Annotated in this window: 46 protein-coding genes, 1 tRNA gene and 1 riboswitch; of the genes, 36 read left to right on the forward strand and 11 right to left on the reverse strand. The window is 46.4% G+C overall.

All coding sequences use genetic code 11. The features are described 5' to 3' along the window. Positions 1–671: 671 nt before the first annotated feature. Positions 672–794 carry a hypothetical protein gene (locus tag ACQSGY_RS14795; RefSeq protein ID WP_427052452.1) on the reverse strand — a complete coding sequence of 41 codons (123 nt, stop codon included), beginning with the start codon at positions 792–794 and terminating at the stop codon, positions 672–674. A gap of 585 nt (positions 795–1,379) precedes the next feature. Here ACQSGY_RS14795 and ACQSGY_RS14800 point away from each other — a divergent pair. The 7 genes from ACQSGY_RS14800 to ACQSGY_RS14830 all read left to right on the forward strand — a co-directional run bounded on the left by ACQSGY_RS14800 (position 1,380) and on the right by ACQSGY_RS14830 (position 7,326). Further along, positions 1,380–1,871: a phosphatidylglycerophosphatase A family protein gene (locus tag ACQSGY_RS14800; protein ID WP_110893739.1), complete on the forward strand. Its 492-nt coding sequence runs from the start codon at positions 1,380–1,382 to the stop codon at positions 1,869–1,871. Between the two features lie 283 nt (positions 1,872–2,154). Next, positions 2,155–2,343 (forward strand): glutamate decarboxylase, encoded by a 189-nt coding sequence (locus tag ACQSGY_RS14805; protein ID WP_090920220.1) that lies wholly within the window; start codon positions 2,155–2,157, stop codon positions 2,341–2,343. Between the two features lie 405 nt (positions 2,344–2,748). After that, on the forward strand, positions 2,749–3,642 hold the full coding sequence (gene accD, locus ACQSGY_RS14810; RefSeq protein ID WP_184180413.1) for an acetyl-CoA carboxylase, carboxyltransferase subunit beta: 894 nt from the start codon (positions 2,749–2,751) through the stop codon (positions 3,640–3,642). Then, complete coding sequence (locus ACQSGY_RS14815) at positions 3,643–4,746, forward strand: acetyl-CoA carboxylase carboxyltransferase subunit alpha (RefSeq protein WP_427052453.1); 1,104 nt, start codon at positions 3,643–3,645, stop codon at positions 4,744–4,746. Between the two features lie 107 nt (positions 4,747–4,853). Further along, positions 4,854–6,281 (forward strand): pyruvate kinase, encoded by a 1,428-nt coding sequence (gene pyk, locus ACQSGY_RS14820; RefSeq protein WP_184179597.1) that lies wholly within the window; start codon positions 4,854–4,856, stop codon positions 6,279–6,281. Between the two features lie 102 nt (positions 6,282–6,383). Next, positions 6,384–6,920 (forward strand): acyl-CoA thioesterase, encoded by a 537-nt coding sequence (locus tag ACQSGY_RS14825; protein WP_427052631.1) that lies wholly within the window; start codon positions 6,384–6,386, stop codon positions 6,918–6,920. Between the two features lies 1 nt (position 6,921). Continuing rightward, positions 6,922–7,326, forward strand: a complete 405-nt coding sequence (locus tag ACQSGY_RS14830; RefSeq protein WP_145403780.1) for an FxsA family protein — start codon at positions 6,922–6,924, stop codon at positions 7,324–7,326. Between the two features lie 85 nt (positions 7,327–7,411). On the opposite strand, the gene ytvI is transcribed toward ACQSGY_RS14830, so the two are convergent. Next, positions 7,412–8,530, reverse strand: a complete 1,119-nt coding sequence (ytvI, locus tag ACQSGY_RS14835; RefSeq protein ID WP_427052454.1) for a sporulation integral membrane protein YtvI — start codon at positions 8,528–8,530, stop codon at positions 7,412–7,414. A gap of 472 nt (positions 8,531–9,002) precedes the next feature. On the opposite strand from ytvI, the gene citZ reads away from it, so the two are divergent. The 4 genes from citZ (at position 9,003) to ACQSGY_RS14855 (ending at position 13,085) form a co-directional block, all read left to right on the forward strand. Then, positions 9,003–10,115: a citrate synthase gene (gene citZ / locus ACQSGY_RS14840; protein ID WP_184179604.1), complete on the forward strand. Its 1,113-nt coding sequence runs from the start codon at positions 9,003–9,005 to the stop codon at positions 10,113–10,115. A gap of 147 nt (positions 10,116–10,262) precedes the next feature. Beyond that, on the forward strand, positions 10,263–11,555 hold the full coding sequence (gene icd / locus ACQSGY_RS14845) for an NADP-dependent isocitrate dehydrogenase (RefSeq protein ID WP_111273158.1): 1,293 nt from the start codon (positions 10,263–10,265) through the stop codon (positions 11,553–11,555). Positions 11,556–11,583: 28 nt separating this feature from the next. Then, on the forward strand, positions 11,584–12,525 hold the full coding sequence (gene mdh, locus ACQSGY_RS14850) for a malate dehydrogenase (protein ID WP_427052455.1): 942 nt from the start codon (positions 11,584–11,586) through the stop codon (positions 12,523–12,525). A 134-nt stretch (positions 12,526–12,659) separates the two neighbouring features. Further along, positions 12,660–13,085, forward strand: a complete 426-nt coding sequence (locus ACQSGY_RS14855; RefSeq protein WP_289374381.1) for a hypothetical protein — start codon at positions 12,660–12,662, stop codon at positions 13,083–13,085. 212 nt (positions 13,086–13,297) lie between these two features. Here ACQSGY_RS14855 and ACQSGY_RS14860 read toward each other — a convergent pair whose 3' ends face one another. Then, positions 13,298–14,857, reverse strand: a complete 1,560-nt coding sequence (locus tag ACQSGY_RS14860; protein ID WP_427052456.1) for a histidine kinase N-terminal 7TM domain-containing protein — start codon at positions 14,855–14,857, stop codon at positions 13,298–13,300. Positions 14,858–15,210: 353 nt separating this feature from the next. Here ACQSGY_RS14860 and ACQSGY_RS14865 point away from each other — a divergent pair, with 353 nt between their 5' ends. The 12 genes from ACQSGY_RS14865 to ACQSGY_RS14920 all read left to right on the forward strand — a co-directional run bounded on the left by ACQSGY_RS14865 (position 15,211) and on the right by ACQSGY_RS14920 (position 28,677). Further along, positions 15,211–16,083, forward strand: a complete 873-nt coding sequence (locus tag ACQSGY_RS14865) for an SDR family oxidoreductase (RefSeq protein WP_427052457.1) — start codon at positions 15,211–15,213, stop codon at positions 16,081–16,083. Between the two features lie 208 nt (positions 16,084–16,291). Continuing rightward, positions 16,292–16,633, forward strand: a complete 342-nt coding sequence (locus ACQSGY_RS14870) for a cupin domain-containing protein (RefSeq protein ID WP_427052458.1) — start codon at positions 16,292–16,294, stop codon at positions 16,631–16,633. A gap of 230 nt (positions 16,634–16,863) precedes the next feature. Then, on the forward strand, positions 16,864–18,693 hold the full coding sequence (gene pnpS / locus ACQSGY_RS14875) for a two-component system histidine kinase PnpS (RefSeq protein WP_427052459.1): 1,830 nt from the start codon (positions 16,864–16,866) through the stop codon (positions 18,691–18,693). 140 nt (positions 18,694–18,833) lie between these two features. After that, entirely contained in the window at positions 18,834–19,562 is a 729-nt protein-coding gene (locus ACQSGY_RS14880) for a response regulator transcription factor (protein WP_216513192.1), read from the forward strand. A gap of 148 nt (positions 19,563–19,710) precedes the next feature. Continuing rightward, positions 19,711–21,051, forward strand: a complete 1,341-nt coding sequence (locus tag ACQSGY_RS14885) for a methyl-accepting chemotaxis protein (protein ID WP_427052460.1) — start codon at positions 19,711–19,713, stop codon at positions 21,049–21,051. Positions 21,052–21,269: 218 nt separating this feature from the next. Beyond that, complete coding sequence (gene pstB / locus ACQSGY_RS14890) at positions 21,270–22,025, forward strand: phosphate ABC transporter ATP-binding protein PstB (RefSeq protein WP_184179626.1); 756 nt, start codon at positions 21,270–21,272, stop codon at positions 22,023–22,025. Positions 22,026–22,089: 64 nt separating this feature from the next. After that, positions 22,090–22,749 (forward strand): phosphate signaling complex protein PhoU, encoded by a 660-nt coding sequence (phoU, locus tag ACQSGY_RS14895; RefSeq protein WP_427052461.1) that lies wholly within the window; start codon positions 22,090–22,092, stop codon positions 22,747–22,749. A gap of 244 nt (positions 22,750–22,993) precedes the next feature. After that, positions 22,994–25,648 carry a DNA polymerase I gene (polA, locus tag ACQSGY_RS14900; RefSeq protein ID WP_427052462.1) on the forward strand — a complete coding sequence of 885 codons (2,655 nt, stop codon included), beginning with the start codon at positions 22,994–22,996 and terminating at the stop codon, positions 25,646–25,648. A 60-nt stretch (positions 25,649–25,708) separates the two neighbouring features. Then, on the forward strand, positions 25,709–26,560 hold the full coding sequence (gene mutM, locus ACQSGY_RS14905; RefSeq protein ID WP_427052463.1) for a DNA-formamidopyrimidine glycosylase: 852 nt from the start codon (positions 25,709–25,711) through the stop codon (positions 26,558–26,560). Between the two features lie 135 nt (positions 26,561–26,695). After that, a complete protein-coding gene (locus ACQSGY_RS14910; RefSeq protein WP_427052632.1) occupies positions 26,696–27,466 on the forward strand; it encodes an MntP/YtaF family protein in 771 nt (256 codons plus the stop codon). A 54-nt stretch (positions 27,467–27,520) separates the two neighbouring features. Further along, on the forward strand, positions 27,521–28,117 hold the full coding sequence (gene coaE, locus ACQSGY_RS14915; protein ID WP_427052464.1) for a dephospho-CoA kinase: 597 nt from the start codon (positions 27,521–27,523) through the stop codon (positions 28,115–28,117). Then, positions 28,114–28,677 (forward strand): lytic transglycosylase domain-containing protein, encoded by a 564-nt coding sequence (locus tag ACQSGY_RS14920; protein WP_427052465.1) that lies wholly within the window; start codon positions 28,114–28,116, stop codon positions 28,675–28,677. The genes coaE and ACQSGY_RS14920 overlap by 4 nt, the downstream gene beginning before the upstream one ends. A 97-nt stretch (positions 28,678–28,774) precedes the next feature. Here the strand turns inward: ACQSGY_RS14920 and ACQSGY_RS14925 are convergent, their stop codons facing one another. Then, positions 28,775–28,996, reverse strand: a complete 222-nt coding sequence (locus tag ACQSGY_RS14925) for an alpha/beta-type small acid-soluble spore protein (protein WP_017689472.1) — start codon at positions 28,994–28,996, stop codon at positions 28,775–28,777. 115 nt (positions 28,997–29,111) lie between these two features. Between ACQSGY_RS14925 and nrdR the strand changes: the two genes are divergently transcribed. Further along, positions 29,112–29,579, forward strand: a complete 468-nt coding sequence (gene nrdR, locus ACQSGY_RS14930) for a transcriptional regulator NrdR (protein ID WP_111273799.1) — start codon at positions 29,112–29,114, stop codon at positions 29,577–29,579. A 301-nt stretch (positions 29,580–29,880) separates the two neighbouring features. On the opposite strand, the gene ACQSGY_RS14935 is transcribed toward nrdR, so the two are convergent. Further along, positions 29,881–29,952 (reverse strand) — tRNA-Ala (locus ACQSGY_RS14935). Positions 29,953–30,123: 171 nt separating this feature from the next. Between ACQSGY_RS14935 and ACQSGY_RS14940 the strand changes: the two genes are divergently transcribed. From ACQSGY_RS14940 to ACQSGY_RS14955, 4 genes are all read left to right on the forward strand, one after another. Beyond that, entirely contained in the window at positions 30,124–31,776 is a 1,653-nt protein-coding gene (locus tag ACQSGY_RS14940) for an AraC family transcriptional regulator (RefSeq protein ID WP_427052466.1), read from the forward strand. A gap of 114 nt (positions 31,777–31,890) precedes the next feature. Then, the gene (locus tag ACQSGY_RS14945; protein WP_289374343.1) at positions 31,891–32,856 is read left to right on the forward strand and encodes an iron-hydroxamate ABC transporter substrate-binding protein; all 966 of its coding nucleotides are present in this window, start codon (positions 31,891–31,893) and stop codon (positions 32,854–32,856) included. Between the two features lie 12 nt (positions 32,857–32,868). Further along, a complete protein-coding gene (locus ACQSGY_RS14950) occupies positions 32,869–33,879 on the forward strand; it encodes a FecCD family ABC transporter permease (RefSeq protein WP_427052467.1) in 1,011 nt (336 codons plus the stop codon). Next, on the forward strand, positions 33,876–34,883 hold the full coding sequence (locus ACQSGY_RS14955) for a FecCD family ABC transporter permease (RefSeq protein ID WP_289374339.1): 1,008 nt from the start codon (positions 33,876–33,878) through the stop codon (positions 34,881–34,883). The genes ACQSGY_RS14950 and ACQSGY_RS14955 overlap by 4 nt, the downstream gene beginning before the upstream one ends. A 213-nt stretch (positions 34,884–35,096) precedes the next feature. Here ACQSGY_RS14955 and ACQSGY_RS14960 read toward each other — a convergent pair whose 3' ends face one another. Continuing rightward, complete coding sequence (locus tag ACQSGY_RS14960) at positions 35,097–35,549, reverse strand: Lrp/AsnC family transcriptional regulator (protein ID WP_427052468.1); 453 nt, start codon at positions 35,547–35,549, stop codon at positions 35,097–35,099. Positions 35,550–35,839: 290 nt separating this feature from the next. Between ACQSGY_RS14960 and ACQSGY_RS14965 the strand changes: the two genes are divergently transcribed. Beyond that, positions 35,840–37,372: an MFS transporter gene (locus tag ACQSGY_RS14965; protein ID WP_427052469.1), complete on the forward strand. Its 1,533-nt coding sequence runs from the start codon at positions 35,840–35,842 to the stop codon at positions 37,370–37,372. Between the two features lie 168 nt (positions 37,373–37,540). Here the strand turns inward: ACQSGY_RS14965 and ACQSGY_RS14970 are convergent, their stop codons facing one another. Together ACQSGY_RS14970 and ACQSGY_RS14975 are read right to left on the reverse strand one after the other, a co-directional pair. Beyond that, positions 37,541–38,545 (reverse strand): S-layer homology domain-containing protein, encoded by a 1,005-nt coding sequence (locus tag ACQSGY_RS14970; RefSeq protein WP_427052470.1) that lies wholly within the window; start codon positions 38,543–38,545, stop codon positions 37,541–37,543. 9 nt (positions 38,546–38,554) lie between these two features. Continuing rightward, positions 38,555–41,173 (reverse strand): sugar-binding protein, encoded by a 2,619-nt coding sequence (locus tag ACQSGY_RS14975; RefSeq protein WP_427052471.1) that lies wholly within the window; start codon positions 41,171–41,173, stop codon positions 38,555–38,557. A gap of 413 nt (positions 41,174–41,586) precedes the next feature. On the opposite strand from ACQSGY_RS14975, the gene ACQSGY_RS14980 reads away from it, so the two are divergent. Then, positions 41,587–49,626 (forward strand): immunoglobulin-like domain-containing protein, encoded by an 8,040-nt coding sequence (locus ACQSGY_RS14980; RefSeq protein ID WP_427052472.1) that lies wholly within the window; start codon positions 41,587–41,589, stop codon positions 49,624–49,626. A 146-nt stretch (positions 49,627–49,772) separates the two neighbouring features. Here the strand turns inward: ACQSGY_RS14980 and ACQSGY_RS14985 are convergent, their stop codons facing one another. Beyond that, complete coding sequence (locus ACQSGY_RS14985; protein ID WP_427052473.1) at positions 49,773–50,303, reverse strand: hypothetical protein; 531 nt, start codon at positions 50,301–50,303, stop codon at positions 49,773–49,775. 143 nt (positions 50,304–50,446) lie between these two features. Then, a riboswitch (ZMP/ZTP riboswitch) is annotated at positions 50,447–50,526 on the forward strand. A 49-nt stretch (positions 50,527–50,575) separates the two neighbouring features. On the opposite strand from ACQSGY_RS14985, the gene ACQSGY_RS14990 reads away from it, so the two are divergent. The 4 genes from ACQSGY_RS14990 to ACQSGY_RS15005 all read left to right on the forward strand — a co-directional run bounded on the left by ACQSGY_RS14990 (position 50,576) and on the right by ACQSGY_RS15005 (position 52,443). After that, complete coding sequence (locus ACQSGY_RS14990; RefSeq protein ID WP_427052474.1) at positions 50,576–51,175, forward strand: DJ-1/PfpI family protein; 600 nt, start codon at positions 50,576–50,578, stop codon at positions 51,173–51,175. After that, positions 51,160–51,672 carry a GNAT family N-acetyltransferase gene (locus ACQSGY_RS14995; RefSeq protein WP_427052475.1) on the forward strand — a complete coding sequence of 171 codons (513 nt, stop codon included), beginning with the start codon at positions 51,160–51,162 and terminating at the stop codon, positions 51,670–51,672. Before ACQSGY_RS14990 ends, ACQSGY_RS14995 begins: the two co-directional genes overlap by 16 nt. Before the next feature lie 202 nt (positions 51,673–51,874). After that, positions 51,875–52,105, forward strand: a complete 231-nt coding sequence (locus ACQSGY_RS15000; RefSeq protein WP_427052476.1) for a hypothetical protein — start codon at positions 51,875–51,877, stop codon at positions 52,103–52,105. A gap of 68 nt (positions 52,106–52,173) precedes the next feature. Further along, the gene (locus ACQSGY_RS15005; RefSeq protein WP_427052477.1) at positions 52,174–52,443 is read left to right on the forward strand and encodes a hypothetical protein; all 270 of its coding nucleotides are present in this window, start codon (positions 52,174–52,176) and stop codon (positions 52,441–52,443) included. Between the two features lie 14 nt (positions 52,444–52,457). On the opposite strand, the gene ACQSGY_RS15010 is transcribed toward ACQSGY_RS15005, so the two are convergent. Together ACQSGY_RS15010 and ACQSGY_RS15015 are read right to left on the reverse strand one after the other, a co-directional pair. Next, positions 52,458–53,393 (reverse strand): FAD:protein FMN transferase, encoded by a 936-nt coding sequence (locus tag ACQSGY_RS15010; RefSeq protein ID WP_427052478.1) that lies wholly within the window; start codon positions 53,391–53,393, stop codon positions 52,458–52,460. Positions 53,394–53,405: 12 nt separating this feature from the next. Next, positions 53,406–54,335, reverse strand: coding sequence for a LysR substrate-binding domain-containing protein (locus ACQSGY_RS15015; RefSeq protein ID WP_427052479.1), 930 nt, complete (start codon positions 54,333–54,335; stop codon positions 53,406–53,408). A 181-nt stretch (positions 54,336–54,516) separates the two neighbouring features. On the opposite strand from ACQSGY_RS15015, the gene ACQSGY_RS15020 reads away from it, so the two are divergent. Together ACQSGY_RS15020 and ACQSGY_RS15025 are read left to right on the forward strand one after the other, a co-directional pair. Further along, on the forward strand, positions 54,517–55,131 hold the full coding sequence (locus tag ACQSGY_RS15020) for an NADPH-dependent FMN reductase (RefSeq protein WP_216513211.1): 615 nt from the start codon (positions 54,517–54,519) through the stop codon (positions 55,129–55,131). A 13-nt stretch (positions 55,132–55,144) separates the two neighbouring features. After that, a complete protein-coding gene (locus ACQSGY_RS15025) occupies positions 55,145–57,574 on the forward strand; it encodes a flavocytochrome c (RefSeq protein WP_427052480.1) in 2,430 nt (809 codons plus the stop codon). The last annotated feature ends 97 nt before the right edge of the window (positions 57,575–57,671 follow it).

Raw genomic sequence — 57,671 nt, forward strand, 5'->3', positions numbered from 1 at the left:
TATATTCTTTATTTCACTGTTAAAGAGAATTGCTAAAAATATTAATTTATAATGTTAGGTTATTTGCATGGCTAGTGTCACCAGAAACGTTATTTCGCTGAAAAATAGAGAAAAACGCCGAAAAGTCCTACTTTTTGATGAAATAACGTCCCTGTGAATCGTTAGAGTTTTTAAACGTCGATTTGGAGGTAAATAGCGTCATCTGGGATCGTTAGCGAGTTCGTAAGTCGTCTCCGCTTTCCTGCATCACATAACCTTTTACATCCCCGTTAGTGTGCAATATCTAACAGAGCATTCCCATCCTCACCGTTAGTCAGTAACTCATTCGAGCGCCGGCATTCCCGTCAGTCCAGTCACCGATTCGAGCTCCCGCATCCCCGTTAGTCAGTAACTCATTTGTGCGCTCCATCGTCCCTGTAAGTCAGTCACCGATTCGAGCTGCGGCATCCCAGTTAGGCAGTAACCCATTTGTGTGCTCCTGCATTCCCGTAAGTCCAGTCACCCATTCGAGCTGCGGCATCTTTGTTAGTCAGTAACTCATTCGAGCGCACCGGCATCCCCGTAAATCCAGTCACCGATTTGAGCTGCGGCATCCTTGTTAGTCATTAACTCATTCGAGTGCTCCTTCATCCCTGTAAGTCCAATCACTCATCCGATCTCCCGTATCAATGTTAGGCAGTAACCCATTTGTGTGCTCCTGCATTCCCGTAAGTCCAGTCACCCATTCGAGCTGCGGCATCTTTGTTAGTCAGTAATCCACTCGTGTGCTCCTCCATCTCTGTAAGTCCAGTCACTCATTCGAGCACACCGCCATCCCTGTAAGTCCAGTCACACATTCCAGCGCTCCCACTTTCAATGTCAGTTAAACAGCTCCCCCCGTAGTCTTTTTCGTCAACGTTGCTTATGCAACTCGCACATAATTTCCATGTATACATCATGCTTTTAACAGTCCATATAAGTTGAACTAAAGATTTTAAACAATACAATCCGATGACAGACCAACCTGGAGAGTAGAGGTTATCCCCAGGTTTTTTGGATTCCCTTTTCCAAAGGGGAAAATCCGGTGAACAGCGTAGCTTACGATAAACAGCGTATGCTTTCGATGCAGCTTTCCTTCAGAAAGATTTCAGGCGACCGCTCCGCTTTTTCAGTTTTTTTTGTCCTCTCCGTTCACGTGTAAATATATAGTTCAACTTATATATCCATACAAACTATCTACTCTTCGTCCACTGCTGATTACTGAGAAGTTCATTTATACAGTGGCCTTGCTTACCTGACACATTCGCATATTTTATGAACATTTTGCGAGTTTGCTGCATACACTTGAGAACACCGAAGGACCTTGAGGACCTCGGGGGATTGATGCGGGAGGTCGAGATATGTCATATGAAATCGTGGAAGCCATGCTGGCCCGGCGGGGTGTACAGATTGATGCGATCGCAGAAATTGTATATCGTTTGCAAAAAGGGTACCACCCGGAATTGACCATGGACGACTGTGTAACCAGCGTAAAATCCGTTTTGCAGAAAAGAGAGGTGCAGTATACGCTGTACACCGGCATTGCGCTGGATGAGCTGGCTGAGAAGAAGCTGCTGCCCCAGCCGTTACAAGCCATAATGGAAGCAGATGAGTCCCTGTATGGAGTGGACGAGACTCTGGCTTTAGGTATAACACATGTGTATGGCATGATTGGTTTGACCAGCTTTGGTTATCTGGACAAAGAGAAAATTGGCGTCATTCATGATCTGAACGAGCAGCGCTCGGCTGTACATGTGTTTCTGGATGATCTGGTTGCAGGGCTTGCGGCAGCCGCCTCTGCCCGAATTGCACACAAAAATATTAAAGCCAAAAAGTACCCCTCGGACCTGTAACCCCCTGAATTACCATGTGTCATACTGTGGACATTCGGTTGGGCTGCACGGGAGGAACAAGGGCGGCTATAGCTGCCCTGCAAGGCTTTTGCCCGTTTTGAAAAAGCTGCGAATTTAATCACAGCACTATGACCATCCTGTTCGCCAAGCTGGGGCCAACGTCCCGAATAATCCTATTTTCTCGTCAAAGGTCCCGAACCCTTCCTTGCAGAAAAAAACGGAGGTATGGTATCATTAGTCCAATATACGGGCTCTGAACATTAGCTTAGGGGGCGGACAAGGCATGTGGACGGTGATTTACATTGCGCCGACAGCAAAGGTTGCGGACAAGATCAAAACCAAGCTTTCGGAAGAAGGTTTTCTGGTACAGACCCGTCCTATCAGTTTATCCAAGCAACAATATGAGATTCGCGTCCCTTCTGGGGAATTGGAAGAGGTTCAGGAAGTGTTGAATTCCATTCTGCATTCCTGATTTACTCGATATTGAAGTGCCTTGGCAGATGACAAAGTACCATGGGTACATAAGGGGCTGACCGCGAAAGCGGAGAGAGGAATCGACTTGCATGTGTGTATTGCTGTCCTTCCTTCTTTTTTTGTTAAGATATAGACCTGAAGTGATGCTCCCAAAGGCTCTGCCAAGCGGATTCAAACAAAGGCGCAACAGTCTTTCGGTTATTGCAGGTAACATCAATTGTGCGGAGAGAAACCGCTGATTTTTGCCTTGTACCGGCGGATTTTTTTGTTGTGGATGCTGGACAGGTCTAAGGCATCATATGAATGATAAGCGTAAGCGGTTCACCGCAGCATGCAGATCAAGCTGGTTTTGCAGCGAGCTGCAGACTGCGGCCATCAAATCAATGGCTGGAGAGGTGTAGTTGTGTTCAAAGATATATTCCAAAAGAAACGGAAGTACGCTACCATACCTTCCGAGCGTGCAGTTCCAGGCGAACGTCAGGAAGCCATCGAGCGCCCGAAACGTGAAATACCAGAAGGGCTCATGAACAAGTGCAGCAAGTGCGGCACGATTCAATATAGCAAGGAACTGGAGAAAAATCTGAAGGTCTGTCCTTCCTGCGGCTACCATATGCGCCTTAACGCCATGGAGCGTATTGCAATGGTGCTGGATGAAGAAGGCTTTGTGGAGTATGACGCTGATATGGTGTCGGTTGATCCGCTCGGGTTTCCGGGATACAGCAACAAGCTGGAGCAGCAACGTCTGAAATCCGGTCTGAAGGAAGCTGTTATTACGGGACAAGGTACGATTGAAGGCCTGCCTGTTGTCGTTGCAGTGATGAGCTTTGATTTCTTCACAGGCAGTATGGGCTCCGTTGTAGGTGAGAAGATTACTCGCGCCGTTGAGCAGGCGATTGAGAAAAAGCTTCCGTTAATCATTTTCTCCACTTCGGGCGGAGCGCGGATGCAGGAGAGTATTCTAAGTTTGATGCAAATGGCGAAAACAAGTGCAGCTTTGGCTCGTTTGGACGAGCAGGGCGGTTTGTATATTTCCGTGATTACCGACCCGACAACGGGCGGAGTATCGGCTAGTTTTGCGAGCCTGGGCGATATCAATATCGCTGAACCGGGTGCTGTATTCGGTTTTGCGGGCAGAATTGTAATTGAGCAGACCATACGCCAGAAGCTGCCTGATGATTTCCAAACGGCAGAGTTTAATCTCCAGCATGGTCAGCTGGATATGGTTGTTCATCGGAAAGAACTTCGGGCAACCCTCAGCAAGCTTCTCGATATGCACAGTGAAAAGGGAGGGGTCTAAATGGCGGGTGGTTTGCCATATGAAGCGCCTCTGATTGAGATGCGCAAAAAGATTGAAGAACTCGTTCAGTTCGGACAGGAAAAAGGGATTGATTTCACTGAAGAGATTGCTCGCCTGGAAGAACGTTATCATAGACTGGAAGAAGAGATTTACACGGGCATTACGGCAGCTCAGAAAATGCATCTGGCCCGTCATCAGCAGCGCCCGACAGCGCTGGACCTGATTCAGCTTATTTTTACCGACTTTATGGAGCTGCACGGTGACCGTATGTTTGGCGATGATCTGGCTGTTGTTGGCGGATTGGCCAAGCTGAACGGACAGACGGTGACGGTTATTGGACAACAGCGTGGTAAAGATACGAAGGATAATATTGCTCGTTTTTTCGGGAGTGCTCATCCGGAAGGCTTCCGCAAAGGACTGCGTTTGATGAAACAGGCTGACAAATTTGGACGCCCGATTATTACCTTTATTGATACTAAAGGAGCATATCCGGGTAATACTGCAGAAGAGAGAGGTCAATCAGAAGCGATTGCCCGCAATCTGATGGAGATGGCCAAGCTGTCTGTTCCTGTCATTGTTGTTGTCATCGGTGAAGGTGGAAGCGGCGGTGCACTGGCTATGGCTGTAGGCAATCGTGTGCTGATGCTTGAGCATGCCATTTATTCTGCCATTTCTCCGAACGGGGCAGCTTCAATACTGTGGAAAGATGCATCCAAAGCAGACCAGGCAGCCGAAGCGATGAAAATTACGGCCAAAGACTTGTTGGAGATGGAAGTTATTGAAGAGATCATTCCTGAACCGCGCGGCGGTGCGCATCGTGATTATGATGAAGCTGCAGCAGCCATCTCAGAAGCGCTTGTTCGCCATCTGCAAGAGATGAAGGGATGGAGTGCAGAACAGCTGAAGCAGGACCGATATGAGAAATTCCGCAAAATCGGCTCAGTAACCTTTGAAACGCCAGCATCCGAGGCAGAAGCCGCTGAAGAAAGCGAGTCTCTAGGCGAAGCTGAACCACAATCCGGGTCAGAATCCATTGAAGTTCAAGCATCGGAACAGCCGCTGCAAGCTGAGCCTGTGAGAAATTTGTCGGGAAATGCAGAATAATATGACGAATTTCCTATACAAATAGGAAAAAGTATAGTAAATTTAATAGTTGGAAAAAGAAAAATAGAGATATAAAGAAAGACCTTTAAAATCGGAGGAAACCCAAAATGCGCAAAACGAAAATTGTATGTACGATTGGTCCATCCAGTGAATCCCTGGAGAATACCAAGAAACTGATTATGGCTGGCATGAACGTAGCCCGTCTGAACTTCTCCCACGGTGATTTCGATGAGCACGGCGGACGGATCAAAGCGATTCGCCAAGCATGTGAAGAACTGAACAAAACTGTAGCAATCCTGCTGGATACCAAAGGACCGGAAATTCGCACAGGTAAACTCGAAGTTGAGCCGATTGAACTGGTTCAGGACGAGTACATCACTTTGACAACAGAAGAAATTCTGGGAACCAAAGACCGTCTTTCCATTACGTATGCAGATCTTCCTAATGATGTTGAAGCAGGATCTACGATTCTGATCGACGACGGTCTGATCGGACTGACTGTGGTGGAAGTACAAGGCACAGAGATCAAATGCCGTATCGTTAACGGCGGTACGATCAAAAGCAAAAAAGGTGTTAACGTACCAGGCGTAGCCATTTCCTTGCCAGGTATCACTGAAAAAGACGCTAACGATATCGTGTTTGGTATTGAGCAAGGTATCGATTTCATCGCGGCTTCTTTCGTACGTAAAGCAAGCGACGTGCTTGAAATTCGTGAATTGCTTGAAAAACATAACGCAGGTCATATTCAAATCATCTCCAAAATCGAAAACCAGCAAGGTGTGGACAACCTGGATGAAATCCTTGAAGTGTCTGATGGTCTGATGGTTGCTCGTGGAGACCTTGGTGTAGAGATTCCTGCTGAAGAAGTACCGCTGGTACAAAAACGCATGATCGAAAAATGTAACGTTGCAGGTAAACCGGTAATTACAGCTACACAAATGCTGGATTCCATGCAGCGCAACCCGCGTCCAACTCGTGCAGAGGCGAGTGACGTAGCGAATGCCATCTTTGACGGTACAGACGCGATCATGTTGTCTGGTGAGACGGCTGCTGGTAAATATCCGGTAGAATCCGTTCTGACGATGTCACGCATTGCTGAAAAAGCAGAATCCGCTCTGCCTTACCAAGAGTTGTATCTGAAACAACGTGTTGCTCAACAAACAACCGTTACTGAAGCAATCAGCCAATCCGTTGCGCTGTCCGCTCAGGATTTGAATGCAAAAGCGATCATCACTTCGACTGAATCCGGTCATACAGCACGTATGATCTCCAAATACCGTCCGGAAGCACCGATCATTGCCGTGACTACACAAGACAGAACTTCCCGTCGTCTGGCACTGGCTTGGGGTGTAACTCCGGTTAAAGGCAGACTGGTAGATTCTACAGATGCTTTGTTCGAAAATGCAATTGAAGGCGGCGTGAAATCCGGCCTGGTTAAAGAAGGAGACCTCGTTGTTATCACAGCAGGTGTACCGCTGGGTCGTTCAGGTTCTACGAACCTGATCAAAGTAAGCCAAATTCCAAACAACGCTTAAATCAGGGCAGGCTTGGAATAGGAACAAGGAAAGAAGCAATGGGGCGTTCGTGCCCCGTTGCTTTTTTCAATATTAATGACACGATTCTACGTTGGATTGCGTATGAATGGTAGAGCCAAGGAGGCTGGAACTGTGCAAAAAGAGAGTAATGGCAGTTGGTATGCCGCACAGCTTCGTGTGCGTTATCAGGAAAGCGATCAGATGGGCGTTGTATATCATGCGAACTACTTGAATTGGTTTGAGATCGGACGAACCGAGATGATTCGCCAAATGGGGTATACATATCGTAAAATGGAAGAGCAGGGGCTGTTGCTTCCTGTAACCGCGCTGGATGTGAAATATCACAAGCCGGCACGCTACGATGACGAGATTATCATCTTTACTCGAATCACTGCTTTTAGCGGTCTGCGTTTGACATATGAATATGATGTTAGACGTATATCTGAAGCACTTGAGCATTCACAAGTTACCTCAGTGCGTGTGTGGTCATCAGGCGAAACACTACCTGGTGAGAGACTGGTTACAGGCTCCACCCAGCATGTATGGGTTAATGGGGACTGGAAGCCGGTTCGTCTGGATAAGGCAGCGTCTGAGCTATACAGCTCGCTTGAGAAGGTGTGGCTTACAGGAAAGGAGTAGTATATTAATGCGAAAATGGATGTGGGTACTGCTTTTAATCATTCCGGTGATTGAGCTGTTTGGGTTTATTCTGATGAGTGACTGGATCGGGGCCGGAAAAACGCTGCTTCTTATGATTCTCACGTCCTTGATTGGTATAGCCATGCTGCAGTTTGAAGGGCGAAAGGTGCTGTTTGATGCCAGAGCCGAGATGGAGCGAGGGCAGGTGCCCGGGCGCAAGATGGTCGATGGATTGTTTATTTTTGTCGGTGGCTTCCTGCTGTTAATCCCTGGATTTGTAACGGACATAATCGGCTTTACGCTGGTCTTCCCGTTAACTCGTCCAATCTACCGGCTGTTCTTCTTGGGCTGGCTGGAGAAAAAGTTGAGAAACGGCAGCATTACCTTTTATCGCCGCCCCAAATAAAGCGGTGTAGATGCTTACGCCCAAAGGCTCCGTTCCAAAGACTTAACGGTCTGGAACGGAGCCTTTTTTCTAATTAGTATCCGAATTATCGGACCCTGCCATTAATGATATAGGTCCTCAGGTCACGCAGTACATTTGCGCGGTTAAAGGCATCGAGGATAACGAGACTGACCGGACCGATAATGAGACCAAGTACGCCAAAGAGCTTCAAACCAACAAACATGCCTACAAGGGTCGCAAGCGGGTCCAGACCTACACTGCTAGCAAGCACTTTGGGCTCGATGATCTGGCGGGCTACAAGCAGGATGAGATAAATGACACTAATACCTATACCGAGATACAGGTCCCCGTTCATGAACAAATATGCTGCCCAAGGTACCATAACCAGTCCCACGCCAAGATAAGGGAGCAGGTCAACCAGGCCAATCAGAAGTGCGATGGTGAAGGCCGATTTGACTTGAAGAATTAGCAGTCCGATCATGACAAAAAGAGCCGTAATCGAGATCATAATAAGCTGTGCTCTTACATAACCGAAGAGAGCTTTCTTCAGATCATTCCAAATGTCGGAGACTGGCTTGCGAACAGAGGACGGAACCCAGCCGGATACCGTAATGCTATGGCGTGTCCAGCCTTTGCTGATAAAGAAGGTAGACAGGAGAACTACAATCAGCACAGCGCCCATATTAGGCAAGGACGTCAGCAGATTCAGAATCATGTTAAAAAAGCCTGTTACGAGGTCAGACACTGCTGTGCCTACAGTCTCAGTTGTTTTGCTGATATTGCTATTGATGGTTTCCTGATAATTTGGATTTTCCTTGTAAAAATCATTAATTTGTGTGATCAGACTTTGAATCGTATCGTTCTGTGTCCAGCGGACAAACGTGGCCTTGATCTCGTCTACATGAAGATCAAAGCTGTTGGTGAGTGAAATAACCTCTTTTACCATTCGGGTGATCGCCGCAGACAGGATGACAGCAATCGCACCAAAATACAGAATCAGTGACAGTGTGACCGCGAGCCAGCGCGGGAATCGAAGCCTGTTCTGGAGCAGCTTGACCAGCGGGTTCATGGCATAAGCAATAATCCAGGCAATGACAAAAGGATATAACAGCGGGAGCAGCAAATATATTGCAACGGCAATCAGCAGTGTGGCAATCAGGACCCACAGACCGCGAAGCAGACGTTTGACAAGAATTCGGTCCAACGATCAACTCTCCTTTATGTAAATCATGCGTTTATCTTAATTAATATAGAGCAATCCCGAGCTTTTGAAACGCCAAAGACATGTGTTCAGCCTCAGAGTTGAGTTTCCTCTTGCATATCATCTGCCTAGAGTATGCCTGAGGTTTGCAAAATATAGCAATATATTTTTTGCATTTCTATGAATTGTTTAATACACATTAAATGTCAACCTTGCTTGTGTAAAGGTTTTCAAAAATGCTTTATCACGCCGATAAATATGTTTGATGTGCGAATGAACTCTCATCATGTTCACATAAACGACAAAATCCAGTATGATGATATAAGTAAATACCGATTGACAGATAATAAAACCGTATTTTGGAAACTTGCGTCATTTTTAAAATGAAACGGTTTACAAATGAGGTTAGGTGCACTTCGGCACTGATATGACTCTGAATGATTCCTGATTTCGCTTATTAAAGGAGAGATGTAATATGACAGCTACCAAAGGTCTGGAAGGCATCGTTGCAACAACCTCTTCGATCAGCTCTATTGTAGACGGTGTGCTTACATACCGTGGATACAATATCGATGATTTGGCTGAACATGCGAGTTTTGAAGAAGTTGCCTATCTGCTCTGGTTTGGCAAGTTGCCAACAACAGACGAATTGAAGTCACTTCGCAAAAGCCTGAGTGATTACGCGCCGATTCCGAGCGAGTTGATTGCTCAAATTAAATTGTATCCTAAACACATCAGCACCATGGCGGCCCTTCGCTCTGCGGTATCCGCACTTGCCCTGTATGATGAGCAAGCGGACGTGATGACAGAGGAAGCAAACGAAAACAAAGCGGTGAAACTGCAGGCTCAATTGCCAACAATTGTGGCGGCAATCTCACGTATTCGTAAGGGACAGGAGCCTGTGGCGCCGAAAGAAGGCGCTTCCATCGCTGAGAACTTTTTATACATGATGACAGGCGAAGAGCCGTCCGAAACGGCGGTAAAAGCACTTGATCAGGCTCTCGTGCTGCATGCCGATCACGAACTGAATGCTTCGACATTTGCTGCCCGCGTTACGGTGGCAACTCTCTCTGATATTTATTCAGGTGTTACTTCTGCCATCGGCGCCCTCAAGGGGCCACTGCACGGTGGTGCAAACGAAGCAGTGATGAAAATGCTGGACGAAATCGGTACACCGGATCGTCTGGAAGCGGCTATTCAGGAGAAACTGAACAACCGCGAGAAGATCATGGGCTTTGGACACCGCGTTTACAAAAACGGTGATCCACGTGCGAAGCATTTGCAGAAGATGTCCAAAGAGCTGGGCGAGATGAACAATGATACACGCCTGTATGAGATGTCTGTGAAGATTGAAGAGATCGTGACAGGTCAAAAGGGACTGAAGCCGAATGTCGACTTCTATTCCGCTTCGGTTTATACGCAGCTGAAGATTGATCAGGAATTGTTCACACCAATCTTTGCCATCAGCCGTGTGTCCGGTTGGACAGCGCACATTCTTGAACAGCTTGCGGATAACCGCATCATTCGTCCGCGTGCCGAGTATACAGGCCCGACAGATCAAAAGTACGTTGCTATTGATCTTCGCTAAACGACAGCAAAAACAGTATAATCATATAGATGAGGTGAAGGGCTTGCGGGTACGAGGCAGTGCTGCCTTGTAACAACAGCCCTTCCTTCCTGCAATAATGTGGTATGCTTCATACTGTGAAACCAAAACTTAGGAGGAATTGTAATTATGAAATTGGAAAAATTTGCACTCCCAACTGAAGGCGAAAAAATTCAAATTGATAACGGTACGCTTCAAGTACCTAATAATCCAATCATTCCATTCATCGAAGGTGACGGTACAGGCCGTGACATCTGGAAAGCTTCTGTACGCGTTCTGGATGCAGCGGTAGAGAAAGCCTACAACGGCACTAAAAAAATCGCTTGGTATGAAGTGTTTGCTGGTGAGAAAGCATTCAATACATACGGTGAGTGGTTGCCGAATGATACACTTGAGGCCATTCGTGAGTACATCGTAGCGATCAAAGGACCACTGACTACACCAATTGGCGGCGGAATTCGTTCCCTGAACGTAGCACTGCGTCAAGAGCTTGACCTGTACACTTGCCTGCGTCCAGTACGTTATTTCAACGGTGTACCTTCCCCGGTTAAACGTCCTGAGCTGGTAGACATGGTTATCTTCCGTGAGAACACAGAGGACATCTATGCAGGAATCGAGTACGCAGAAGGTTCTGCAGAAGTGAAAAAAGTAATCCAGTTCCTGCAGCAGGAGATGGGTGTTAACAAAATCCGCTTCCCTGAAACTTCAGGCATTGGTATCAAACCTGTATCTGAGGAAGGTTCAAAACGTTTGGTTCGTGCAGCGGTACAATACGCTGTTGACCACAACCGCAAGAGCGTTACACTTGTACACAAAGGTAACATCATGAAATTCACTGAAGGTGCCTTCAAAAACTGGGGTTACGAAGTGGCTGAAGCAGAATTTGGCGACAAAGTATTCACATGGGCACAATACGATGTGATCAAAGAAAAAGAGGGCACAGATGCAGCCAATGCAGCACAAAAAGCAGCAGAAGATGCTGGTAAAATCATCGTAAAAGATGCCATTGCCGATATCGCTTTGCAACAAGTATTGACTCGCCCGGGTGAGTTCGATGTCATTGCAACGCTGAACCTGAACGGTGACTACCTGTCGGACGCGCTTGCAGCACAAGTTGGCGGAATCGGTATCGCACCAGGGGCGAACATCAACTACGTAACTGGACATGCCATCTTCGAAGCAACACACGGTACTGCACCGAAATACGCGGATAAAGATGTCGTGAACCCTGGTTCCGTAATTCTGTCCGGCGTAATGTTGCTTGAGCACCTGGGCTGGCAAGAAGCAGCTAACCTGATCTACAAAGGTATGGAAACCTCCATTAACAATAAAACAGTAACTTATGACTTTGCACGTCTGATGGACGGCGCAACTGAAGTGAAATGTTCCGAATTCGCTGATCAAATCATTAGCAACCTGTAACAAAAACCTGTAAGGGGAGATGTGAATCGTGACTATTCAGCGCAAAAAAATCACAGTTGTCGGTGCCGGTTTTACCGGTGCTACGACTGCACTGATGCTTGCCCAGAAGGAACTTGGGGACGTTGTACTGGTTGATATTCCTCAACTGGAGAACCCGACCAAAGGCAAAGCGCTCGATATGATGGAAGCCAGCCCTGTGCAAGGTTTCGACAGCCATATCGTGGGAACTTCCAACTATGAAGATACAGCTGGTTCGGAGATTGTCATTATCACCGCTGGAATTGCTCGCAAGCCGGGCATGAGCCGTGATGATCTGGTGAATACGAACGCAGGCATTGTGAAGTCCGTGTGTGAAAATGTGAAAAAATATTGCCCTGATTCCATCGTCATTATTCTGAGCAACCCGGTAGATGCAATGACGTATGCGGCGTACCAGTCACTCGGTTTTCCGAAAAACCGCGTGATTGGACAGTCCGGTGTTCTCGACACTGCCCGTTATTGTACGTTCATTGCGCAGGAGCTGAATGTATCCGTAGAGGACGTTCGCGGCTTTGTGCTTGGTGGTCATGGTGACGATATGGTGCCGCTCGTTCGTTATTCGAGTGTAGGCGGTATTCCGATTGATACCCTGATCCCGGCAGATCGTATTGAGGCGATCGTGCAGCGTACCCGTGTAGGCGGCGGAGAAATTGTAAACCTGCTGGGTAACGGCAGTGCTTATTATGCTCCGGCGGCTTCGCTGGTTCAGATGACCGAGGCTATTTTGAAAGACAAAAAACGCATTATTCCAGTCATTGCTTATCTTGAAGGTGAGTATGGATATAATGATCTGTTCCTCGGTGTACCAACCATTCTGGGTGGTAACGGGATCGAAAAAATCTTCGAACTGGAGCTGACTGCGGAAGAAAAAGCAGCGCTTGATACGTCTGCCAATTCGGTACGTAATGTCATTTCAATTGTTAATATCTAAGTTTGAAGACTTTTTGAACAGAGAAAGTGAGAAAACCTCCGTAAACGCGGAGGTTTTCTTTTCTTTGGATAAGTTCCCCAGTATAATAAGATGTGATGTACAGCACACCGAAAATGTTGAGGAGGATGAAAATTTTGACAATGATTATGTATCTGCTCCATATCGTCGGAGCGCTGGCTATGGGATTCTATCTGATCCTGCCATTTGCAGTTGGAAAAATTCGCACATTAAGTGCAGCAGCGCAGGAGGGAGCATTTGCGTCACTTCGTACGTTGAACAAAATTGCACAATATGCACTTGTTATTCAGCTTCTGACAGGTGGTTATCTGATGACCAAAGGGAATTACTCCCATATGTGGATGGCTGTAGTCGTTGTACTGCTTCTCGCTATTGCGGCAATTGGCGGAATTATGGGTAAACCGCTGCGTCTGGCAGCAGAGGGTGTCAAAAATAATCAGGATGTAACGCCACAACAAAGCAAAATTCGTATGTTCAGCACTTTACTCGCTGTGTTCCTTTTGATCATGGTGTATCTGATGGTAGAGAGAACAATCTTTTAATCTAGCTATAAAATGATGGTGAAGCGTTTGCAACAATTGGGGACAAGCAGTATAAGGAAAAACGTACTGTATAAATGCAAACCGTGTGCATGATTTTAAAATTCTATAGGCAGCAGGGTTGAGTGATCAGCAGGTACAGCCCGCTGTATGTAGAGCATTATAACAAAACAGACAGCCACAGGGGCTGTCTGTTTTGCATTCGGGAATCCTTGCTACACGGCATTTACAGCATGAACGCTTACCGTATTGCGGCCGTGTCGTTTCGACTCATACAAGGCATGATCTGCATCACGCAGCAAGGATTCAAGGGTATCTGAGTCATTGTCACACTGGGCCACACCAAAGCTGGATGTCAGGGGTACTTTCTTGCCTTCTACCTCAAGAGGTTCACTTAACAATGCGGTTCGCAGCTGTTCTGCTTGATCATGTGCGTCCTGAAGTGTCATATTGGGCAGGGCAATCACAAACTCCTCACCCCCGTAACGGGCAAATAACATTTCGGAGCTTAAGTAGCGATTACATACGGATACGACGTGAATAATGGCCTGATCCCCGACATCATGTCCATATGTATCATTAATGCGTTTGAAATGGTCAATATCGAACAGTATAAAGGAGATCGGTTGCAGATTAAGCCGAGCCTCGCTCAGCAATTCTCTGCCTTTGTACAGAAATTGAGTACGATTATAGATTTTGGTTAACCCGTCAAAATAAGCGAGCTGCTTCAGCTGCTCCTCAAGGAAGCGCTGCTCCGTAATGTCAATCAGCATAATAAGAATGCCAACAGCCTCAGAGCTTTTATTATAAACATACGATGTCCTGACCTGATAACAGACGGTTTCACCATTGAATTGCCAGTACAGGTCCGTTTGAAGTCCCTCTCTGCCATACTCAACGGGGAAGGTTTCTCCTGCGAGCTCAAGCCAGATGTCATTCAGAGGTCGCCCAACCATTGTTGTTTGAATTTCAGGCAGCAAAAGCCGCAGCGATCGGTTGAAATCCACGAGACGATATGAACTGTCCAGCACGATAACGCCTTCACGCATGCTTTCAAAAATGCTTTCTTTTGCTATCGGCACAATCGTCAGCAGGCGAGAGGACAAAATGGCCCAAATATACATGGTCGATGTGACACACATCAGGATAGGAACAGGGTCCAGACCAAACGGGGTCAAGCCGAGCAAGTACACAAATGCGGCAACCATAGGAATAATCTGTGAAGCAATCAATGTAAGCAGCTGCCGGCGATACATTTTTTTCGTGTGCCGCCATTGACCAATTAATATAAGACCAGCACACAAAAGACAAGAGAAGGTAAATGCACCATGAACGACGTACCACTGACCAATATCCATAGCCATAATGGGCACTTTACTGTTCTCAAGCAGCCATACTCTTTTGTAATAAAGGTGATGCCAATCATTCGTAGTAACCATAAATACGGTAATGGCGGGAATGATAAACAGAGCTGATGTCTGCAGTTTGGATAATTTTTTACCCGTGTACCTGATCATCAAAAGCAGACCTAGCGGAGCAGAGACAGGCATGCCAATATACTGGATAATATTCCAGAACTTCATCTGCTCCAAAGTATTGCTGGCCAGACCGATCGCGTATCCGAAGGTATAAACGGACAGGGAAGCGGTGTACAGAATAAAAAGGTGGGCACTTGGAAAATGAGCTCTTCTGAAAAAAGTATACATACACAGAAACAGATTCAGCACAGCTGATGTCGTTACAAGTGTAATGTATGAATTGATATGCGATTCCATGTTCAGATCTCCATGTCCAATAAATTAGTCTCATCCATGAGATGAGTGATGAAATACTCGAGCCACATGACTGAATGATTTCTGGGAACAATCCGTATATTTTACATTGTACATCAGCCCCACCTGCATAGGAATACACTTTGAATCAGTAAAAAGGTGGAATTGAAAATTTTTCAAATGTTTAGAATCACTCTATTCTCGATTCATGTTTGTTTAATTTTCCATAAAAGTGGTAAGTAACGATAGAAGCGGCATACAGAAATGATGATGCCGTTGATTGACAGAAGAATAATCTGGTCGGTTCATGCCATCCTACGAAGTGAAACATGATCATACTGAGAGGAGAGAGTTCAATGTCGAGCACGACTACACAGAATGAGAAAACTATGCCTGCACAGCATCAGGACCAGCGTCCTGGAATTGAAGCTGACATGAAACCCAAGCCGGAGTTTGAGAAACCACAGTATAAAGCGGCTGGAAAGCTGTTAGACAAAGTAGCTTTGATCACAGGTGGTGACAGTGGAATAGGACGGGCAGTTGCAGTTACGTATGCAAAGGAAGGCGCCGATGTGGCCATTGTATACTTGAGTGAGCATGAGGATGCTAAGGAAACCAAACATCAAGTCGAACAGGAAGGACGCAGATGTATTCTGATTGCGGGTGATATTGGTGATGTGAGCTTCGCCAAGAAAAGTGTGCAGCAGACTATAGATGAACTTGGCAAACTGGACATTGTCGTTAACAATGCTGCCGAGCAGCATCCGCAGCAGAATCTGGAGGACATTACGCCAGAGCAGCTGGAAAAAACATTCCGCACCAACATTTTCGGTATGTTTTATATTACACAGGCAGCCCTGCCACATCTGAAACAAGGCAGTACAGTGATTAATACAACATCCATTACCGCTTATCGAGGAAATCCAATACTGCTGGATTACTCCTCCACCAAAGGAGCGATTACGTCGTTTACCCGTTCCTTGTCGATGAATCTGATTGAAAAGGGTATTCGTGTTAACGCCGTGGCCCCGGGCCCGATCTGGACACCGCTCATTCCATCAACGTTTGATGAGAAAAAAGTGAGTGAATTCGGAGCAACTCAGCCGATGAAACGGCCGGGACAGCCGGATGAATTGGCTCCAGCCTATGTGTATCTTGCATCCGATGACTCTTCTTATGTTAGCGGACAGGTCATTCATGTGAACGGTGGCGAAGTCGTCAACGGTTAAAGTACAGGCTTATATGAGGATGCCGGGAGAGAAAAGAAACAGAGTTGAGTTCACAGAGATATAGACGGAGCGCTGAAGGATTCACAGCGTTCCGTCTTTTTGTTCTGGCTGGTGGGAATGACTTTACACAAATCCGGTTCCGCGTTGACATTTCTATGATATTTTAATGTGATATGATAGATCGGACAAGTTACAAGGAGGCACTCATATGAAAATTAGCAAGCAAGAGGCAGCACACTATATATGGGGAGCGCAATGTGATGGCTGGCACCTGGTTCAAGGTGAAACGCTGAGCGTAATTCATGAACGAATGCCAGCCGGAACTGCAGAAACAAGACATGTGCATAGCAAGAGCCGCCAGTTCTTTTTTATCCTTAGTGGCAAGGCTTGCATGGAGCTTGACGGAGTAACGTACGTATTGGAGCCGCATGAAGGTATTGAAATTCCACCGGGAGCGCCGCATCAGATGCAAAATCAAAGTGAGGCAGACGTTGAATTTCTGGTCATTTCACATCCCACGACACGCGGTGACCGCACCGAACTTAGCTGATAAAATACAGCGTATTTTCATCATTTGAGTTTACTTATTTACACTATGAACGGAGAGGACAGAAAAAACCTGAAAAAGCGAAGCGTTCACCTTTATCACCGAATTTTTTCCTTGGAAAAGGGAATCAAAAAAATCTGGGGATAACAGTGATTGGAAGGTTATTCTGTCATCGGAGTGGCAATGTAAATTGTCTTGTTCAACGGATAAAATATAGCAGAAGGAAGAGATTAATGAGACCGTTTCGCATTCGCCTGGCCCTGATTATGATGATACTGATTGGCTTATCGGTCATTGTAGCCGGATATACGATGGGCAGAGTTTTCAAAACAACCCATATCAATGCACTGGAGCAAACGATGGTGCGTGAGATTAATTTGCTCAAAGCAACGTTTCCGTTTCATGACGCGTCTGATCCGACATCAGCAGCAACGCGCAAATACTATTCGGACCGAGCGTTGGAACTGGATCGTCTCACCGATTCGCGAGTAACCTTTATCAATAAAGATGGTGTCGTGATTGGAGACTCGGAAAGTGACCCGGCCACGATGGATAATCACCTGAATCGTGAGGAGATTCGGACGGCTGTAGACGGCAGTTATGGACAGTCCATTCGTTACAGTGAAACGTTAAGACAGGATATGCTGTATGTTGCACTGCCTGTAAATTCCGATCAAAGTGACATGATCGAGATGCCGAGCGGTAAATTCGATGGTTACATTCGTTTGTCCATGAGCCTTCAGGCGGTAGATCAGGGGCTTCAGCGTGGATGGATGATTATGTTCGGCGCGCTTGGACTGCTGTTTCTGATTGTGGCACTTGTCAGCTACAGGGTAGCCCGTGGTCTGACGTCCCCGATCGAGCATATCACCAAGGTGGCTCATCGAATCACCAAGCTGGAATACGATGCTCGTGTGAAGGTTACGCGCAGAGACGAAATCGGTCAGCTTGGGCTTGCCATTAATGGAATGGCAGATAGCTTGCAATCGCAGCTCAAGACGATTCGAGATAATGAAGCGCTGCTTCAAAGTGTACTCGCGAATATGACGGGTGGGATCATACTGATTGATGCAGCGCAATCTATTGCACTGGTCAATCGCGAAGCAGAGCGGATGCTCTCGATTCAGGCAACAAAAGTGACAGGCAAGCCCTATACGGAACTCAAGCGCCATTACGAGCTGACACGTACCATTGAAGAGAGTGTTGCTCTTCAGGAGCGTATGCACGAGGAAGTGAGTGTTTTTAGCCCGGAAGAACGCTTGATACGTATGGATGGAGTGCCGATGTACGAGGATCACGGCGGTTATCGCGGCATGTTATTTCTATTGCAGGATGTCACCGCGATTCGCCGTTTGGAGTCGATGCGCAGCGAGTTTGTTGCCAACGTATCTCATGAACTCAAAACACCTGTCGCAGCGGTTAAGGGTTTTGCTGAAACCTTGCTAAGCGGTGGGGTACAGGATAAGGAAACGGAGCGTTCCTTCCTGAAGATTATCTATGATGAAGGTGACAGACTCAATCGGTTAATCGGAGATATTCTGGAATTATCGAAGATTGAATCCAAACGTGCACCTTTGGAATGTTCGCCTGTGCATGTGCACTCCTTTTTCGAGATGGTGCTGGGAACGCTGTCCAAGGTGGCGGAGAAAAAGCAGATTCGTCTGGAGATGAATGTGCCAGAAGAGCTGTATATCGAAGCAGATGAGGATAAAATGAAGCAAATTTTCATTAATCTGTTATCGAACGGGATCAATTATACCCCTGAGGGGGGCAGAGTTAAGCTTCAGGTGAAGATGGATGAGACGAGTGAGGAAGAACAGGTTGTTTTCGCAGTGTCAGACACCGGAATCGGCATACCGAAAAAAGATTTGCCGCGAATCTTTGAACGCTTCTACAGAGTGGACAAGGGCAGATCACGTAATTCGGGCGGCACAGGGCTTGGGCTTTCCATCGTAAAACATCTGGTCGAGCTGCATCACGGCAAGCTTTCCGTGGAGAGTGAACTGGGCATGGGCAGCACCTTCCGTGTCACTTTGCCATTAATTCAGGAGGAAGAAAACTAGTTTACTTCAAACAAGAAGTTATAGGTATCAGGGAGCAAAATGTAAAATGAATATTTATCTTTACACAGCGTTAACAAATAAGTGCTATGATAAAAAAAGTGTTGTGGCAACAGACAACCTATGAAGAGAGAAGGGGTATCATGGCGCAGCGTTTGCTGGTTATTGAAGATGAACCGACATTATCGAGATTGCTTACGTACAACCTGACACAGGAAGGTTATGACGTAACGGCAGAGGACCATGGGTCAGCAGGCTATGACCGGGCCTTGTCGCAGGATTTTGATCTGATTCTACTGGATTTGATGCTTCCGGGCATGAACGGTCTGGATATTCTGAACAAGCTGCGGATTCAGGGAGTGAGCACACCTGTCATCATTCTTACAGCCAAGAACGGTGAAGCCGAGGTTGTGCAAGGGTTGAAGTCAGGTGCTGATGATTACATTACAAAACCTTTTGGGGTATCCGAACTGCTTGCAAGAGTAGACGCAGTGCTCAGACGTTATTCCAATGGCGATGAACTGCCACAGCCCGAGGACAAGGATGGCTCGCGCATCGTTCTGGGTGAACTCGAGATTTATCCGTTAAAGTACGAAGTCACTTTAGGGGGACAATCCATCAGCCTTCGTCCAAAGGAATTTGAAGTGCTGTTATATCTCGCGAAGAAACCTGGTGTTGTTCTCACCCGTGATGATCTGATGAATGCGGTGTGGGGGTTTGATTATATCGGAGGCCAGCGAACCGTCGATGTACATGTCAGCTCGTTACGCAAAAAGCTGGAGCTTGATCCCGAATCGGTTCATATCGATTCGATTCGTGGTGTAGGTTATAAATTGGTTGTCAAAAGAAAAACTCCCCATCATTCTAGCTAAATGATCGGGGAGTTTTATTTTACGTTTCTTTTACACAAAGGAAGAATTTCCTTTATTAATAGGGAGTAGCATGAAGTCATCCAAGTGATACTTTGTACCTACGATTATATCTTGGGGCGGAGTTAACACGTAAAGGAGATGCGCAATTATGCCCATGCTTTTAGAAGGAAGACCCGAAGTTCTGAGGGATGCACCTCAAGAGCAGGAACAGAATATGAACGAACAAAAAGATAACCAGCAGAAGGATAAACAACAGAAGTATAAACAAAAGCATGTAACACCAGGAGAGGTGTCGCAAAATGTGGAGCAGGAGCCTCCCCGGCCTGAGATGAAATCCTACCAACAGACTACACCCCCTCTTCAGGAAGAGAATAACGTTCGCATAGAAGAGAGTAACGGAGCTATAGAAGAGAACAACATATCTATATATGAATATTGTCGTCAGGTACCTACAGCTCAGGAGAACACGACATGCGGAGAAGCAGCAGCGATGCTGAATGATGGCCGTGAACATCCGTGTATTGTGTTATGTGATAAGCAGATGAAGCCGACAGGTTTGATGATGCGGGAGAACTTGTATCGTTTACTGAATGGCCGGTTTGCTGCGGATTTATTCTATCGCAAACCGATCATTAATACGGCGAATACATCTCCGGTTATTGTAGATATACATATGGAGCCTGCAGCCATCATTGATGCTGCATTGCGGCGAGATGAGGAGCACTTTTACGATTGTCTGCTTGTAACGGAGCAGGGCCGTCTGGTTGGTGTGCTTACGATGCGTGATGTGATGATGCTCTCCCGCAAGCTGCAGCAGGCAGCATCGGCAGACCGCATACGCACGGTGACGGAGAGCGGACGGGAGATTGCCCGGATTCACGAGGCGGTAACGAGGCTGGTGCAAGCAGCGAATCAGACTGTGCAGGGAGCAGGACAGATGATTGTCTTGTCCAACGAGGGAGAAGGCCGCCTGCGGCAGGTCGAAACATCTTACAGCCAGGTCCATGAACATATGGGCATCCAGGGGAAACATGCCAGTCAGATGCTTGAATCGATCAAGGCTGGCTCGGATATGGCGCGTTCCATTCGCACGTTGGCTGATCAGAGCGGGCTGCTGGCTTTGAATGCGTCCATTGAAGCGGCTCATGCCGGAGAGTATGGACGAGGGTTTCAGATCGTTGCAGGAGAGGTCAGAGCTCTTGCCAAGCAGACGCAGGAATTCGCTGAGAAGCTGTCCTCGTTGCTTCTGGGTATCGAGAGCTTGACTCAGCAGACCGTATCACTTATTCAAACCAATGGAGCCGAGATTGATGGCAGTGCGGTGGTTGTGCAGCAAGGAGCCGCTGTGTTTGGCAAGTTAAATGGTGCGGTGCATGCGCTATCCAGTATTGTAGAGAATATCGCTCATGAGGGTGACCAGGCGGGGCAAGTGGCAGAGCATATTCAACTGAAACTGAAGAGCATGATTGCAGAGCAAGCAGAGCTGTGAATGAGCTTTTCTGCTGAAGAAGGGGCCTGGGTGGCAAGGAGCAACCTGGGTCTTTTTCAGGTGTTTTTACATTGCGTTAACATGAAGGTGGTACTGTTTTTACAATATTAAGTTAGGATATTAAAGATGACCGACCCGGTTCATAAAGAACATGAACGCCGGTCTCAACGTAAAGGGCTGACGACCATCCCTGGAGCGAAGGAGAAGTGAACACATACATGAAAGACCTCATTCACATTGACGGACTTAATTTATATTATGACACGCATCATGCGCTTAAAAATATATCGATGGACCTGCCGGAGAAAACGGTCACGGCGTTTATCGGGCCATCAGGCTGCGGTAAATCCACCTTGCTCCGCACATTAAACCGGATGAATGATATGATTCCGGGTGTTCGTGTGGAAGGACAAGTTATGCTGAACGGTTCGGATATTTACAGTAACGAGATCGAAGTGGAAACGCTGCGCAAGCGGGTGGGTATGGTATTTCAGCAGCCGAATCCTTTTCCAAAATCAATCTATGATAATGTAGCCTACGGGCCACGTCTGCACGGTGTAACTCAAAAGAAGGAGCTGGATGAGCTGGTCGAGCAAAGTCTGGTGCATGCGGCACTATGGGATGAAGTAAAGGATGTGCTCAAGAAATCGGCGATGAGCTTGTCTGGTGGACAACAGCAGCGTCTATGTATTGCACGCGCACTGGCTGTGCAGCCGGATGTGCTGCTGATGGATGAGGCAACATCGGCACTGGACCCGATATCCACATTGAAAATTGAGGAATTGGTGAAAGAGCTGCATCATAAATATACGATCGTTATGGTTACACATAACATGCATCAGGCAGCGAGAGTATCAGGCAAAACGGTGTTTTTCCTGAATGGTGAAGTGGTGGAGGCAGCTGATACGGAGACGTTATTCTCCACACCGCAAGATTCCCGTACCGAGGATTATATATCCGGCCGGTTCGGTTAAGGCGAGCTGATTAGGAACGACCCCGGCCTGCCCGGAGATGATTGAGAAGGAGGACATGAAACCTATGATTCGCAGAAAAGAATTTGATCAGGAGCTGGAAGAGCTGCGCACTCTGCTTCAACAAATGGGTGACCATGTAGCAAAGGCACTGGATGGTGCAATTGAAAGTTTACAAACGATGGATGCGGAGAAAGCCCAGGTCATCATCAAAAATGATGCGAATCTGAATGCCCTTGAGGACAAAATTATGGAGCTGGGCTCCAAGCTGATCATTACACAGCAGCCGGTAGCCAAAGATCTGAGACGCATTATCGTGGCGTTCAAAATCTCCAGCGACCTGGAGCGGATGGGGGATCTGGCCCTAGATGTGGCGAAGGTAACTCTTCGCATGGAAGGTCAGGAATTGATCAAACCGCTAGTGGATATTCCACGTATGGCTGAAGTCGTGAAGTCGATGGTGGAGGAGTCGATTGAGTCTTATCTGAAGGAGAATACGGATCTGGCCTATAAAATGGCTCAAACCGATGATCAGGTTGATCAGCTGTACAGCAACATGATTCGAGATCTATACACGTTAATGACCGATCATCCGACTCAGGCATCTCAGGCGATGCTGCTGCTTATGGTTGGACGATACATTGAACGGATTGGCGACCATGCGACTAACATTGGTGAGAGCACCGTCTATCTGGTTACAGGTCAACGCCCGGATTTGAATCAGTAAATACGAGTGGGGCAGCGTTCTGCTGCACCACCGATAATGAACACTATAGATCGAAAACATGATCGAAATGAAAAGAACTTTCTTCCGGCTGGCCTGTGCACAGGCTGACAGGGAAGGAGGTTCTTTTTTGCGCAAAAAATGTGGTGAGAAAAGGTGTAACTTTTTTTGATGTGTGTGGCAGGTATGGTATCATGAAAGAAGGTTGGGTAAAAAGGTTCGACCATACGATACGTGAGGTGCTGGAATGGACAAGTTGATTCTTATAGATGGCAATAGCATTATTTATCGGGCATTTTTTGCAATGCCTCCTCTGACGAATTCGAAAGGTCTGCATACCAATGCGGTCTATGGCTTCACAACGATGCTGTTAAGGCTGCTTGAGGAGCACAAGCCGACACATGTGATGGTGGCGTTTGATGCGGGCAAAGTGACGTTCCGTCATGAGGGTTATCAGGAGTACAAGGGTGGACGGGAAAAAACACCGCCGGAGCTGTCAGAGCAGTTCCCTTTGCTCAAAGAACTCTTGCAAGGACTCGGCATTGCGCAGTTTGAACTGGCTGGTTACGAGGCGGATGATATTATCGGAACGTTGACCAAACGCGCCGACGATGCAGGCAGACAGGTGCTCGTGGTATCGGGTGACAAGGATATGCTGCAGCTCGCTTCCGACCATGTACATATCGGGCTGACGCGTAAAGGGGTTACCGAGATTGAGCTGTATGATCCCGCTCAGATTAAGGAACGTTACGGATTAACGCCGCTGCAAATTATTGACCTGAAAGGTTTGATGGGAGACGCCTCCGATAACATTCCGGGCATTCCAGGGGTCGGGGAGAAAACAGCGCTCAAGCTGCTGCATCAGTTTGGATCGGTGGAAGAGGTGCTGAGCGGTACAGATGAGCTGAAGGGCAAGATGAAGGAAAAGATCGAAGCTCACGCCGAGGACGCTCGCATGAGCAAACAGCTCGCGACCATTCACCGTGAGGTTCCGCTGGAGCAGACGTGGGAGGATATGCAATTTGATGGACTCAAGGAGGCCAGTGCAGGACCTGCCTTGGCCAAGCTGGAGTTTAAGTCATTGCTGGAACGTTTGTCCTTCAGCGGCAGTGTCAGCTCTGAGCAAGAAGCTGTTCCCGCTGCTGAAGTTGAATCCACAATCGCAACAGAGGAAAACCTGGCTGAACTGATTGATGCACTGGGTTCGATCGATGTGCTTCATGTTGAAACGCATGGTGATAACCCCCATCAGGCCAAGCTGGTTGGCCTTGCTGTGGGTTCAGGGGAGAAGTATATGTACATTTCCCCTGAGCTGCTTCAGTCCGATGTGGCAGCACCTGTACGGGAATGGCTTGCGAATAGCGATCAGCCGAAGCGCGGGTATGATCTGCATCGGGTGGATCTGGCTTTGCATGCGCATGGCATCGAATTCGCCGGTGCGGCCTTTGATGTGCAGCTTGCAGCTTATTTGCTTGACCCAACGGAGTCGAATCAGACGATTAGCGGCCTGACGTCCAAGTACGGACTGCCATCACTCGTTGAAGACGACACCGTCATGGGCAAAGGCGCCAAGTACAAAGTGCCGGAGGCGGATGTGCTCAGCGACTTCCTGTGCCGGAAAGCGGCTGCGCTGGCTGCAATTATCCCGCTTCAGGAGCAGGCACTGGAGAGCGATGAGATGAAGTCGCTGTTCCATGAGCTCGAAATGCCATTATCCCGCATTCTTGCGGATATGGAGAAGCAGGGAATCAAGGCCAATACAGCGGACCTGCAAGCACTTGGCAGTGAATTCGAAGAACAGATTGGCAGGCTGATGGCTGAAATCTACAAGCTGTCTGGAACAGAATTTAATCTGAATTCACCGAGACAGCTGGGTGAGATTTTGTTTGACAAGCTGGGGCTGCCTGTTGTGAAAAAAACAAAGACCGGCTACTCGACAGATGCCGAGGTGCTGGAGAAGCTGGCCCCGTATAATGATGTGGTGCAGCATATTTTGCAATATCGTCAGCTTGCCAAGCTGCAGTCTACGTATGTTGAAGGTTTGCTGAAAGAGATATCGGACCGGGATGGCAAGGTGCATACGTTCTATCGGCAGACAATAGCAGCGACAGGACGGCTCAGCAGTCAGTTCCCGAACCTGCAGAACATTCCGATTCGCATGGAGGAAGGACGCAAAATTCGGAAGGTATTTGTACCGTCCGAGCCGGGCTGGTCTATTCTCGCCGCAGACTATTCCCAGATTGAGCTGCGTGTGCTGGCTCACATTTCCGATGATGAGCGGCTCAAGGAAGCTTTTGTACACGATATGGATATCCATACCAAGACAGCTTCCGATGTATTCGGCGTCAAGCCGGAGGATGTGGACAGCGACATGCGTCGTTCCGCCAAGGCGGTTAACTTCGGCATCGTGTATGGCATCAGCGATTACGGCCTTTCCCAGAATCTGCACATTACACGTAAGGAAGCGGCACAGTTTATTGATCAGTATTTTGAAATTTTCCAGGGTGTACGCCGATATATGGATGACATTGTGAAGGATGCACGCCGGGACGGATATGTCAAAACGATGCTGGAACGTCGTCGTTATCTGCCGGAAATCAACGCAAGCAACTTCAATCTGCGTTCCTTCGCAGAGCGTACGGCGATGAATACACCGATTCAGGGCACTGCTGCCGATATTATCAAGCTGGCGATGGTGCAGATGGATGAGGCGCTGCGTGAACGCAAGCTTCAGAGCCGCATGCTGCTTCAGGTACACGATGAGCTTGTATTCGAAGTACCGCCAGAGGAACTGGAGCTGATGAAGGAGCTTGTGCCTTCGGTGATGGAAAAAGCATTGAAGCTGTCGGTGCCGCTAAAAGCGGAGGTTAGCTTTGGACAGAACTGGTACGAGGCGAAATAGACAAGAAAGGGTCCCGCTGAGCCTCATCTTCCGTTATAATATAAGGGAGGTGAGAACATCATGCCGGAATTGCCGGAAGTCGAAACAGTCAGAAGAACTTTGAATCAGCTCATTGTGGGCAAAACCATTGATCACGTTACCGTTAGCTTGCCGCGGATTATTCAGCGGCCGGACGATATAGATGCATTTGCACTGGAACTGGCGGGCCACACTGTGATTGGCGTAGAGCGTCGGGGCAAATTTTTGCGTATTTTGCTGGACGGGCTTGTGCTGGTCTCCCATCTGCGGATGGAGGGACGGTACGGTGTATACAATCAGCACGAAGAGGTGGAGAAGCATACTCATGTGATCTTTCACTTTAACGACGGCACTGAATTGCGTTACAAGGATGTGCGTCAGTTTGGAACGATGCATCTGTTCAATACAGGTGAAGAACTGGTATCCAAACCACTGATGAAGCTGGGGCTGGAGCCGCTTGATGAAGCATTTACCGTTGAAGCGTTCCGTGATGCAGTAGGGAAACGTACAACCAAAATCAAAGCAGTTCTGCTCAATCAGGCATATGTTGTAGGCATCGGGAATATTTATGTGGACGAGGCTCTCTTCCGCGCAGGTATTCATCCCGAGACGATTGCCAGGACGTTAAGCGAAGCTCAGCTAAAGGTGCTGCATGAAGCCATTGTGGCTACGTTGCAAGATGCCGTGAACGCTGGAGGCTCATCCATCAAATCCTATGTAAACGGACAAGGCGAGATGGGTATGTTCCAGCATCAGCTGAAAATTTACGGGCGTAAAGCAGAGCCTTGTGTAACCTGCGGCACGTTGATTGAAAAAAGTGTAGTTGGCGGTCGGGGAACGCATTTTTGCCCGAATTGTCAGCCGTTACCGCTCTCAGATCCATCTATGGCCTGAACTGAATGAACGAAATGATGAAATCATAGCACCCTTGGATTCCTCCCTCCATATACTGATATGGCAGAAATAAGCGGGCATATACCCATACTGGCATCTTCAGTTGGCACATACCGCACAGGGGAGGAATCCGGGGTGCTGCATCATTTTATTTCATTACTGGCGCTTGCTTTTGCGGTGAGTTTAGATGGTTTTGGAGTTGGAATTACATATGGACTTCGGAGGACCAAGATTCCGCTCTTATCCATTGCTGTTATTTCACTTTGTTCGGGATTGGTTATCGCACTGTCTATGCAGGTTGGGGTGTTATTATCACATGTCGTGTCACCAGGTGTGGCGTCCATTGTGGGAGCATTTATTCTCATCGGGATTGGAGCCTGGTCGCTCCTGCAGCTGATTCGCCGTCGTGGCAAGGAGCGAGAGGAAGCCGAGAATGAAGTGACACAGGGGCCTCTCTTACTGGAGAGCAGCACGATAGATGGAGGTCAATCTTCATTTTCCAAAGGCAGACATCAATTGATGGCACTGGAAATGCAGCCTTCACCAACCGATGGATTAGTGGAACGAATGGTATTTACACTTGAGCTGCGCAAGCTCGGAGTGGTCATTCAGATTTTGCGCAGCCCGTCCAAGGCCGATATGGATAATTCGGGCAGTATCTCGACACAGGAAGCGATGTGGCTGGGGATTGCCTTGTCACTGGATGCATTCGGAGCAGGTCTTGGCGCGGCGTTACTCGGGTTTCCTACGCTGTGGACTGCACTGGTCATTGCGGTGTTCAGCGGAGCTTTGCTGTCGCTTGGCATGAAGGTAGGTTTGCGATTTGCAGCGCAGCGCTGGATGCAGAAACTTGCAATTCTGCCGGCTCTGCTGTTAATGATTATGGGTGTGATCAAGCTGTTATAAGGTTGATAACAGCTGTTGTAAAGCATGATAATGAAGCTGTTATGAGGTGAAACGATGAATATAGGCTTAACTGGCGGAATCGCAACAGGCAAAAGCAGTGTTTCCGCCTATCTCGCCAGTAAGGGAGCGCTGCTCATCGATGCAGACGTTATCGCCCGGGAAGTGATGATGCCCGGGCATCCCGTTTTGGCTGCCGCTGTTCAGCGGTTTGGACAAGCCATACTGAATGAGGACGGAACACTGGATCGGAAAAAGCTGGGAAGTATTGTGTTTCAGCATCCTGAGGAACGTAAAGCACTTGAGGCTATCACACATCCAGCCATACGGAAAGAGATGCGTGAGAGAGCCGCTGCATACGAAATGCAGCATCCGGACAAGCTGATTGTGTCGGATATTCCACTGTTGTATGAATCGGGCCTCGAGGACGGCTTTGAGGAAATCATGGTGGTGTATGTGCCTAGAGAGGTGCAGCTGGAACGTTTAATGAGCCGTGACCAGATGACTCAGGCTGATGCCGAAGCACGTATTGCAGCACAGATGGATATTGAACTCAAAAAAGAGCGAGCGAACATCGTTATTGATAACAGCGGTTCATGGGCTCAGACGGAGAAGCAGCTTCAAGCATTTTTAACACGTAAGGGTCTGCTATGAAGATATTACGCAAAAAACGTGTGCTGCTGATCATGTTCATTTCCTTTGTACTTGTATTATTTCTGAATACCAATTGGATGGCGTGGTTCTACCCGATCCAGTATAAGGAAGAGATTCGGGCACAATCCCAGAGCTATGAGGTGGACCCGTTTCTGATCGCTTCGATTATCAAGGTGGAGACCAATTTCAAAACAAGCAAGGAATCCAGACGCGGCGCCATCGGGCTGATGCAGCTTATGCCGGATACGGCTAACTGGATTCTGGAACAAGCCAAAATTCCGAATACGTCGCTGGACGAGCTTAAACATGAGCCTGAACGTAATATCCAACTTGGCACATGGTACTTGCGTAATCTGTCGGATCAGTTTCATGGCAACGAAATCGTAATGATTGCGGCATATAATGCCGGACCTGGTAAAGTCAGCAGCTGGTTGAAAAATGGTGTATGGGATGGCAAACTTGAAACGGTAAAGGATATTCCTTTTGGCGAGACACGCCACTATGTACAACGGGTGATTTACTATTATAATCAGTATGTGAAGATCTACGATACGTTCTGATGTGATTGCTGAAAATGGGATAAGCAGAAGCACGGAGCAGACCGGTAATATACCGGCCGCCCCATGCTCCTCTTTGTAACGTATTACGATGCAGATATTATTGGTATTGACCTGCCAATTGCTGTTCTGCAATTGTTACCAGACGTTTCGTGATGTATCCACCGATCGAACCGTTCTCGTAAGAAGTCATGTTACCTTGGTATCCATCTTGTGGGATGCTGATTCCGAGTTCTTGAGCTACTTCGTATTTCATTTGCTCCAGAGCTGCGGAAGCTTTAGTTACTACCAAGTTGTTGGAGTTACCGTTGCTTTGTGCCATTGCTGTTCACCTCCTCGCGGTTGGTAAAAGTATTATGTGTCGCCAATACGATTTTCATAACAAAACAGGATCAGGGAATATGTGGTAAAAAGTAAAACGTGGGAAGTGATCTAATTTGAAATGTCCTTATTGTGGTTATCTGGGCACGAAAGTGCTGGATTCCAGACCAGCCAATGAATCAAAATCCATCCGCCGCCGCCGCGAATGCGAGCAGTGTGCCAGAAGGTTCACTACCTTCGAAATGATCGAAGAAACACCGTTGATTGTTATCAAAAAGGATGGCAGCAGGGAAGAGTTCAGCCGTGACAAAATTTTGCGTGGCCTGATTCGTGCTTGTGAGAAACGTCCTGTCTCGGTGGAGACGCTGGAGATGATGGTGTCGGAAGTGGAAAAGTCACTGCGCAATACAGCCGAAGCTGAAGTCGAGAGCCGCCAGATTGGAGAGCTGTTAATGGAGCAGCTGTTTCCCGTGGATGAAGTGGCTTATGTACGCTTTGCGTCCGTATACCGCCAGTTCAAAGACATCAACATGTTTATGAAAGAGCTGAAATCGCTGCTGTCCAAAGAAGAGCTGGAGGACTAGTATCGTGGGGAAAAGGAGAAGAGCAATCCGGGGTTATATTTGATATGTGCCCGCATCATGAATGTTCTTCTCCATATGATTTCGGTGCAAGAAAACCTCTTAATGAAAAACGGGATTATCAGTTTATCCATACCTGGAAGAAGTTTTTGATGAAAATAGTTATTGGAAATAATACATAGCGGATTAATTAAGTAAACGTAAATGGATTAGACAATAGAATGGCTTCAATATTGGGGAATAAAAAAATCACATATTTAAATGAATAAACAAAAGACCCTATAGAAATAGGGTCTTTAAATTATGGAGCGTAGGGGGGTCGAACCCCTGACCTCTTCGCTGCCAGCGAAGCGTTCTCCCACTGAACTAACGCCCCAAGACGAATACAAAAATTAATATATCACTTAAATATTAAGCAGTCAATGTTTGTTTTATCTTTCGTAGCAATGTTATATTTGCGAATGAAGACGTACGAATTTGAAAGAGGAATGAAGAAACGATAATTTAGTTCAGGATTGCAGGCATACCAGTTACGGAGGATCAGAAAATGAACAAAACGGAATGGGCAGAGTCCACTTTTCCAATTTATACAGCAGACCGCATTCAATCCTTATATTGTACATCAACGATGCCGATCCATCGTTTGGATGTGAATTTGACCGTTCTGATGGCTGTTTCCAGTGGAAAAGGTACACTTCATCTGAACGATGGACTGTACGAACTTGCCGAAGGCATGGCAATCCTTATTCCAGTCAAAAGCAATGCGTTTATACAGACTGATCTGATGCATCCTCTCCATATATACACGCTCTCTATCAGCACACAGGAACAAACAAGGTTATCGACAACAGGAACGATGGGACGGACAAGTGTCTTAACCTCGGAGCCATCTATGCAGCTATTTCCGTATGAACCTGTGATCGTAGCACAGCTGGAAGAGTTGTATATTCATCGCTTGCCTGGCAACGAAAGCAGGCATTTGAGGAATCAAATTCTTTTTCATCAGGTTCTGCTGAATATGCTGGAGCATATGGAAGCCGGATATGGTGCGAGTGATCAGCCATCCATGGAACGCAGCATTACATATATGGAAAAAAACTTTAATAAGAAAATAACAACTGAAGGGCTCTCTGAAATGGCCGGGGTCAGCCGTTCACACTATTCTATTCTGTTTAAACAGCTTACCGGATTTTCTCCCAATGAATATCTATCACGGCTGCGTGTTCACCGGGCCAAAGAATTGTTAATCAAGGGGGCGGACTCGCTCCGGGAGATTGCATTGAAGGTTGGATATAAAGATGAATTTTATCTCAGCCGTCGCTTCAAACAACAGACAGGCGAAAGTCCTTCCGGATATACACGCCGCAGACCATTTCAACATGTGGCAGTATGGCATACACCTTATGCGAGTCATGTGATGTTGCTTGGCTTGGTGCCATCGCTTATCATCTCGGAAAGCAGCGAATATGCGAGCACAGAGGGTATGCATGCCACTCAATCGATGCGATTTATTCATTCCGACAGTTCACCTGAACAAGTGAAATTGGCTTTGCTCGATGCCGATATTGAGCTAGTCATTGCTGCAAATCAGCATCTGGCTCTAAATGGATTAGGCGCTGAAAGTCTGCGATTTGTCGCACCCATTGCTGAAATTCCGTGGATGGAGCTTGGTTGGAAAGAGCATTTGCGTCTCATTGCGCAGGCGGTTCAGCAGAGTGAGAAGGCAGAGCGATGGCTGGCGGAATTCGATAGAGAGGAACAGCATGCACGTGCATTGATTCAGAAGAGCGGGCTTGAGAATGAGACGTTGACGATTCTGGTCATTAAACCGGATATGCTGCAAATTTACGGAGCAAGAAACGTCGGGTATGTGATGTATCAATCCCTCGGGTTGCGCCCATCGGAGAGGATTGCCCAGGAAATACAGCGGCTTGGGGATCAGTTCCATTCCGTAACGATTCAGTTGTCCGAGCTTGTACATTATGAAAGTGACTGGATGATCGTTATCGTTTTTCCCGATGAAAAGGGTTCTTCAGCTCACTCGGAACGCATATTGGAGTCTGATCACTGGAATGGACTTGCCGCAGTGCAGCATAATCGAATCATTCATCTTAATCAGGACGAGTGGGTTCCGTACAATCCGATTTCAATTCGTCTGCAGTTGGAGCGTGCGCTCCGATTATGGACAGGCGTGCAATAGTACAAGTATTTTTTCAAACAAAAAGGCATGGTTAGGTTTATCCTGCATGCCTATAATTAGCTATGGTAATGAGAATGATTTTCATATTCAAGGAAAAAGGGAGAGAGTCATTTTATGAAAAAGCTTTTTGCACCCATTATACTCGTTCTGGTTGTTTTGCTTAGTGCCTGTGGAGGCAATGCAGCTAAAGATACGAATGATACAAACGCTGCAGCTGGCGTATCCACGTCAAAGACGGGCTCGGATTCGGCTGATGCCGATTCAGGCACCTTTACCTATGAGTCGGAAAGCGGACCTGTGGAGGTTCCAAGCCATCCTCAGCGTGTCGTAGTCCTGACTCGATTCCTCACCGGAAATGTGATGGCACTGGATGTACCGTTGGTTGGTGTGGATGAAATGTCCAAGGAGAACCCGAATTTCAAGGGGAAACTGGAAAATGTAGAAGCGGTGACTGACGAGAGCTTGGAGAAAATCATCGAGCTGAACCCGGACCTGATTATTGGTATGTCTGACATCAAAAATATTGACAAGCTCAAGCAAATTGCTCCTACGGTCACCTATACCTATGGCAAAGTTGACTTCCTCAAGCAACAGCTGGAGATTGGCAAGCTTGTAAACAAAGAAAAAGAAGCACAGGCCTGGGTTGATGATTTTGACGCTCGAAGTAAAAAAGTCGGGGAAGAGATCAAGGCGAAAATCGGTGCCAACGCAACGGTATCGGTCATCGAAACCTTTAATAAACAGCTCTATGTTTATGGTGAAAAATTCGGACGTGGAACGGAAATCCTGTATGATCAATTCGGTCTTGCCATGCCTGAGAAGGTGAGGGAAGCAACGAAAAAAGACGGCTTTTTCGCGGTATCCAATGAAGTATTGAAGGACTACATGGGCGACTATGTCATTTTCAGCAAAAATGCAGACGAGGACAATTCGTTCCAGAATACTGAAACGTACAAAAACATTCCTGCGGTGAAAAACAATCAGGTATTTGAAGCGGATGCCAAGGCATTTTACTTCAATGATCCACTCAGCATGGAGTATCAGCTTGAATTCTTTATCCAGCACTTCCTGGGTAAGTAACTGAATGCCGCTATGGAAAATAAACGATCTGCGATTCCATTTTCATTGAAGCTTGCGTGCTGTGTACTTGTGCTTGTGCTGTGCTTCATGATGGCTATGCGGTATGGTGCGGAAGAGACAACGCTCCGCAATGTGTGGTTAGCACTAACCTCGGCCACCAAAGATGACAATATCCTCATTTTGCGTGAGCTCAGGCTTCCACGGGAGATCGCAGCGATGTTAATTGGTGCAGCTCTCGCCGTCTCGGGAGCGATCATGCAGGGGGTTACCCGCAATCCACTGGCTGATCCCGGATTGCTTGGCTTGACTTCCGGCGCCAATATGGTACTTGCCATCGCTTTTGTTTTTTTGCCGTCCCTTGGTTATTTCGGCATCATGATAGCTTGTTTTATCGGAGCTGCACTCGGGGCTGCGCTTGTTATCATTCTTGGCTCTATGCGCCGGGGGAGCCTGTCCCCTTTGCGTGTTGTGCTGGCGGGAGCTGCCGTATCGGCTTTTATGTATGCCATCTCGGATGGTATCACGATTTATTTCAAAGTCTCCAAGGATGTATCCATGTGGACCGCGGGTGGATTGATCGGAACGACTTGGGGTCAGCTGCAGGCGATCGGACCGGTCATTCTGCTCGGGCTTGCAGTTATGCCTTTCCTGTCCAACCAGTTGAACATTCTTAGTCTCAGTGATGAGGTTGCAACGGGCTTGGGGCAGAAGCTGGTGCTGATCAAAACAATGCTGTTTCTGCTGGTCATTCTTCTCACAGGCGCATCAGTTGCGTTGATTGGAAATATGGCGTTTGTCGGATTGATGATCCCTCATGTGGTTCGCAGATTGGTTGGAACCGATTATAGGCAGATTTTGCCAATGTCTATCGTGGCCGGAGCATCGTTTATGCTGCTTGTTGAAACATTGGGCCGTACCATTAATGCACCTTACGAAACGCCGGTAGTTGCCATTGCAGCCATGCTGGGCTTGCCGTTTTTTCTCTTCGTGGTGCGGCGTAAAGGAGGCAAGGCGTTCTCATGACCCTGTCTGCACGCATTCGCAAGCAACGACTGATTTTGCTCATATGTTTGCTACTGATCATCATCACGGCTACAGTTGGTATGAGCTGGGGATATTCCTCCCTGTCTTTTGACCGATTAATTCCCGTCCTGTTCGGACAAGGTACTTTCAAAGAGGACTTCGTGCTGTTTTCAGTCCGTTTGCCACGTATTATCATCACTTTGCTGTCAGGGATGGCACTTGCGCTGTCCGGTTCCATTCTGCAAAGTGTTACACGCAATGACTTGGCTGATCCAGGTATCATCGGCATTAACTCTGGTGCGGGTGTCGCTGTTGCGGTATTTTTCCTGTATTTCCCGATCGATGTTGGCTCGTTTGTCTATATGCTGCCACTGGCTGCATTCATCGGGGCTTTGGCGACCGCCGGACTCATCTATCTGTTTTCTTACAGCAGAACCAATGGACTTGATCCAATTCGAATGGTGTTGGTGGGTGTCGGCTTCTCTATGGCATTGTCGGGCATCATGATTGTGATCATCTCAGCAGCTGAGCGCTCCAAGGTGGATTTTATTGCTAAGTGGATATCGGGAAACATCTGGGGTGCGGACTGGCCGTTCATCTGGGCATTGCTGCCCTGGGTAATTCTGTTGATCCCACTGACCCTGTTCAAGACTGCAATGCTGGATCTGCTTGGATTAAATGAAGAAACCGCTATTGGCGTGGGATTGCGTATAGAGAAGGAGCGGCTTGTTCTTATTGTTATTGCAGTTGCCGCGGCTGCATCTGCAGTATCCGTTACAGGAGGCATTGCATTTGTAGGTTTGATGGCACCACATATTGCCAAGGCACTGGTTGGTCCCCGCAATCGACTATTTATTCCCGTAGCCGTTATGCTGGGTGGCTGGTTGCTGTTAATTGCGGATACGGTCGGCCGTAACCTCGTAGACCCTGACGGCATACCCGCAGGCATTATGGTATCCCTGATCGGCGTGCCTTATTTTGTGTATCTCCTGTTAAAAAAGTAACCTGTAAAATAAACCGTCGATCAGTCATGCCTTCGTTTTTTTCAAGTAAGTCATATCAGATTAATTAGGTTGATCCTCTAGGCCCCATAACTAAAGAACGCCATCACCTCATGTGATGGCGTTTTTTTCTATAGATTTCATAGGGACAGCTCAGAGGTTCAGTACGACAAATGGAGTAAAGCAAAGGCTCATGGCAACTGATCCTGCCTCGGACTAGTCAACTTTCCGTGCATCTTCAAGAGAAGGAATAAGATTTCTATGATTGATCGGTGAAGACATGACAATCAGGATCGTATATGTTCCATACTTATCGCACTGGTTTCCAAACTCTTCAAGAGTGCGTGTGGATTCGGTTACTACTTTTAATAAATAACTGTGTTCCCCGCTTATACGGTGGCACTCGGCAACATGAGGAGATGCATGGACAAAATCAAGAAATGCCAGACAGTCTCTAGTCTGAAACAACATGTAAGCGGCTGAATCCTTCCCAATTTTTTCAGGAGAAATGATGGTACGATACTCCTTAATAATTCCCTTTTCTTCCATTCTTCTGACTCGCTCCGTTACAGCGGGTTGAGACAACCCTACACATTTACCCAGCTCCGTCATTGAAATCCTTGCCTGATTTTGAAGAAAGAAGAGAATTTGCTTGTCTATTTGATCCACTTTGAATGTCCTCCTTAAAATTTAAGGTATTATATAAAAAGACGTTAAATTATTAAGCGTAGTAATCATAATGCATTTATTATGTTATGTAAAATGGGCGATTTAAATTATATAATTACCTCACCCCAATATTGTGATCAATAGATGAAAAGTTAGAGAGGATGTTTACCGTTGAGCAAATATGATTTAGGTAAGGTAGATAAGGATGATTTCTGGGCACAAATTGAAAAGGCTGTTGTTTGTATGAGGTACGCTTCAATTTGCAAATCTAAGTCTGGAGGGAGCTATTAATGATTCTCTATTCCTCCAACAAAAATATAATTGCATTGGCTGCTATATGTTTGTCGGCGCTAATGTTTGGTCTCGAAATTTCCAGCGTGCCAGTGATACTGCCAACACTGGAAAAGGTATTGCACGGCAATCTCAAAGATATGCAATGGATCATGAACGCCTACACCATCGCAAGTACAACAGTTCTGATGGCTGTTGGAACACTGGCAGACCGGTTTGGAAGGAGGCGTATTTTTATTATCAGCCTCGTCTTGTTCGGCATTACATCCTTGATTTGTGGCTTGGCACAAAGTTCGACGATTCTAATTGTTAGCCGATTTCTTCAGGGCGTAGGCGCTGGGGCGATGCTAATTTGCCAGATAGCCATTCTTTCGTATCAGTTTAAGGAAGGAAAAGAGCGAAGTAAAGCCTTTGGCGCATGGGGGATCGTATTTGGTATTGGTCTCGGTTTTGGGCCCATTATTGGCGGTTTGATTGTGGCCGTTACCAATTGGCATTGGGTTTTCCTAGTCCACGTCCCACTAACCATCCTTACTTTGATCTTTGTTTTAAGCAGCGTACAGGAGTCTAGCGATCCACAGGCGAAAAAGCTGGACATTATCGGTATCGTCACGCTTTCACTTACAGTTTTTGGACTGGCCTACTTTATCACACAAGGGCCTGAACTTGGCTTTACCAGTATAGCTGCCATTAGCATACTTATTGCAACGGTAGCATGTTTCACTATATTTCTGTTTGCGGAGAAGCTCAGCTCCCACCCGATGTTCGATTTTTCTGTATTCAAGATACGTAATTTTTCCGGTGCTCTTTTTGGCTCCGTAGGCATGAATTTCAGTTTCTGGCCTTTCATGATCTATCTGCCGATCTATTTCCAGAGCGGCCTTGGTTATGGCACCGTGGCAACGGGACTCTCTCTATTGGCTTATACGCTGCCGACCTTGGTGATTCCTCCTCTAGCAGAGCGCCTTTCGCTTCGTTATCAGCCAGGCGTAGTCATTCCATCGGGTCTGTTCATCATTGGTACAGGCTTCATTCTGATGAAATTTGGCAGTGGCGCCGATCACTCTAGCTGGTTGACCATGCTCCCTGGTTCGCTGCTCGCTGGCATTGGGCTTGGCTTAACCAATACGCCTGTGACTAACACGACGACCGGCTCGGTTCCGAGTACTCGTGCAGGTATGGCTTCCGGGATAGATACGAGTGCCAGATTGATCAGTCTAGCCATCAATATCGCCGTGATGGGATTCATTCTGCAGGAAGGTATTCTCTCATATTTGAAGCGGGTCCTTCCCGGGACTCACGATGTAATGCAATTGCGCACTTTGGCCGAGAAAATAGCCGCTGGAAATACGACATCTCTGCAGCAGAGTTTTCCAGATCTGTCCTCTCTAGATGCATCCGGAACTGTGGTTCACACGGCTCTTGTGAACGGATTTGGTTGGGTGATGCTCTATGGTGGTATAGGCGTATGGGTGTTGGCCGCAATCAGTCTTATAATTTTTGCACCAAAGAAATCATTGTTGCAAAAGTAGAGTGTAAAGACCATATGTGGAAGAGCGTATCGCTGCCAGCGATACGCTCTTCCTATGGTTGGTTATGAAAATAAGGCCATGCATTTCCTAATGAAATGTCGTTTGATATTCAGAGCACTTGCTTCTTTTCTTGCCTTAACAAGGGTTTGCTTTATCCTGTATACGCTTTCACTTAGCGAGGTGTTCGACAAACCTTACAAAGATAGCAGCTACTTCGGCGCGGGTAGCAGGAGCTGTAGGAGCAAAATGATTATCCGGATTGCCTAATACAATGCCGATGCCCCGCAGCGCCTGAACTTCCTCCAACGCCCATGAGCTGATTTCTCTCTCGTCTGCGAAGGACTTAGATTGGCTTTCAGGTATCTCATAGCCCTTGTACTTCATGTAGTTGTAAAGGATCACTAACATCTGTTCGCGCGTCATCGGTGAATTAGGGCTAAACTGGTCCGGGTTTGAACCGTTGACTATGCCTTTTTCGGCCGACCACTCGACTGCCGCCGTGTACCACTGTCCGTCCGTCACGTCCCTAAAGCGGGAACTCGTGTAGTCGGCGTGTTTTACGTTCTCCATATTGGCCAGTACCTGCACGAACATTGCGCGTGTCATTGGGGTACCCGGTGAGAACGTCGTAGACGTCGTGCCGTTGAAAAGGTCGTATGTGTAGGCGGAATTTACATCGCTGTAGAACCAGTCGTCCATAGTGGTATCCCTAAATGGATTGCCCGAAACCACGAGCAAGCCGAGTGGGGTGTTGTCATCGAATACAAGCTCTGCAGCCTTACGGATGTTTAACGACATGTCGTTTTTTAAGCCAACACTTGCTCCGTCTGGTCCGACTACAAGCGTACCGTCACTCCGTATCTTCGATCCGTCAAGGATATGCACTTGATTGCCGTTTGGCAGGTTCACGTGCGCTTCTTTGCCGCCTACTGTGACCGTACCATCGCTCGCGATCGTCGAGCCGCCCGGAATGGTCACTGTGCTGTTGCTGCCGGGTAGTGTCACCTGGGCGCTCTTGTCCGTCGGAATGGTCACCATACCGTTTGAGTCTATCGATGTGCCTTCAGGTACTTTAATCTCCGTCCCGCCTTTGGTCGCAATAATGCCGCCGCCGGGCAGGGTGGTATTACCGTTTTTATCCGTGACTGCCGGCTTATCCTTCGGTGTATTCACGGTGTAGGTCTACTTCGACATTCCAGCGTCTGTCCCGGTGCCCGTATTGTCGGTGTTGCTTGTGTTACCACTGTTGTTTGTATTACCGGTGTTGCCCGTATTGCCCGTAGTTCCACCAGAATCAGGCACGGTAGGCGTTGTCGCGGCTGTCGGCATGGCCGTCACGCTGATCTCTGCGCCGTCACCCTTTGCGTTCACCGCGATGATTTTGAAGCTGTAGCTTTGGCCGTTTGTCAGATTTTTGAAAATATAGCTGGTATCCGCCGCACTCAAAGTGACTGCTGCTGCGTTGGCATACCACACCTTGTAGCCCAATATCGGGCTTCCCCCGTCGTCAGCAGGAGCAGTCCAGCTCAATATGACCCGTCCGTCACCTGGAGTTGCCTTGAAGCCGCTTGGCGCACCGGGCACAACCGCTTTTCTCTGCGCAAACATCCAATCAAAGACATCTGTGTAGTCATTGTTCCAAGCCGGCAAGTTAGAGGACTGTGCCGTGGGAGCCATACTCCAGCTTCCCATCGTTATTTGATTGTAAAGAACCGCCGCTTCAACCTCATGCGCTATATAATCAGGCAGAACAGGTGTGTTGGCAGGATTAGGCCTCAGATTCGGCTGATCAAATTGATTGTACGGCCACGTAAGAGCCTCATTACTTTCAAAGCGTGAAGCCCTCGCGTTGATCATTTTCGGCATGTTGTTATTGATGAAGTTATTGAGGTTAGTCTGGTAGCCTCCAACATTATGAGCATTTAAAAACATCCAATAGGCCAGATTGTTGTGAGCGTCATTGTCCTTAGCATTCGGTGAACCGCTTACCGGGGCCATAGGTGCAGCGGCGGCGAAGAAGCCAGGGTAGCTGTTAACTAGGTTGTTTGTATACTGGCCGCCCCATGAGAAGCCTGCTGCGTAAACACGGTTAGGGTCTACTTCGCCGCTGGCAATCAGGGCGTCTATGACCTTTTTAACATTCTCTGTGGAGGGAACAGATATGCCATTATAGGAGATATTCAGTACATGGCTGGCGTACTTCTCGGGATTTTGCTCCATCTTTTTCATTAGAGCGACCGAGCCGTTGGCTGATTTCATGGCCGCCTTTTGGTCTGTTGCAGCGTTTGTACCGCCGCGTGACATGCCATGGGTATAAACATACAGTGGCAATCCTTTAATCACGTTACCGTCTTCATCCTTGTGAAGGTAGAGCGAACGATTGACCGAATTATCCGTGAATGTTGCAAATTGATCGAGGATTGGATTCACAACTTTTTCTTGCTCAAAAACCACGTTATGAAGCGGATTTCCTTCTGTCAATACGATTTCGCCTTTTTGGACAACGGTGTAAACCTGCTTTGTCGAGTTGCTGCCATCCAGCGTTGTATTGCCGCCGCTCTCTGAATAAAACTCAGACTCAACGACGATGTAACGGCCGCTCGCCAGTCCGTCCTGATAATCTGGTGAATTGCTTACCGGCCCCAGATAGCCGCGTACCTTCGGCTCGTCATTAGCGTATACTCTGGTGATCATGCGTGGTCCTTCAAAGGTAACCGCTTCACCGTTCAGGGTTGTGTTCCTGGCCGACAAGGCAAACAAGCCGGGATGAAGCTCGGAGCCTACCGCCGCCTTTCCCTCGCCTAAGTCGATGATGACAGCCGTTGTGTACTCGCCACTGGCGAAGTTGTCATTCCAGACGATAAAAGGGAGTATGCTCGCGTCCGGATCGTTTTTGAATGTCACATGAATGGTATGGTCAGCCTCAATATTCATAAAGGTATAAGTGCCAGCAGATAGAGTCACGATCTCGCCGTCTACCGTTACGGTATCCACAACTTTACCGGAGTCGGGAGCAAACGTAATTTCTTTGTTAGAGCCCGGGTCTACTCTCAGAACATCGCCGGGCGGGCTTGACGTTATTCGGCCGCCCGGACCTGCCGTTACGGTGATTGAAAATCTGGTATCCACTTCATCGGCTGAGATGAGCTGCAGGCTGTCCGTAAATGAATCAGAGCTGGTATATGCCGCGTCCGGAACTCCAAAACAGGAAACGACTTCATAGCGGTCAGCACCGTTTTCCGTTGAGTTATTGATATAGACCTCAAAGGTAAGATTTCCCTCCTGTAAGGTCAAATTTCTTTTAGGTATTCTCATTTCCACGATGTATCCTGTTTCCGTAACCTGGGTCCATGCAGCTCTGCCTGGAGCGGCCTGCCCTGAAAACACACCCGTCGCGCTGACGCGCCATTGGTTAGAGCCGCTGCTTCCGGTGCCAACATAAAACTCCAGGCTGTCGTACCGGTGGTCTCCGCCAGCTCCCTGATATAGATTACTATCATTAACAACAACGCGGACATACAGGAAGTCATGATCCCAAAGGATTCTGGCCGTGCCCGTGGCATGGGGTCTTGGGTCGGTGGGCACAGTGCTTTTGTTGATGTGATGCTCCATGGTTTGGCTCCAGAGGGGGTCGTTTGACCCGAGTTCGGGAGTCCCAAAAATGGCGGTTGGTGTTTCATTTGTTACTGCTGCGTTTTCAATGTTGTCTTTGTCGGCAGCCGCATAGCTCGCAGGCATTAACGAGGCTGCCATGACCAGGCAACAGAGGAATGCAAGCATTCTGCTAAAACGTTTGGGCATAAATGAAATCCTCCTTATTTTTCGATCTGGTGCGCTAAGGCTTACCCGCATCCTAACAGGACACGTTATGCATTTGACAAGCGCCCAACTATATATATTATGCTTATCAGGGGTTCAATCCTTTAATTTAAACATAGAGTATATTTAGAATGAAAACGATTACTTCGAAGGAGAGGGACAGTGCTGCAGTACACAACAAATTTCAAATTGAAATAAAAAAATCCACGTTATTAACATGATAGTACATTGAATTGAAAGTTCTGAACACGTAATATGAGGAGAAATGTAAGCGCATTCATTTTAGAGTGTATTTTCTAGCTCCTTGTGAGGTGGTTTTGTGTTGAAGGTGGGATATGGCTTGTTTTGAATGCTTCTGACAATTAAACGAGGGGAAGAATGCTATGCGAAAGCGAATGACAAACATCACTTTGGTTTTGATTGTGGCCTTCAGCAGCTGTTTTGGTTTTGGTATGCCATTTAGCAATCAAGCTTCAGCCGACACAGTAACACCAACGATGCTGGCGCATTATCCATTGCTTGAGAACGTATTGGATACATCAGGCAATGGCAAGCATGGGACGGCTGTAGGCAACATTACGTATGACGATGGCCTTACTCTACCGGGAGGGACGGATAGTAATACGAACTATGTACAGCTTCCGACAGGCTTGTTTGATCATCAAGAAAACACAACGATCTCTGTATGGTTGAAGAGTAACACTGAACGCGGGAACTACGCAGCATTATTCTACGGTACGCCAGCAGCTGAAAATAATCTACCAACAAATTACTGGTTGTTTAACCCATCCAATCCAAGTGGTGATTTTAAGTCCGTATTTACAGATCGCAATAACGTTGATCAGCCTTGGACGACGGAGGTAGGCGTATCAGGCACTTCTACGTCACAGTATCAAGGTCAATGGGTTCACTATACAACGGTTATCACGGAACGCTCTATTACAGGTTACATTAACGGAGTAAGTATAGGCACCATCGCCAAAGAGAAAACAACGGCAAGCTTTGGTACGGATTTGCAAGCTTATATCGGTCGCTCCAACTATTTAGGGGATGCTACTTTTGCAGGTAGCTTTCAAGATTTAAGAATTTACGGAGAGGCACTAAGTAGTGATGATATCGCTGGAGTATACCAACAATCGCTCAATGAAAAGCAAGTACAACAAAGCAAAAAAGAGCTAACGTTAGGTGATATATCTGCCGTTACCGAATCTCTTGAACTTCCTTCTGCCAATACGTATGGCGCATCGATATCATGGGCTTCCAGTGATGAGAGTGCGATTAGTCCAACGGGAGAAGTGTTTTTACGAGAAACGGAACAACAAGTGACGTTAACGGCAACCATTTCTATAGGTGAAAGCCAAGCGACAAAAGAGTTCGTGGTTACCTTGCTACCTAAAGATGCCTCTGTAGAGCAGGTTGCCGTTAAGGGTGTTTCGCTTAATGAATCTACACTCGTTCTATCGGTGGGGGAAAGCGAGACATTAGTGGCTACAATTTCACCTTCAAATGCAACAAATAAAAGAGTTACCTGGACATCTAGTGATTCCAGTGTAGCGAATGTCGATTCGACGGGTAACGTTACAGCGGTAAGTAAAGGTACAGCCACAATTACGGTACAAACGGAGGATGGAGACTATGCAGCTGTATCAGCTATTACCGTTCAAGAAAAGTTGCTAAAAGATGACCTGCTTCTTCATTACGACATGAAAACGACTGCCGAAGTAGATGGTCAACTCGTACTGAAGGATTTCGCCAACAAGAAAGTTACATTTGATGGGATATTTAAAAATGCAAACCATGGGCAATTCATTTCAAACAGTGAGGTTGGCTTTATTACATTTAATGGTGGAATTTCTACATCGAATAGTGGATATGTCGAGATTCCTAAGGGTTCCAATGGATTAGATCTATTACAAGGTCTAAATGAGATTACCGTATCTTCCATCGTGAACTGGACGAATGATGGTACGAATCGCTGGATTTTCGGTTTGGGTACGGTGTTAACACCGGAAACGAACAAATATTTTTTTGTAACCCCACGCCATGGTAGCGGATCAGGCAATATGGTGGCTTCAGGTATCTCTAAAAATGGCTGGCCGAATGAAGCATTAGTTACAGGCAGTGCAAACTCAAACCTTATCGGTGGACAGTGGATGCATGTAACGGTATCCTTCTCTGAAGCCAGCAACAGGATCACGTTATTCGTGGATGGAGTTAAGGTTGCTTCAGGTAATGCGAAGGGACTAAAGCTGTCAGAAATCATTAATCCGGATTCTACGTTTTCTGGTTTTATCGGCAAGTCCATCTTTTCGAACGACCCATATCTTCAAGGCAGCGTGGCTGATTTTCGAGTATATGATCGTGCATTGACGGAGCAAGAAATGGCCGAATTATATCAAAAAGAAGCCGTAACTCTCATTTCCAAAATACGAAAGCTTACTGTGGATGATGCAGCGAATCAACTAAGCATCGATCGTTACTTAGATGAGGCAGATCAGAGTACTGAACAGATCACGAGAGACCTTGCCTTACCGACGAGCGGTAAAAACGGTGTAAGCGTCACCTGGAGTTCCAGTCATCCTGCTGTCATTTCTAACAGTGGCATCGTGCAACGTCCAAATGCGCAAGCAAGTGATGTTCAAGCAGAGCTTACGGCTACTTTAACGTATCAAGGGGTATCAACAACAGCTGTATTCCCTGTTACAATCCTGAAGCAATTCGATGACCAGCAGAAGGTTGATCTGGATGCTGAACAATTAAAAATCTACAATGCGGACAACGTTAAAGGCAATTTGCGTCTTGTCACTACAGGTGAACGAGGGTCTACTATTACATGGACATCTAGCAGACCGACAGTTGTTAAAGGAACGGCTGAAGCGACTGGTAACGCTGCACAGCTAGGCTGGGTAAGCCGACAAGCTACGGATATCCCCGTTACACTAATTGCTACAATTACGAATGGCACAGCTTCCAAAGAGCGTACGTTTAACCTTAAAATTAAACAAGCACCTTCTCCAGTAAAGCCTGATGCGTACTTCTTTGCGTATTTTACAGGTGAGTATGAAGGTGGGGAAGAGATATCCTTCGCTACAGCTGAAGATCCCTTGTTCTGGAAAACGCTGAATAATGGAAAGTCGATCCTTCAATCGAATATGGGGGAAAAAGGACTTCGTGATCCATTCGTTATTCGTTCAGCAGAAGGGGATAAATTCTATATGCTGGCAACCGATTTGAAAATGGGTGAAAGTACAGATTTTGACCAGGCTCAAATTACGGGCAGTCATTACATGATGATTTGGGAGTCGGAGGATCTCGTGAATTGGAGCGAGCAGCGTATGGTCAAGGTTGCTCCCAAGACGGCAGGCAATACGTGGGCACCAGAAGCGATCTATGATCGGGTAACTGGAGAGTATATCGTATTTTGGGCATCCTCGATGAAAAACACAGAGACATACGGTGATTATAACGGGAGACCGGCAGGTCAATACAATGTGATGTACTATGCAACAACACGAGATTTCTACAATTTTTCTGAGCCAAAGGTCATGATTGATGAGTCACTTCCAACGATTGATACGACGTTTATTGAGCATAATGATATGTTGTATCGATTCACCAAGTCAGAAGTGAATACCAAAGTATATGTGGAGAAAGCACCAAATTTCTACTATGACAAGGATGGTATTGCTGAAAATGGCCTTCAATACGACGCTGTTCCGGGTACACGTGATAACATACTCGGCTTAATCGGAAAAAATGGAAATAACGAAGGACAAACGATATTTAAGGATATTCATAAAGACATGTGGTATCTGTTCCTTGATTCATGGCCATATCATGTACGATATACAACAGATCTGGATAGCAGCACGCAATATATGAACAATGTATTAAGCAGTGATCAATATGCACTTCCGCCAGGACCAAGGCATGGAACGGTAATTCCCATCTCACGTGCAGAGTATAATGCTTTGCAAGAAAAGTATGCATGGAAGGGTCCAGAGCCATCAACAGACCCGGTTGTACATTACTCATTTGATGCAAATACAGTAAAGGGTACAACGTTGAATGACATTTCTGGCAATGGCCATCACGCAACACTGGTAGGTGGAGCAACGATTAATGAAGAGGATCATATCGGTAAAAAGGGTGCTTCGCTAGAGCTTAATGGGTCAACGGGATATGTGAAACTGCCGGATCACTTGATTCAATCCTTGAATCTGGAGAAGGCTACGTTTTCTACATGGGTTCAAGTAGACAAAAATCAGGCAAATCAACGCATATTTGATTTTGCTTCCGAAACAGGCAGACAGGTTAACCGCAACACCATGTACTTGAGTACACAAGGGGATACAGGTAGTTTAGAGTTCGCTGTCGTAACACCTTTTACAGAGAAATTCAGCAATGACAGCACAAGACTCGGATCAGATTATAAATATGCATTGAGAAATACTGGACTATTACCAACGAAGACTTGGCAGCATGTTGCCGTTACTATGGATGAATTTGATGCCGTATTGTATGTGAATGGTCATGAGGTTAAGCGCAGCTCTACATTTAACGTTGAGCCGAGAATGTTACTGGAAACAACGATGAACTATATTGGTAAATCAAGAAATAGTACCGATCGTCTGTTTTCTGGTAAACTGGATGATTTCCGTATTTATAATCGTGCGTTATCTGCTGAAGAGATTGCAGCATTAGCGGATGAAGACATTACTCCTCCAGTAGAGCAGCCGTCTGGGGCTGAGCTTATTCTCCATTACGATATGAATGATATCGATGTCGCGACGGTTATTGACCAAACCGGAAAATTCAACGGAAAATGGATGAATCCTTCTAAGGCAGAATGGATTCATACAGACGATGCTGGTGTGCTGAGTTTTAATGGGGGCACAACTAACTCCTATGTAGAGCTGCCACAAGGAATTCTCGATGGATTAACGGATATTACGGTTTCATCCATTGTGAACTGGAGCGGCAAAAACGCTGCGGAGTGGTTATACGCGTTAGGAAAACCCAACAATAATACTCACTATACGTATTTTACACCACGTTATAACGCTAATGGTATGGCCCGTTTAGGGATCGCAACAAATGCCTGGAATAATGAGTCCTCAGCTTCGACCACGGGATTGAAAAATAATGAATGGAAAGTAGTTACGACTGTTGTTTCAGGTACCGATGGTACGCTAACGCTTTATATTGATGGTATTGCTGTTGCAACAGGCTCAACCAATGGAATGACACTGGAACAAATAAAAAATATCTCGGGCAGTAGTGGATATATCGGGAAGTCATTCTATACAGCTGATCCTTACTTCGGCGGATTGATTGCAGACTTCCAAATCTATGATGGTGCTATGAGTGCGTCAGATATTGCTTTACTGAAGGCTCGTGCAGATCAGAAGATCGCTTCGATGAAGGGCATGTTTGTATCGGCTGCGACAGAGAAATTAACGATTCATGATCTTCTTGCTTCGAATACATCCAAAGATGCGATTACAAGCAATGTAACCTTGCCAACATCAGGCGCTTATGGCACGACAATAAGCTGGACAACAGACAAAGGCCATGTGATCTCAACTACAGGTGCCGTAACAAGACCAGCTAACGCAACTGGCGATCAAGTTGTAACGTTAACAGCGGTATTTTCAGATGGCACTGAGACTGCTACCAAAACCTTTACGTTGAAGGTTAAAGCATTGCCGAACGATGCCGCTGCTGTAGATGAAGCCAAAGCAGCACTCGTCGTTCATAACATTCATGATGTAAGAGGTCATCTCACATTACCGGCATCTGGACTCTATGGAACAACGATTACGTGGACTTCCGTTCAACCAAACGTCGTTTCAGTTACGGGTGAAGTAAAACGCCCGGCGCACGGTAGTGGAGATGCAGACGTGAAGCTTACAGCGACGATTACATTAAATTCCGCATCAACTACGAAGGAATTTATTGCGAAGGTGAAGGAACTGCCTGCTGAAGAAAATTATGCGGGATACTTCTTCACATATTTCACAGGAGAAGGTACTTCTACAGGAGAGCAAATTTACTTTGCAGCAAGTGACGGCAATGATCCGTTGAACTGGCGAGAATTGAATGATGGTAAACCTGTATTGACCTCTGCCTTGGGGGAAAAGGGGGTTCGTGATCCGTTCATTATTCGTTCGCCTGAAGGTGACAAGTTCTATATGATCGCTACCGATCTGAAAATTAACGGCAATGGCAACTGGGGCAGAGCGCAAACATGGGGAAGTCGTTCCATTATGGTTTGGGAATCGAATGATCTGGTCAACTGGACAGATCAACGCATGGTAGAGGTTGCACCGAAAGAAGCGGGTAATACTTGGGCACCGGAAATTATGTATGATAAAACAACAGGGGAATACATTGTATTTTGGGCATCGAGAATGTTTGATGATGCATCCCATACAGGCAGCGCCTACCAAAAAATGATGTATAGCAAGACAAGAGATTTCTATACGTTTACTGAACCGAAAGTATATTTGGATTATGGATATTCCATCATAGACACCACGATGATTGAGCATGATGGAAAAGTATATCGTTTTACGAAGGATGAACAGGACAACGGAGCTGCTGCTCCATTTGGAAAGATGATCTTTCAGGAAGTTGGTGACTCAGTCCTGGACCCAGCCTTCAAGATGATTAATCAAGGCGTAGGTAACATGAAATGGGTCGAGGGTCCAACGATTTTCAAATCGAATACAGATGAAAAGTGGTATTTATTCGTAGATGAGTTTGGTGGAAGAGGTTACATTCCATTCGAGACAACCAATCTGGCATCAGGTATCTGGACATTATCTTCCAACTACAACTTACCAGCTAATCCACGTCACGGAACGGTTATTCCGATTAAACAAAGCGAATACGATGCACTCCATGGGAAAAATGTATCCGTTAGCGGAGTTAGCTTGGACAAAACGACATTGTCCATAGCAGCAGGTCAATCAGTGCAATTGACAGCTACGATCACACCAGCAAACGCAACGAAAAAAGAAGTAAGATGGCGCTCAAGCAATCCATCTGTAGCTACTGTAAGTGCAACAGGTCGCGTAACGGCGGTGGCACCAGGAACAGCAACCATTACAGTAACTACAGTCGATGGCGGTTTATCCTCCAGCGCTACGGTAACGGTAACACCATTGGTTGATGGAACACCACAAGCACCAAGCAGTGGTGAAGGAAGTGGTGGAGGTAATATCTCTGCACCTGCAGCACCACCAGCTACAGGTGAAAGTGAACCTGTGGTAACGGACAACGGGCAAATAAACATCAAGCCAGTCGTGAATGAGAGCGGCACTTCTGAAGTGAAGTTAAGTGCAGATACGGTGAAGCGTGCGCTTGATCAAACGACAGGCAGTAAGCTGAGGGTGCGAGTTGAAGGTGATCAAAGCTTGAACGGGCTAACGATTGAGCTCGCAATAGATCCACGCTTAACAAGTGGAACCGCTAAAGTAAATAGCATCGAGATCAACACAGGCTCAGCAGTCGTAACGTTGGCTACCGAACGCCTTGGAACAGGAGCAAGTGCGGGGAAAACGTTAGGATTGTCGATGATGAAAATGGCGGCTGATCAACTTCCAGCTGGAACACAAGCTGGGCTGAACGGTGAGGTTGTATATGATATCAAGCTAACGATGGATGGTAAGAAGCTTTCGCCGTTTGATGGCAGAGATGATCTCGTGATTGCATTGCCATACACATTAAAGGCCGACGAAAATCCAAACAACGTCATCGTATACGAAGTGAAGGACAGTGGAGAGCTAAGAGTTGTGACGAATGGTAAATACAATGCAGCGACAGGAAAAGTAGAGTTCAAGCCAACGGATTTAAGCAAGTATACGGTAGCGTATGTTGCAACAAGCTTTCAGGATGTGACCCAAGGCTGGGCGAAGGATGCGATCTCGGCATTGGGAGCAAGAGGCATCGTAAAAGGTGTAGGCAACGGCGAGTTTAATCCGAAAGGTCAGGTGACAAGGGCAGAATTCATTACTATGCTGATGAACATGTTGGAGTTATCGGATGAAAGCGCAACGACAAGTTTTAGTGATGTGGAGCAAGGAGAATGGTACCATGGAAATATCGCAACCGCGCAGAAGCTGGGGATTGTGAACGGGAAACCAGATGGAAGCTTCGGAGTTCATGAGAGCATTACGCGAGAAGATATGGCCGTTATGGTATACAAGGCGATACAAATGAACCAATTAGCGTTACCAAGTAGTGAAGCTGCAGCCTTCAAGGATGAAGCAAGCATCGCAAACTATGCGAAGCAAGCGGTAGAGGCAATACAGGGAGCAGGCATTATAAAAGGTGTAGGTAACGATGAGTTTGCGCCGAAGAAAAATGCTAGCCGTGCAGAAGCAGCAGTGATGATCTATAATTTATGGAGTTTGATGTTGGCACATTAGTATAGGGGGCCTACATGGAGCGAAGACGAAGCGAATAATCCTCCTGGGCTTCATTCCAAAAAGGAACGCCATCACATTACGTGATGGCGTTTTTTAGTTGGAAAACTGGGGAACTAAGCGTACAAGTATTAACGAGTTTTCGTTGCCTATTTAGAGGTACGTGCTTTTTGCCTTGTTTCTATTAGCCCGAACACCTCATCCATGTCGAGGGAAAACATGACGCTTTCGCTTGTTATCGGCTGGAAGTGGAATTCCAGCTTTTCTTTTCCGAATTGCTTCTCAAGCTCCGCCCACTGTTCCGTAGATAATAAGAGATACGCTAACGTGTCGTTGCCTAAAGACTCCATAAACCATCGGATCTGATACCGGGGAGCAATCATATCCTGCATAGCCCGAATAGCGCTGTCTCGATCAGTCCGATCATCAGCGAACGGAATGGTCAGCTTGCGATCGTGCGAACTTAACACAATATCAACGCCTCTTGGTTTGTCGATGTCGATTATCTCGCACTTGATCTGATCCGATTCCGGCAGTTGATCGTTAAAGTATTGGATGACGTCCCCTTCGTCTTCTCTCCAATCAATCCAGATTAACGACTTGTGCTCGAAAAATTGCTCCATCACATTCTCATCAGAAGAATGCTGAAGTACATGGATAACCGGTTGAAGCGTGCTCATTATCATCCCATCCCTTATTCAAGATTGATATATACTCTACATTATCCTATAAGATCAGCGGGGCCTGAATAGGTCAAAGGATACAGGCGAATGCCCAAAACACTTGTAGTCATCTAAATTTCCAGATTATAATGAAGTAAATATTTGGTATGTGCTACTGGCGTAAACGTGGAGAACCACGAGCAAACACATATTTCATAAGCCGTACGCCTGGGCCACGTATTTGGTCATACACCGAATGCTTTTATTTATTCTAGGGGGAGATGAATAGGATGGAACAGGTACGGCAGGCAAGAAATGTGGCAGTATTCATTTTTGAACAAGTAGAACCTTTGGATTTTGCAGGACCATTTGAAGTTTTTATTTCAGGAAGTAACAGAGGGCAGGACTTCAATGTGTACACTGTGGCGGAAACGGAAGGTCCGATCCAAGCATTGGGAGGGTTGAGCATCAATCCAGCTTATACGATTCATAACTGTCCTGATCCCGATATATTAGTGATCCCTGGAGGCTGGGGTTCAAGAAAAGAAATGAATAATGAAACGATAACGAGCTGGATTCGGGACGTGTCCAATGATGTAGAAATTTTACTGTCTGTCTGTACTGGGGCCTTGATTTTGGCAAAAGCCAATGTATTAGACGGTTTGAAGGTTACAACCAATCGTTTGGCGATGAAAGAATTACGGGAAATCATCCCTGCTTCTACTGAAATCATTGAAGATGTTCGTTATGTGGATAATGGGAAGATTGTATTGTCCGCTGGAATATCTGCTGGCATGGATGCTGCGTTATACGTTGTAGAACGATTACTGGGCGAAGAACGAGCAATACAAACGGCAAATATTATGGAATATGATTGGAAGAAGGCTTAAATTTGGAGGGGATTTGTGTGCGTATCCGTTTGTTAGAACACAAGGACCGAAATAAAATAGAAACCATAATGAGTGAATATCCCTTACAGTTTCCTAAGTTTATTATTGAGAAATACCCTGCACGTTGGTCAGAATTTTTAGATATAGCGAAAGTAACCAAAGAAGATGCCTATTACGTTGCTATCGACAGTAATAATGATATCCTTGGTCATGCAGGCTATTTATTCAATGACGAGTTAGGTCTTTACGAGATCGTAGGCGTGGTAGTAAAGAAGGGAGTTCAACGGCAAGGTATCGGACTCGCCCTAATGAGCACAATTTGCAATAAAGTTAAAAAAATGAATGAAAAAGAAATAATTCTTTACACACTAGGTCATGTTGGAAATGAAGATACTATAAAATTTTATAATCATATCGGGTTTGATGAGGTAGCTTATGAAAAGGATTTTTTTACAATGGATTACCATAGAGTTACGTTTATTAAAACGTTTAGTTAACAGATAATTATAGAAGTAAAATCATATCAATGCGCACTCAAACTCCGATGATAAATAAGCATAGAATAGCAGAAGGAAATTATACATATGGAGGTCATTAAGTTTGAGGACATATTACTACTTCAGTTGGTTTAATCATTTTTTCCCAGAGAAGCTGGTTAAATGGTTGCACGAGGATATCCAAGACAGAACATCACTTGTTATGATTAGCGGTGAGCCTTCTGAATATGAAGGTGAGCAGGTTAACTTTGATGATATCACGGAATGGACATGGCTAACTCAGGCAAACCTTTTTTTCGATGAAACTCATTTTATAGATTACCCCGTGCAGAAGGAAAAGGCCCAGCGAATCATTCAGAACGCTTCAGTCATTTTTTTATGCGGTGGAGATCCTGTTCAGCAGCACGACTTTCTGGCCAAATATGAATTATAGAATGTAATCAAGAATAGCAACGCCGTGATCATCGGTGCAAGTGCTGGTTCATTAAACATGGCTGCAAAATGTTATTTTCGAATGACACTATCCCTGAGGTCAAAACAAGTGTTATTTATGAGGGTTTAAGTTGTAATGCTTTTGCTTATGAATCGCATGCTCAACGTGACTACGCCATGTTTGCTGAAGGCTACCTGTTCCCCTTATCCAAAGAGATAAATGTTTATGCGGCAGAACAGGAGAGCGCTATGCGTGTCAAGGACGGAAAAATAGACATTTTAGGTCCTGTATATTTAATATCCCACTTCAGGGTTCAGAAATTGGTCGAAACACTTTAGTTGGAATAAGCTAGTCATGAGATCGGATGGATTTTGCCCCTGAGATTGTCGGTGTAGGCCAGGTTTCCGTCCTTTGTAATGACAGCGGCTTCGATATGTTTCATAGGATTCACCTTGTGAATGATGGAGGCGGCATCTAACCCGAACAATTCGGTCGTATAGATGTCACAGTCCAGCGACTTGTCTGCAATTATAGTTAATGAAGCGATATTGCTTTCCATCGGATAGCCAGTTGTACTGCTGAATATATGGTGGTACTGCTGGCCTTCTTTGTTCAGAACCCGCTCGTATATGCCGGAGGTAACGACGGACTGCTCCCGGATGCTAACATATGCTGCTGCATTTCCCCGGGGGAGAAAGGGATTCTGTATTCCAACCTTCCAGTGACTGAACCCTGAGGGGGAATCCCCATGAACAAGCACATTTCCACCCATATCGACCATTGCAGAGACGACACCGTTTTTCTTGAAAAAGGCCATAACCTGATCGGCAAAATAACCTTTAGCAATCGCGCCAAGGTCGATCTCCATGCCTTTTTTGCATAAATGAACCGTCTGGCGCTCATCGTCAAGCTGCACATTCTCCGGATTCAACAGCTCCAGCACCGCTTTAATATCTGCATCCTGGGGCACATGTGCCTCGCGGAAACCAATTCTCCACAATTTGATTAATGGACCTATCGCAATGTTTAAAAATGAATCTTCTTGCATGCTGTGTGCTTTGCCGATCCGGATAAGATCATACAGCTCTTTGTCCACCTGTATCGGATGAGATGCGGCAGCTCTTTTTAACATGGCAAGCTGCGAGTGCTCACTGTTGGCACTAAACACTTGTTCATAATGTATCAGCATATTCGCTGCTTCCTCGGCAAGCTCTTCAGCATCTTTGCCATCGATATAGAGGGAGATGTTCGTCCCCATGAGTGGAATCGTTCTCGTATATGGTTTCATGCCAACTTCCTCCTACACTGCGCATTGTTGTCCATGATTCAGAAAAGTATGGATAAGGTCATGATCTACACTCGTAAGCTTTCTTTCCCCATGATGTGCTATAAAATAATCCAGACTCATTTTATCAATCGGAATCGGGTAGATATTGTAATCCGAAGGAGACTCGTCAATCCGGACACTTTCTGGAATGATAGTCAGGCCCATATTATGTTTGGCCAGCTTCAACACCGTGTGAATTTCATTGCTTTCCATCACGATGCTCGGTTGTATCTTGTGCACACTAAGTAATTGATCGATCTGTTTACGGACGGCAGAGCCTTTGGACGTTAACACAAGCGGTTGGCTCAGAATGGTAGAGATATCAAGCGTTCCCTCCGGGATGACGGCAACATTGTTCTGGTATAGTTCACAGCCGCGCGGAATGACAGCCCGGTAGCTGTGCCTTCCCCAACTAAATGAGTTTAGATTTGGGGAAATACTGCTCGAATTTTGCCCAATCCAGAAGTCCAATTCATAATTTTGAATCCGTTTTTCATTTTTTTCAGGCAGATCCTCTACAAGATTAATCTTATAGGCAGGATGAAGCTGTAAAAATGCCGGTAAAAAAAGAGGTGTCAAATAAGAACCCAGGCTAGGCAGAATCCCGATTCGCAACACTTTATTACCGATATCTGATGCATATGAGATTTCTTTCATGAGCTTGGCGTAGCTATGTTCGAGTGAAGTCAGGTACTGATAATAGATTTTTCCCTGCTCGGTTAACCGGTATGGAAGTTTGTTGCGAGTAATCAGCTCACAATCTAACTGACTTTCAACTTTTTTGATTACCTTGGTCAGGTAGGGCTGAGAAATATAAAGGGATTGGGCTGCTTTGCTAAAGTTGCTGTATTTCAAAAGGCTGTCGATGTAACATAAAATATCCTGTGATTCTAATTTAGACATGTCGCTCACCCTTTGTGAAAAAAATAACAAACTTTGAATTTGAGCTGATTATAACAAATTGGTTATCAAACTGCAATGAATAACTATTAGATCATTCGAGCTTTAATATGTTAAGGTTATGCCGAAAGATCGAGTCTGACATTGACGAACATGATTTTCGAATGACAGAGAGGGGATTACGATGAATTATTTAGCTATTGTGGGCACGAATTCGGATGTATCAACGAACCGTACGCTGCTTCAATTTATGCAAAAGCATTTTGCCAGTGAGGCCCGGATTGACCTGTTTGAAATCAAGGATTTGCCTGCTTTTATCGAAAAGGATGATCTGGAGGAAGCTGAAGCTGATATTCCTGAGAAGGTACAACAGTTGTTGGACCAAATCTCCAAAGCAGAAGGCATCATCATCGCTACGCCAGAGTATGATCACGCGATTCCTGCTGTGTTGAAAAGTGCGCTGGAATGGGTCAGTTATACCACTCAAACCTTAAAAGACAAGCCTGTTCTGATCGTGGGTGCTTCCCACGGCTCGCTTGGTTCTTCCAGAGCACAGGCGCATCTCAGACAGATTTTGGACTCACCTGAACTTGGTGCGAGAATGATGCCAAGCAGCGAGTTTCTTCTAGGAAAATCACAGAGTGCATTTGATAACAGCGGCAGTCTGATCAGTGCTGAGAAAGTGGCGGAGCTTGAGGAAATTTTCAGAGAGTTTGTTTTGTTTACGGAGATCACAACAGAGCTGCTGTCAAAACGGACGTTGAAGAAAAAAACGAAAAAATTTTCCTGGCAAGAGTAGGGGGCTAACTACAATGAAAATCATAGCGATCGTTGGCACAAATGCAAAGAAATCATATAATCGCAAGCTGCTTCAATTCATGCAAAAGCATTTTGAGTCCAGAGCAGACATTGAAATCCTTGATATTACCGATGTTCCGATGTTTAATCAATCCGATAACCAAACGAACAGTGCAATTATACAATCGTTTAACGAAAAAATTATAGCAAGTGATGGCGTGATTATTGCAACTCCGGAATATAACCATTCCATTCCTTCATCCCTGAAAAGCCTGCTGGAATGGCTGAGCTTTGAAATCCATCCGCTTGCTGGCAAGCCGGTCATGATTATTGGTGCGTCACAGGGAACGCAGGGTTCATCGCGTGCACAGCTGCATCTTCGTCAAATTCTGGATGCACCGGGTGTTGAAGCGAACGTGATGCCAGGATATGAGTTTTTGCTTGGTAGTGCACATAAAGCATTTGATGAAGCAGGAAACCTGAACAGTGAAGGAACGATTGATTTTCTGGAAGTATGCTTCCTTCGATTCCTTCGCTTTGCCAAAATTTCCAATCAGCTCAATGAGGAAGAGGAGTTCACCTATAAGCCTGGTGTGTATGAGGTCAATGCGATCGGTCACAGCGGCAATCTGCCGATGAAGGTATCCTTTAGTGAAAATCGGATCGAACGTATTGATATTGATTCCCAGGGGGAAACCGAAGGCATCGCCGATGTCGTTTTTGTAAGAATCCCGAATAAAATCATTGAAGGACAGACGCTGAATGTGGATGCGCTATCCGGTGCTTCCGAGACAAGTAACGCTGTCATCAACGGTGTCGCCAAAGCAGTTAAACTGGCCGGAGTGAACCCGGACATTCTGAAAAGACGTCCAAAACCTGCCAGCAGCCAGATGAAGGATGATGAGGAATATACTTGTGATGTAGTCGTTGTAGGGGGAGGCGGCGCAGGACTCAGTGCGGCTGCTACCGCATTACAGCAGGGGGCAAGTGCAATTGTGCTTGAGAAATATCCTGCTGTTGGGGGGAACACGATCCGTTCAGGTGGTCCTGTTAACGCGGCAGACCCTGTATGGCAGCAGCAATTTAGTGAGAATCCGGGGGAACGACAAACAATTGAGAACCTGTTAAGTACCGATGAAAGCCTGATTCATCCGGAATATATCGATGATTTCCATGCGTTGAAAGCAGAATTTGCAGCATATCAGGAGAAGTTTGGCACAGAAAAGGCTTATTTATTCGATTCCCCGCTGCTGCACAGAATGCAAACGTATTTCGGGGGCAAACGAACCGACTTGAATGGTACCACGATCTATGGACAGTATGATCTGGTTAAAGTGCTTACCGATCGTGCCCTGGAAAGTGTGCAATGGCTTGAGGATATCGGTGTTGAATATGATAAAAGCATCGTATTTGCTCCAGTAGGTGCTCTGTGGCGCCGTGGTCACAAGCCTGTCAAAAGTTACGGATCTGCATTTATCATTGCGCTTAGCAAATATGTAGAAGACAATGGCGGACAAATTATTACAGATACCCCGGTAAAACAATTGATTATTGAAGATGGAAAAATTGCAGGTGTCATTGCAACGGGTGTAAACGGTCAGAAAATTACGGTTCATGCAAAAGCGGTTGTGCTTGCCAGTGGTGGTTTTGGTGCAAATACGCAGATGCTCAAGGAATATAACACGTACTGGAGCCATATTGACGATGATATCAAAACTACGAATTCCTACGCGATGACGGGTGACGGAATATCGCTTGGCAAGAGTGCAGGAGCCGCACTGACAGGCATGGGCTTCACGCAAATGATGCCGGTAGCTGACCCGGAAACGGGCGAGCTTTTCAGTGGGCTGCAAGTACCGCCTGAAAACTTCGTCATTGTTAACAAAAAGGGAGAACGGTTTGTCAACGAATTCTCTGGACGAGATGTCTTAACCAAAGCGGCGATTGAGCAAGGAAGTTTATTTTATCTGATTGCGGATGACGAAATCAAGAAAACCGCCGCAAATACCAGCCAGGAAAAAATAGATCGGCAGGTAGAAGCAGGTACGCTGTTTAAAGCGGATACGATTGAAGAGCTGGCAGTGAAAGTGGGTATGGACCCTCAGGTTCTCAGATCGACCGTTGATAAGTATAACTCTTACGTAGATGCGGGCTTTGATCCAGAATTCCACAAGGATACGTTTAGCTTAAAAGTGGAGAAGGCTCCATTCTATGCTACGCCTAGAAAACCGGCGGTCCACCATACGATGGGCGGTATCAAAATCGACACCCAAACTCGTGTATTGAATGAAAAAGGTCAACCTATTGCACATCTGTATGCTGCGGGGGAAGTCGCAGGCGGTATTCACGCAGGCAATCGTTTAGGTGGCAATGCCTTGACGGATATCTTTACGTTTGGACGGATTGCTGGTAAAACGGCTGTTGATGAGATGAATCAGCAATAAGTAGTACAAAAAGAAATGTAAAAAGAGCACCATATTTGACTTTTAAACCACTTCACATTGAAGTGGTTTATTTGCAGTTCTATGCGATGCATATAGA

Source organism: Paenibacillus sp. TC-CSREp1, from assembly GCF_050171015.1.
GTDB lineage: Bacteria > Bacillota > Bacilli > Paenibacillales > Paenibacillaceae > Paenibacillus > Paenibacillus silvae.

Coding starts and splice junctions, on each gene's coding strand:
- ACQSGY_RS15020 (WP_216513211.1), top strand. CDS start 54,517: ATGAATTATTTAGCTATTGTGGGCACGAATTCGGATGTATCAACGAAC.
- ACQSGY_RS14880 (WP_216513192.1), top strand. CDS start 18,834: ATGGCGCAGCGTTTGCTGGTTATTGAAGATGAACCGACATTATCGAGA.
- ACQSGY_RS15000 (WP_427052476.1), top strand. CDS start 51,875: ATGATTAGCGGTGAGCCTTCTGAATATGAAGGTGAGCAGGTTAACTTT.
- pnpS (WP_427052459.1), top strand. CDS start 16,864: ATGAGACCGTTTCGCATTCGCCTGGCCCTGATTATGATGATACTGATT.
- polA (WP_427052462.1), top strand. CDS start 22,994: ATGGACAAGTTGATTCTTATAGATGGCAATAGCATTATTTATCGGGCA.
- ACQSGY_RS14815 (WP_427052453.1), top strand. CDS start 3,643: ATGGCGGGTGGTTTGCCATATGAAGCGCCTCTGATTGAGATGCGCAAA.
- icd (WP_111273158.1), top strand. CDS start 10,263: ATGAAATTGGAAAAATTTGCACTCCCAACTGAAGGCGAAAAAATTCAA.
- ACQSGY_RS14825 (WP_427052631.1), top strand. CDS start 6,384: ATGAATGGTAGAGCCAAGGAGGCTGGAACTGTGCAAAAAGAGAGTAAT.
- pyk (WP_184179597.1), top strand. CDS start 4,854: ATGCGCAAAACGAAAATTGTATGTACGATTGGTCCATCCAGTGAATCC.
- ACQSGY_RS14800 (WP_110893739.1), top strand. CDS start 1,380: ATGTCATATGAAATCGTGGAAGCCATGCTGGCCCGGCGGGGTGTACAG.
- phoU (WP_427052461.1), top strand. CDS start 22,090: ATGATTCGCAGAAAAGAATTTGATCAGGAGCTGGAAGAGCTGCGCACT.
- ACQSGY_RS14955 (WP_289374339.1), top strand. CDS start 33,876: ATGACCCTGTCTGCACGCATTCGCAAGCAACGACTGATTTTGCTCATA.
- ACQSGY_RS14805 (WP_090920220.1), top strand. CDS start 2,155: ATGTGGACGGTGATTTACATTGCGCCGACAGCAAAGGTTGCGGACAAG.
- ACQSGY_RS14865 (WP_427052457.1), top strand. CDS start 15,211: ATGTCGAGCACGACTACACAGAATGAGAAAACTATGCCTGCACAGCAT.
- ACQSGY_RS14950 (WP_427052467.1), top strand. CDS start 32,869: ATGGAAAATAAACGATCTGCGATTCCATTTTCATTGAAGCTTGCGTGC.
- ACQSGY_RS14860 (WP_427052456.1), bottom strand. CDS start 14,857: ATGGAATCGCATATCAATTCATACATTACACTTGTAACGACATCAGCT.
- ACQSGY_RS14985 (WP_427052473.1), bottom strand. CDS start 50,303: ATGAGCACGCTTCAACCGGTTATCCATGTACTTCAGCATTCTTCTGAT.
- ACQSGY_RS14945 (WP_289374343.1), top strand. CDS start 31,891: ATGAAAAAGCTTTTTGCACCCATTATACTCGTTCTGGTTGTTTTGCTT.
- ACQSGY_RS14925 (WP_017689472.1), bottom strand. CDS start 28,996: ATGGCACAAAGCAACGGTAACTCCAACAACTTGGTAGTAACTAAAGCT.
- mutM (WP_427052463.1), top strand. CDS start 25,709: ATGCCGGAATTGCCGGAAGTCGAAACAGTCAGAAGAACTTTGAATCAG.
- pstB (WP_184179626.1), top strand. CDS start 21,270: ATGAAAGACCTCATTCACATTGACGGACTTAATTTATATTATGACACG.
- ACQSGY_RS15005 (WP_427052477.1), top strand. CDS start 52,174: ATGTTATTTTCGAATGACACTATCCCTGAGGTCAAAACAAGTGTTATT.
- ACQSGY_RS14870 (WP_427052458.1), top strand. CDS start 16,292: ATGAAAATTAGCAAGCAAGAGGCAGCACACTATATATGGGGAGCGCAA.
- coaE (WP_427052464.1), top strand. CDS start 27,521: ATGAATATAGGCTTAACTGGCGGAATCGCAACAGGCAAAAGCAGTGTT.
- ACQSGY_RS14920 (WP_427052465.1), top strand. CDS start 28,114: ATGAAGATATTACGCAAAAAACGTGTGCTGCTGATCATGTTCATTTCC.
- ACQSGY_RS14965 (WP_427052469.1), top strand. CDS start 35,840: ATGATTCTCTATTCCTCCAACAAAAATATAATTGCATTGGCTGCTATA.
- ACQSGY_RS14975 (WP_427052471.1), bottom strand. CDS start 41,173: ATGCCCAAACGTTTTAGCAGAATGCTTGCATTCCTCTGTTGCCTGGTC.
- ACQSGY_RS15015 (WP_427052479.1), bottom strand. CDS start 54,335: ATGTCTAAATTAGAATCACAGGATATTTTATGTTACATCGACAGCCTT.
- ACQSGY_RS14990 (WP_427052474.1), top strand. CDS start 50,576: ATGGAACAGGTACGGCAGGCAAGAAATGTGGCAGTATTCATTTTTGAA.
- ACQSGY_RS14940 (WP_427052466.1), top strand. CDS start 30,124: ATGAACAAAACGGAATGGGCAGAGTCCACTTTTCCAATTTATACAGCA.
- ACQSGY_RS15010 (WP_427052478.1), bottom strand. CDS start 53,393: ATGAAACCATATACGAGAACGATTCCACTCATGGGGACGAACATCTCC.
- citZ (WP_184179604.1), top strand. CDS start 9,003: ATGACAGCTACCAAAGGTCTGGAAGGCATCGTTGCAACAACCTCTTCG.
- ACQSGY_RS15025 (WP_427052480.1), top strand. CDS start 55,145: ATGAAAATCATAGCGATCGTTGGCACAAATGCAAAGAAATCATATAAT.
- ACQSGY_RS14980 (WP_427052472.1), top strand. CDS start 41,587: ATGACAAACATCACTTTGGTTTTGATTGTGGCCTTCAGCAGCTGTTTT.
- ACQSGY_RS14885 (WP_427052460.1), top strand. CDS start 19,711: ATGCCCATGCTTTTAGAAGGAAGACCCGAAGTTCTGAGGGATGCACCT.